Source organism: Bradyrhizobium sp. SZCCHNS3002, from assembly GCF_032377435.1.
Lineage (GTDB): Bacteria > Pseudomonadota > Alphaproteobacteria > Rhizobiales > Xanthobacteraceae > Bradyrhizobium.
Genome location: NZ_JAUHHY010000027.1, coordinates 1 through 57,671, shown reverse-complemented (window position 1 = coordinate 57,671; position 57,671 = coordinate 1). Strand labels below are relative to the sequence as shown.

Genomic DNA, 57,671 nt, shown 5'->3' with positions numbered 1-57,671 from the left:
CCGCCCAATCTCATCAGTGGCGTTGCAAGAACGGCGATCAACAATGCCGGTCTGGCGAGCTTGAGTCACACCGGCATCACCGGTGGTGGACAGGCTGGATGCAACTGGCAGCCAACAACCGCAGGCTGGTCGCAGCTCGTCTTGGGTATCGAGGGCGATTTCAACGGCATTGATGGCGACGTATCGCGAAACACCGGCAATGTTGTCGAGCCGGTATCGGGGAGAACGGTTGCATCAGTCGACCACATTGGCATGAATTGGTTCGCCACGGTCCGAGGGCGAGTTGGCTGGGCCTTTGACCGATTCATGATCTATGGCACGGGCGGCGCGGCGATCGCCAACGTCGACGCATCAAAGAGGTTTGCGTGGGATTTTGCCGACGGCTGCCCGATCGTGAACGGCTTGAATGAATGTCATGTCGGCGGCCGCAGCAGCACCCGTGTCGGCTGGACAGCCGGCGGCGGCGTCGAATGGGCATTCCGAGACCATTGGTCCGCGAAGGCTGAGTATCTCTATGCCGACCTCGGCAACTTCTCCTATTCGACTTTCAATAATGGAGCCGGATTTGGTCCCCCTGGACAAGTAGCGAACCATACGGTGAGCACGAAACTCCAGGTCGTTCGCGTGGGCATCAACTATCGCTTCTAAACGGACGAAGTTGAATGCGTACTGAACACGCAGAGCAACGATGGCGCTTCTTAGTAGTACCGTTTGTCGATTGATCGCGCTGTCACTGCCCCCCGCGGGTGGTGCATCGACAGCGCTTACGATCTAGCGGCAAGTGGTTGGTCCGAACCTGACCCTATTCTGGACCTGCCCATCGGCTTCCATAAGTCCGGTTACGCGGCCGCCCGGACATGACCGCTGGAGAGCCCAAGGGACTACGCCTCATCGGCGATCTCCGTGGCCATTCCGCAACAGACGTCGGACGAGCGCTTGACCCTAGCTCGCCGCCGCCCCATTCCCCGCCGTCTCGTTCCTGAACGCGGCCGCGAACAGTGCGCGGGTGTAGTCGGTCTTCGGCGCCTTGAACAATTGCGCGGCCGGCCCCTCCTCCACCACCTTGCCATGGCGCATCACGATGAGATGGCTGGCGAGGGCGGCAACGACGCGGAGGTCGTGCGAGATGAACATGTAGGTCAGCTCGCGCTTGCGCTGCAGCTCGCGCAGCAGCTCAACCATCTGCGACTGGAACAGCATGTCGAGCGCCGAGGTCGGCTCGTCCAGCACGACGAAGCTCGGCTCCAGCACGACCGCGCGGGCCACTGAGATGCGCTGGCGCTGGCCGCCGGAGAACTCGTGCGGATAGCGGAAGCGCGTCTCCGGATCGAGCCCGACATCGGTGAGCGCCTTGACGACCTTCGCCTCGGACTGCTCCTCCGACAGGTCAGGCTGATGCACGCTCAGGCCTTCGGCGATGATGTCGCCGACCGACATGCGCGGACTGAGCGCGCCGAACGGGTCCTGAAAGACGATCTGCATGTCGCGGCGGAACGGGCGCACCTGCTTGAAGGTCAGCCCCTGGATCTCGTTGCCAAGAAACACGATCGGACCGTCGGAGGAGATCAGCCGCAGCAGCGCCAGCCCCAACGTGGTCTTGCCGGAGCCGGATTCACCGACCACGCCGAGCGTCTCGCCCTTGCGCACGGCGATGCTGACGCCGTCGACCGCCTTGATGTGGCCGACGGTGGAGCGGAACAGGCCGCGCTTGATCGGAAACCAGACCTTGAGGTCTTTCGCCTGCATCACCACGGGCGCATCGGGCCGCGGCGGCGCGGGGTCCGGCTTCGGCTCGGCGGCGAGGAGCGCCCTGGTGTAGGGATGCGACGGCGCGGTGAACACCTGCTCGACCGGACCCTGCTCGACGATCTTGCCACCGTTCATGACGCAGACACGATCGGCGATGCGGCGGACGATGCCGAGGTCATGGGTGATGAACAGCAGGCTCATGCCGAGCCGGGCGCGGATGTCGGCGAGCAGCGCCAGGATCTGCGCCTGCACGGTGACGTCGAGCGCGGTGGTCGGCTCGTCGGCGATCAGCAGATCGGGCTCGTTGGCGAGCGCCATCGCGATCATCACGCGCTGGCGCTGGCCGCCGGAGAGCTGATGCGGATAGCTGCCGAGCCGCGTCTCCGGCTCGGGGATGCCGACTTGCGTCAGCAGTTCGAGCACGCGCGCCCGCGCCGCGCCGTTCGAGATCGGTCGATGCAGATGCAGGATCTCGCTGATCTGCCGCTCGATCGTGTGCAGCGGATTGAGCGAGGTCATCGGCTCCTGGAAGATGATGGAGATGTCGCTGCCCCGGATGCCGCGCATCTCGCCTTCCGACAGCGGCAGCAGATCGCGGCCCTTGAAGCGGATGCTGCCCGACGGATGCGAGGCGACCGGATAGGGCAAGAGCTTCAGCACCGACAGCGCGCTGACCGACTTGCCCGAGCCGGACTCGCCGACCAGGGCGACGCACTCGCCGCGCTTGATGTCGAACGAGACGTGGTCGACGGCGGTCGACAGGCGGCCCTGCTGGTGGAAGGCCACCGAGAGATCGCTGACCGAAAGCAGCGGCTGGCTGATCGCATCCATGTCGGTCACCTGAACGTCTTGCGCGGATCGAACGCGTCGCGCACGGCCTCGCCGATGAAGATCAAGAGCGACAGCATGATCGCGACCGAGAAGAAGCCGGTGAGACCGAGCCACGGCGCCTGCACGTTGGACTTGGCCTGCGACAGCATCTCGCCCAGCGACGGCGATCCCGGCGGCAGGCCGAAGCCGAGGAAGTCGAGCGCGGTCAGGGTCATCACCGAGCTCGACACGATGAAGGGCAGGAAGGTCATGGTCGCGACCATCGCGTTCGGCAGGAGATGGCGGACCATGATGACGGCGTTGGAGACGCCGAGCGCGCGCGCCGCCTGGATGTACTCGAAATTGCGGCCGCGCAGGAATTCAGCGCGCACCAGGCCGACCAGCGAGACCCAAGAGAACAGCAGCATGATCCCGAGCAGCGTGAAGAAGCCGGGCACCAGCACCGCCGACAGGATCAGGAGCAGATAGAGATAGGGAATCGCGTTCCAGATCTCGATGAAGCGCTGGAACAACAGATCGACCCAGCCGCCGAAATAACCCTGCACGCCGCCGGCGGCGATGCCGATGATCGAGGAGAAGAACGTCAGCGACAGGCCGAACAAAACGGAGATGCGGAAGCCGTAGATCAGCCGTGCGACGACGTCGCGGCCCTGGTCGTCGGTGCCGAGCCAGTTGTATTCGAGATCCCGGCAGCTCTTCAGCCCCTTCTTCTCGACCACGGATTTGCACTGTGCCTCCGTCAGCATCCAGGTCGGCGGCGATGGCGCCGGCGTCGGCAGATCGAGATTGTGCGTGGCGTAGGAGTAGCGGACCAGCGGCCAGATCACCGTGCCGCCCTTGTCCGCAATCAGCTTCTGCAGATACGGATCACGATAGTCCGCGGCGGTCTCGAAGTCGCCACCGAATGCCGTTTCCGGATAGGTGACGAACGCCGGGAAGTACAGGTGGCCGTCGAACTTGATCAGGAACGGCCGATCATTGGCGATCAGCTCGGCGAACAGCGACACCACGAACAGGAACAGGAAGATCCACAGCGACCAGTAGCCGCGGCGGTTGGCCTTGAAGTTCTGCCAGCGGCGCTGATTGAGCGGCGACGGCCGGAAGCGGTGCCGCGTCGGCGGCACGGCCTCGCCGAGCGGGGCCTGCGCCTTGGTCTCGACCGGAGGGGTGGCTGTGATCGTCATCAGACCTCCCGCGCCTCGAAGTCGATCCGCGGATCGATCCACATGTAGGTCAGATCCGAGATCAGGTTGATCGCGAGGCCGAGCAGCGAAAAGATGAAGAGATTGCCGAACACAACGGGATAATCACGATTGAGAATGCTCTCGAACGAGAGCAGGCCGAGCCCATCCAGCGAGAAGATGGTCTCGATCAGCAGCGAGCCGGAGAAGAAGGCGTTGATGAAGGTGCCTGGAAAGCCGGCGATCACGATCAGCATGGCGTTGCGGAACACGTGGCCGTACAGCACCTGGTTCTCGCTGCAGCCCTTGGCGCGCGCGGTCATGACATATTGCTTGCGGATCTCGTCGAGGAACGAGTTCTTGGTCAGCAGCGTCATGGTCGCGAAGGCGCCGAGCGCCATCGATACCAGCGGCAAAGTGAGATGCCAGAAATAGTCGATGATCTTCCAGTACCACGGGAAGTCCGACCAGCCATCCGACGTCAGCCCGCGCAGCGGGAAGATGTTGAGAAACGAGCCGCCAGCGAACAGGATGATGAGCAGGATCGCGAACAGGAAGCCCGGAATGGCGTAGCCGATGATGATCACGGCCGAGGTCCAGACGTCGAAGCGCGAGCCGTCCTGCACCGCCTTGCGGATCCCCAGCGGGATCGAGATCAGGTAGGTCAGCAGGGTCATCCAGATGCCGAGCGACATCGACACCGGCAGCTTCTCCTTGATGAGCTGCAGCACGCTCGTGTCGCGGAAATAGCTCTTGCCGAAATCGAAGCGCGCGAAATTCCACACCATCAGCGCGAACCGCTCCGGCGCCGGCTTGTCGAAGCCGAACTGCTTTTCGAGCTGCTTGATGAAGGCGGGATCGAGCCCCTGCGCACCGCGATATTTCGAGTTCAGCTCGCCGCCGGATCCCACCTGTCCCGGCGGCCGCGCGCCGAAATCCGAACCACTGCCGCCCGAGATGCGCGAGGTGCCGCCGGTGTCGGCGCCGGTCAGTTGCGCGATGACGCGCTCGACCGGGCCGCCCGGCGCGAACTGCACCACGACGAAGGAGATGAAGAGGATCCCGAGCAGGGTCGGGAGCATCAGCAGGATGCGACGGGCGATATAGGCGGCCATGAACTACTTCGCCTGCTCCAGCTTTGCGGCTTTGGCGGCATCGTACCACCAGATGTCGGGGGCGCCGACGCCCGAGGCGTATTTCGGCGGCTTTGGCGGGTGGCTGAACTGATCCCAATAGGCGATCGGATGGGTCTGGCGATACCATTGCGGTATCCAGTAGTGGCCGGCGCGGAACACGCGATCAAGCGCCCGGCAGGCCAAGGTCAGCTCGATGCGGGTCTCCGCCGAAATCGCCTTGTTGACCAGCGCGTCGATCGCGGGATTGCTGATGCCGCCGAGATTGTAGGAGCCCTTGGTCTTGGCTGCGTCCGAGGTGAAATATGGCCGCAGGCTGTCGCCGGGGGTCGGCGACATTGACAGCCGCTGCACCGTGATGTCGAAATCGAAATCCTCGACGCGAGCGCGATACTGCACGGCGTCGACGATGCGCAAATCGGCGTCGATGCCGAGCGTCTGCAGGTTCTTGATCAGGGTGCCGTGGTGCGGCTTGAACGAGACCTCGTCGATCAGGAACTCGATCGCGAACACCTCGCCATTCGGCAGCAGCCGCTTGCCGTCCTTTACCGGCAGGCCGGCCTGCTGCAGGAGCTGTGTGGCCTTGCGCAGCAGCGTGCGATCCTGCCCCGAGCCATCGGAGACGGGAGGGACAAAGGGCTCGCCAAAGACATCGTCGGGCACCTGGCCGCGGAACGGCTCGAGGAGCTTCAGCTCCTCCGGCGACGGCGGCCCGACCGCGACCATGTCGGAGTTCTGGAACGGCGACACGGTGCGCGCATAGGCGCCGTACATGATGGTCTTGTTGGTCCACTCGAAGTCGAACGCGTAGGTCAGCGCCTGGCGGACGCGCGGATCCCCAAACTTGTCGCGGCGGGTGTTGATGAACCAGCCCTGCCCGCCGGACGGCGTCTCGTCCGGCAGCAGCTCGCGCTTGACGCGGCCGTCCTTGATCGCCGGGAAATCGTAGCGCGTGGCCCAGATGCGCGAGGTGAACTCCTCGCGGAACAGATAGCTCTTGGCGGTGAAGCCCTCGAAGGCGACGTCGCGGTCGCGATAGAACTCGTAGCGCACGATGTCGAAATTATACATGCCGCGGCTGACCGGCAGGTCGGCGGCCCACCAGTCCTTGACGCGCTCGAACTCGACATAGCGGTTGATCTCGTATTTGCCGACCTTGTAGGGGCCCGAGCCGAGCGGCACGTCCAGCGGGTTCTCGTCGAAGGCGCGGTTGGCGTAATAAGCCTTGGAGAAGATCGGCAGGGTCACGACATAGAGCGGCACGTCGCGCGCGCGCTTCTCGACGAAGCTCACCACGACCGTCGCATCGTCGAGCGCCTCGGCCTTGATGAAGTCGCGCAGCTGCACGACGATCAGCGGGTGGCCCTTTTCCTTCAAGGTGTTCAGCGAGAACGCGACGTCATGTGCCGTGATCTTCGTGCCGTCGTGGAAGCACGCCTCGGGACGGAGCGTGAAACGATAGCTCAGCTTGTCCGCTGATATCGCGACGGACTTCGCGACCAGCCCATACACCGCGTCCGGCTCGTCGCTCGCGCGCACCATCAAGGTCGCGAACGTCATATCCATGCCCTGGGCGCCCTCGCCCTTGAGGACATAGGCATTGAACGAGTTGAACGTCTGGTAGGACTGGTTGTAGGCGCGCACCGAGGGGATCAGCGAGAACAGCCCGCCCTTCGGCGCGTCGGGATTGACGTAGTCGAACTGCCGGAAGTCGGCGGGATATTTCAAATCGCCGAACGCCGACATGCCGTGGGCCTCGGCGCCGAACTCCGCGGCCTTGGCCGGCGTGAGCAACGGCGCCGCGAGCGCGCCGAGCCCAAGCCCGAGCACGCCGCGCCGCGACAAATGAGAAAGCCGGCTCAAGAGCGCTTCACCTTGGCGGCCTTGTCGGCATCGTACCACCACAGATTCGGCCACCCGGACCGCGCATATTTCGGGAATGGCGTGAAATGGCTGAAGCGGTCCCAGCGCGCGCTGCGCGAAAACGGATAGGTGAACTGCGGGACGACGTAGAAATTCCACAGCAGCACCCGGTCCAGCGCATGCGTCGCGGCTTCGAGCGAGGCGCGATCCTTGGCGTAGATGATCTTCTCGATCAGCGCGTCGACGGCGGGGTTCTTGATGCCGATCGTATTCTTCGAGCCGGGCTCGTCGGCGGCCTTGGAGCCCCAGAAATCGCGTTGCTCGTTGCCGGGTGACAGCGACTGCCCCCAGACGTCGATGATCATGTCGTAGTCGAAGGTGCGCACCCGGTTCTCATACTGGACGTTGTCGACCTGGCGGACCGTCACCGCGACGCCGAGGCGCTCCAGCGCCGGCTTGTAGAACAGCACGATGCGCTCGGACGACGGGTCCTGGACCAGGAGTTCGACCGTGACCGGCTTGCCGGCGGGATCGACGAGCTTGCGGTCCTTGATCTCGAAGCCGGCGTCCTTCAGCAGCCTGGTGGCCTCTCGCAGATTGGCGCGAACGTTCTCGGGATTGCCGCCCACCGGGGCCTGGTAGACCGTGGTGAACACGTCCGGCGGCACCTTGTCGCGCAACTCCTCGAGGATCTGCAGCTCCTGGCCCTGCGGCAGCCCGGAACAGGCCAGATCGGTGCCTTCGAAATAGCTGTTGATCCGTTTGTACTGGCCGTAGAACAGCTGCTTGTTCATCTCCTCGAAATCGAAGGCGTAGTTGAAGGCGCGCCGCAACCGCGCGTCCTGGAATTGCGGACGCCGCAGGTTGAAGGCGAAGCCCTGCATGCGGCCGGAATCGCTGATCGGGAATTCGTCCTTGACCACGCGCTTGTCGTTGATGGCCGGGAAGTCGTAGGCCGTCGCCCATTGCTTGGCGGAATTCTCGTTGATCCAGTCGGCCTGGTCGGCCTTGAAGGCCTCGAGGGCGACGATGTTGTCGCGGAAATATTCGAACTGCAGCTCGTCGAAATTGTTCTGGCCGATCTGGACCGGCAGGCTGGCGCCCCAGTAGTCCTTGACGCGCTCCATCTTGATCGAGCGGCCGGGCACGAATTCCTTGATGCGATACGGGCTCGACCCGAGCGGCGGCTCCAGGGTCGTCGCGGTGACGTCGCGCTTGCGCCCTTGCGCGTCGGTGCCTTCCCACCAGTGCTTCGGCAGCACCAGCAGCTCGCCGACGATGTGCGGCAGCTCGCGATTGCCCGGACCGTCGAAGGTGAACTTGACCTCGAGATCGCCGGTCTTCTCGGCCTTCACGACATGGCGATAATAGGACGAATAGTGCGGGCTGTTCTTCTTCAGGACGTCCAGCGAGAAGATGACGTCCTCGGGCGTCACCGGCTTGCCGTCGTTCCAGCGCGCTTCCTTGCGCAGGCGGTAGATGACCCAGGAGTAGTCGTCCGGATACGCCGCCGACTCGGCGAGCAGGCCGTATTCGGTCGACACCTCGTCCTGCGACCGCGTCATCAGGGTCTCGTAGACCAGCCCCGCCGCGGAGGCGATGTTGCCCTTCACATACATCACGACGATGTTGAAATTATCGAAGGTGCCGAGCGAGATCATCCGCGCTGTGCCGCCCTTGGGCGCGTCGGGATTGACGTAGTCGAAGCGCTTGAAGTCGGCCGGGTACTTGATCTCGCCGAACAGCGACAGGCCGTGGCGCCAGACCAGTTGCTCGCCGGCCTGCGCCTGCGCGGCGTCGAGCGGGACGAGGCTGGCGGCGGTGCCGAGCGCCGGGGTCATCGCAGCGAAGACGCTGCTCTGCAGGAGCTGTCGTCGGGTAATCGTCAAATGAGACTTCCTCTGAATAAGACCGCTTGAAGCAGGTGGTCGGCCGTGGCCGCTGCTGCTCAAAGATCCAACGTTCGATCGTAACCCAATTCGCAAGGGCAGGTTTCGCCGGCCTCAGCCAGGGTGCTCCAGCCCGTGAACCCGTTCCATTCAGGGGACCAATATACGGCAAGGTTTCGACCAATAACCTTGCTTTTTCCTCATGATACCGGGTTGTGAACGAGGTGGATGCGACCAAAGGTCCCAAATGCGGCGAAATTCGCCCCGCAAAGCAAAACGGCCGGGCTTGGGGCCCGGCCGTCGGAAACTGGAGGTCTGCAGCGGATCACTTGGCTGCGGTCGGCAGCGGCGCCGGGTTGTCCGACAGCGAGTTCAGATAGGCCAGCACGTCGGCGCGCTCCGAGTCCTTCTGGATGCCGGCAAACCCCATCGCGGTGCCCGGGATGTAACCCTTCGGATTGGTGATGAAGTGGTTGAGTTCCTCGATCGTCCAGGTGCCGCCCTTGGCCGCCATCGCTGCCGAGAATTTGAAGCCGCGGCCTTCGCCGATCTTGTCGCCGACGATGCCGTAGAGGTTGGGGCCGACGGCATTCTTGCCGCCCTTGTCGAAGGTGTGGCAGGCCGCGCACTTCTTGGCAGCGGCAGCGCCCTTCTCGACCGAGGCGGTCTGCAGCAGCTTCTCGATCGGCTCGGCCGCGGCCGGCGCAGCGGCTTCCTTGCCTGCGCCCTCGGCCTCCTTCACCGCGATCTCGAAACCCGGCTTCTCCGGCATTTTCGGCGCGAACAGCGCGCCGGCGGAAAAGCTCGTGACCAGCACGACCAGACAGGCGGCCAGGACGGCGCCGAGGATTTTGTTCAGTTCGAAGGAGTCCATTTTGGAATCAGGCTCCGAGGGCGGATTTCATTGCTTGGGGGCCGCGGGGCCGCGACCGTGAGTCGCCCCAGGATTCGAGAAAGGACTCGTGAAGGCATCGAGCGGAATCGAGCCGTCGCGCCTCCCCCTGCGGCAGAAGTGAGATATCGGTTTGCCCGTGCTCTGGCAACCCGTATAAGCGGGCCGCTTTCGCTGTCCCCATCAAGCCCGGCCCGCGCTGTTGCGACCGGCTCCGACCTGCCGTTTCCCGGATGACCAAGTCCAAAATCCTCGTGCTGATCCCGGCCCGCATGGCCTCGACCCGCCTGCCCGGTAAGCCGCTGCTCGACATCGCCGGCCAGCCGATGATCGTGCAGGTGCTCCGGCGCGCGCAGGAGGCGGGAATCGGCCGGGTGGCCGTGGCAACGGACACGCCGGAGATTGCTGCGGCCGTCGCTGCCGCGGGCGGCGAGGTGGTCATGACCAGGCCGGATCATCCCTCGGGGTCAGACCGCATCTACGAGGCCATGTGCAAGCTCGACCCTGCCCGCGAGGCCGAGATCGTGGTCAACCTGCAGGGCGATTTCCCGACCATCGACCCGCAGAATATCAGCGACGTGCTGCCGCCGCTCGAGGATCCCGCGGTCGACATCGCGACCCTTGCCGCGCAGATCCATACCGAGGAGGAGAGCCTCAACCCGAACGTCGTCAAGGCGGTCGGCTCGCCTGTCGGTGGACGGCGCCTGCGCGCGCTGTATTTCACCCGGGCCACGGCGCCGCATGGCGACGGACCGAGGTACCATCACATCGGCCTCTACGCCTACCGCAGGGCGGCGCTGGAGCGCTTCGTCAGCCTGCCGCCATCGCCGCTGGAGCAGCAGGAGAAGCTGGAACAGCTGCGGGCGCTGGAGGACGGCATGCGCATCGACGTGATGGTGGTCGACGCCGTGCCGCGCGGCGTCGACACCGCGGCCGACCTCGAAACCGCACGCCGGCTGCTGTCCAAGGCTTAATTGACAAAGGCTTGAGCTGCTAGAAGGCCCACCATGAGCAAGATCTTGAAAATCGCATTCCAGGGCGAGCCGGGAGCCAATTCCCACATCGCCATCTCCGAGGCCTATCCGACCGCCGAGGCCATGCCCTGCGCGACCTTCGAGGACGCGCTGAGCGCGATCTCCTCCGGCGAGGCCGATCTCGGCATGATCCCGATCGAGAACTCGGTCGCAGGCCGCGTCGCCGACATCCACCATCTGCTGCCGGCCTCTGGCCTCTACATCATCGGCGAATGGTTCCTGCCGGTGCGCCACCAGCTGATGGCGCTGAAGGGCACCAAGCTCGCCGACATCAAGACGGTCGAGAGCCATGTCCACGCGCTCGGCCAGTGCCGCCGCATCATCCGCCAGCTCGGCGTCCGGCCGATCGTCGCCGGCGACACCGCGGGCAGCGCGCGGGACGTCTCGCAGCGCGGCGACAAGAGCGTGGCGGCGATCGCCTCGCGGCTGGCCGCCGAGATCTACGGCCTCGACATCCTCGCCGAGGACATCGAGGACGAGGCCCACAACACCACCCGCTTCGTCGTGCTGGCGCGCCAGGAGCAGTGGGCCGAGCAGAATTCCGGTCCGCTGGTGACGAGCTTCGTGTTCCGCGTCCGCAACCTGCCGGCCGCGCTGTACAAGGCGCTCGGCGGCTTCGCCACCAACGGCGTCAACATGACCAAGCTCGAGAGCTACATGGTCGACGGCAATTTCTTCGCCACGCAGTTCTACGCCGACGTCGACGGCCATCCCAACGACAAGGGGCTGGCCTTCGCGCTGGAGGAGCTGAAGTTCTTCTCGCGCGAGCTGCGCATCGTCGGCGTCTATCCGGCGCATCCGTTCCGCGCGACGTTCAGCGAGCGGATGGAGTGATCGGGGCTCACGCTTCGATATAGGCCGCCAGCTCAGCGGGCGTTCCCGTCGGGAACGCCTCCTTCAGGAAGTCGAGGAAGGCGGAGACGCGCGCGCTCAGCAGCCGGCGCGATGGATAGAGCGTCCACAGCGCGATGGCGGGCGCGTCCAGATCGCCCCAATGCGCCAGCCGGCCGGCCGCCAGATCGTGGCTGACGAGCGACAGCGGCAGGCAAGCGGCGCCGACGCCGGCGCGGACCGCATCGCGGACCATGATCAGCGACGACAGGCGCAGGATGGGGTCGAACGCGATGCGCGATCGTTCCGCCGGCCCTTTCACCTCCCAGACTGCGTTCTGATCGCTGCCGCGCACGACCGCTGGAACGACGGCGTGATCCGCCGGCCGCGTCAGGCCTGGGCTCGCCACGACCACCAGTCGGTCGCGCAGGAAGATGCGTCCAACCAGGCTTTCATCGGGATCGGGATTGACCCGGATCACCAGGTCATAGCCTTCCTCGACCATGTCGACGGTGCGGTCGTCGGTGGTCACGTCCAGCCGGACCTCGGGATATCGGAGCGCGAACGCGGCGGCGAGCTTGCCCATCGCGGTCTGCGAGAACAGCAGCGGCGCACTGATCCGCAACCGGCCGCGCGGCTTGTCGCCGCCGGAGGAAATGGCGGCGACCGTCTCGTCGAGCTCGGTCAGCAGCGCCCCCGCGCGCTCGAACAGCGCCCGCCCCTCCTCGGTCAGCTTCAGCGCGCGTCCGCCGCGCTCGATGAGCCTGAGATCCAGGCTCGCTTCCAGCTCGCCGACCCGGCGGGACAGCGTCGCCTTGGGACGACCGCTGGCGCGGGCGGCACGGCCGAAGCCGCCGTGGCGGGCGACGAGGTTGAAATCGGCGAGCGCAAGCAGATCCATCCGTTCCACCAGTGAGACGACCTGTCCAGATATAGCGTCTATTGGCTCGCGTGTGGATCAATATCTTCCGGGTGTCCCAACAAGCCAACCCGGAGTGATCCCCATGACCATCCTCGTGACCGGCGCCACTGGAAATGTCGGCCGCCGCGTCGTCGAACAGCTCGTCAAGCGCGGCGCCGATGTCCGCGCCCTCGTCCGCGATCCCGCCAAGGCCAACTTTCCAGCGGGCGTTCAGATCGCCCAAGGCGACCTGCTCGACATCGATTCGCTCCGCGGCGCGTTCTCTGGCGTCTCGACGCTGTTTCTGCTCAACGCCGTCACATCAGACGAATTCACCCAGGCGCTGGTCGCGCTCAACATCGCTCGCGAGGCCGGCATCGAGCGGATCGTCTATCTCTCGGTGATCCACAGCGACGTCTACGTCAACGTGCCGCACTTCGCCGGCAAGTTCGCCGTCGAGCGGATGATCGAGCAGATGGGCCTCCACGCCACCATCCTGCGGCCGGCCTACTTCATGAACAACGATCTCACGATCAGGGACGTCGTGCGCGGCTACGGCGTGTACCCGATGCCGATCGGCAGCAAAGGCCTCGCCATGATCGATGCCCGTGACATCGGCGAGATCGCGGCCATCGATCTGATCCGCCGCGAGCAATCCTCGACGCCGCTGCCGCTGACGCGGATCAACCTTGTCGGCCCCGACACGCTGAACGGCGCCGATGCCGCCGCTGTCTGGTCCGAGGTGCTGGGGCGTCCGATCGGCTATGGCGGCGACAACACCGCGGGCTTCGAGACCAACCTGCGGCAGCTCATGCCGAGCTGGATGGCGTTCGACATGCGGCTGATGAGCGAGCGCTTTCAGACCGACGGCATGGTGCCGGACGATGGCGACGTCGCCCGCCTGACCGCGCTGCTCGGCCGCCCCTTGCGCTCCTATCGCGACTTCGTCGCCGAGAGCGCGACCGTCGCCTGACGGCACACCCCATGCGTCTGCGGGACGTCTCCATGAGAGCGTCCCGCGCAATCCAAGGAGGTCATCATGACCAATCAAACGAACGATGGCGTCACCATGAAGCCCAACATCCTCGTGCTCGGCGCGACCGGCGGCACCGGACGGCTGATCGTGCGCGACGCGCTGGCGCGCGGCCATCACGTCACCGCGCTGGTGCGCTCGCCGGAGAGGGCCGGGGATCTGCAAGGCGCGCAATTGATCGTCGGCGATGCCCGCGACGAAGCTACGCTGCGCAAGGCGCTCAAGGGACAGAACGCCGTGATCAGCTCACTGGGCACACCGCTCAGTCCATTCCGCGAGGTCACGACGCTCTCGACCTCGACGCGCGCGCTCGTCAACGCGATGAAGGCCGAGCATGTCGCGCGTCTGGTCGCCATCACCGGCATCGGCGCCGGCGACAGCCGCGGCCATGGCGGCTTCGTCTACGACCGGCTGATCCTGCCGCTGCTGCTGCGCAACGTCTACGCGGACAAGAACCGGCAGGAGGCCGTCATTCGCGACAGCGGGCTCGATTGGCTCATCGTTCGCCCCGCCATGCTGAACGACAAGCCTGGCGGGCAGAAGCTGCGTGCACTGACGGATCTCGCCGGCTTTCACGGCGGCACGATTGCGCGGGCCGACGTCGCGCGCTTCGTGGTGGACCAGGTGAGCGACGACAGCTTTCTGCATCGCGCGCCGCTGATCACATGGTGAGACCAGCGCCGTCCTGCTTATGCCGCCGCCTTCCGCTCGAGGCCGAAGGCGTCGGCGAGCAGGCTGTAGGAGCGCTTGCGGGCGTCGTGATCGTAGATCGCGGTGATCACCATCAGCTCGTCGGCCTGGCTCGCTGCGATCATCGGATCGAGCTTGGCCCGCACCGTCGCCGGCGCGCCCACGAACAGCCGCGAGCGGTTGCGCGCGATCGAGGCCCGGTCCGCGTCTGTATACATGTACGCCGCCGCTTCCTCCGGGCTCGGCAGCGGCAGGAACTGGCCGCGGTCGCGCCGCAAGCGGTTGAGGTCCATCGACGACGCCAGCCGCTCGGCCTCGGCGTCGGTCTCGGCTGTCACCACTGCGACTGCCAGGATCGCATGCGGCTGCGAGCGCCAGCGCGACGGTGTGAAATGCGCGCGGTAGGTTCGCATCGCATCCACGGCATCGTGGCTCGCGAAATGATGCGCGAAGCCGAACCCCATGCCGAGCTGCGCCGCCAGCTCGCTGGAATAGTCGCTGGAGCCGAGCAGCCAGATCGGCGGCAGCGGCGCATCATCGGGCATGGCGATCACGTTGTTGTAGGGATGGCCGGCGGGGAACTCGCGGGTCTCCCACAGCATCAGCTCATGCAGCCGCTCCAGGAAGTCATCGCCCTCACGACGGTCGAGCCGGCTGCGCAGCGCATAGGCCGTGGTGCCGTCGGTGCCGGGCGCGCGGCCCAGGCCGAGATCGATCCGGCCGGGAAACAGTGCCTCCAGCATCTTGAAGCGCTCCGCGACCACCAGCGGCGCATGGTTGGGCAGCATCACGCCGCCGGAGCCGACGCGGATGTGCTGCGTCGCTGCCGCGATCTGCCCAATCATGATGTCGGGCGACGGGCTCGCCACCGACGGCAGGCTGTGGTGCTCGGCCAGCCAGTAGCGGACGTAGCCGAGCTGATCGACGTGACGGGCCAGGTCGATGCTGTTACGCAGCGCCACTGACGCCGGCGTGGCGGTGGTGGTGACGGAGAGGTCGAGGACTGAAATCGGGATCATGGCTTCAACCTAATGACTGCGAGGCGCGCCACAATGGGCTGGAAGCGATGGTGACCTGCCGGAAATGCAGTGGATGGCTGGACCTAATGTTGGGACAATACGATTGTATACATCAACGAAACCAAACTATCCCACATTCAGAATTGATAAAAACCCCTTCGCCATAATCGATAACCTTTGATATTGTTTACCTTTATCGTCCCACTCTGCATTTCCAATAGCTCCTCAAAAATCCGCTTCTTGCCATATCAGTGGGCCAAATCCCATTTCTGGTGGGCTGTTTATTGCAGCGCCCTTCCCTTATCTTGGCACATCCAGAGGCCGATCCCCTCTTGAGTTGAAATTTACGCCCCAGCCGGAACCTGCGTTGCCATGACCGACCTCGCCACCGCCATTGCCGACGGCCACACCGCGATTCCCCGGCCGAAGATCTCGTTCGAGTTCTTCCCGCCGAAGACCGAGGAGATGGACCGGACGCTGTGGGCCTCGATCGAGCGCCTCGCCCCGCTGGAGCCGAGCTTCGTCTCGGTGACCTATGGCGCCGGCGGCTCGACGCGCGAGCGCACCCACGCCACGATCGCGCGCATCCTGAAGGAAACCGCGCTGCTGCCGGCGGCGCATCTCACCTGCGTCGGCGCTTCGCGCCACGAGATCGACGAGGTCGTCGACCGCTATCACGAGGTCGGCGTCCGCCACATTGTGGCGCTGCGCGGCGATCCGCCCGGCGGCATCGGCACGCCCTACTACACCCATGCCGAAGGCTATCAGAGCTCGCCCGAGCTGATCGCCGGCATCAAGAAGCGCCATCCCGATATCGAGGTCTCGGTCTCGGCCTATCCGGAGAAGCACCCCGAGAGCCGCGACTTCGACGCCGACATCGACATGCTCAAGGCCAAGGTCGACGCCGGCGCCACCCGCGCCATCACCCAGGTGTTCTTCGACAACGATCTCTACTTCCGCTACCTCGACCGTGTCCGCGCCCGCGGCATCACGATCCCGATCGTGCCCGGCATCATGCCGATGCACAATTTCAAGCAGGCGCGCGGCTTCGTGACCCGCGCCGGCACGACGGTGCCGGACTGGCTGGCCGAAAAATTCGACGGTCTCGACGACGATCCCGAGACCCGCAAGCTGGTCGCGGCGACCGTCGCCGCAGGCCAGGTGCAAAAGCTCGCCAAGCATGGCGTCGACACCTTCCATTTCTACACCATGAACCGCGCCGACCTCGTGTTCGCGATCAGCCATCTGCTCGGCATCCGTCCGAAGTCCGCCAACAAGGCTGCCGCCTGATGTCCGCCCCTGTATCTCGAGCGCGTACCGCCTTCCTTGCCGCTGCCCGCGAGCGCATCCTGATTCTCGACGGCGCCATGGGCACGATGATCCAGGCGCTGCAGCTCGACGAGGCCGCCTTCCGCAGTGAGCGGTTCCGCGACTTCCATCGCGACCTCCGCGGCAACAACGACCTGCTGATCCTCACCCAGCCCGACGCCATCGAGGACATCCACGCGCAATATCTGCGCGCCGGGGCCGATATCGTCGCCACCAATACGTTCTCGGCGACCTCGATCGCGCAGGCCGATTACGACCTCTCCGACATCATCTACGAGCTCAACCGCGAGGGCGCCCGGCTCGCGCGCAATGCCGCGACCCGCGTCGCCGCCGAGGACGGCAAACAGCGCTTCGTTGCCGGCGCGATGGGTCCGACCAACCGCACCGCCTCGATCTCGCCTGACGTGTCGAACCCCGGCTACCGCGCCGTGACCTTCGACGATCTCCGGCTCGCCTATGGCGAGCAGGCGCGCGGGCTCTTGGATGGCGGCGCCGACATCCTGCTGCTCGAGACCATTTTCGACACGCTCAACGCCAAGGCGGCGCTGTACGCCATCGCCGAGCTCTGCGAGGAGCGCGGCATCGACGTGCCCGTGATGATCTCGGGCACCATCACCGACAAGTCCGGCCGCCTGCTCTCGGGCCAGATGCCGGAGGCGTTCTGGAATTCGGTCCGTCATGCCAAGCCGCTGACCATCGGCTTCAACTGTGCGCTCGGCGCCGAGGATCTGCGCGCGCATGTCGCCGACATCGGCCGCGTCGCCGACACGCTGGTCTGCGCCTATCCCAATGCCGGCCTGCCCAACGAGTTCGGCCAGTATGACGAGACGCCGGCCTACATGGCGCGACTGATCGGCGAGTTCGCGTCGGCCGGCCTCGTCAACATCGTCGGCGGCTGCTGCGGCACCACCCCCGACCATATCGCCGCGATCGCCGCCGCCGTTGCCCCGCACAAGCCGCGCGCCGTGCCCGAGATCGCGCCGCGGCTGCGGCTGTCGGGCCTGGAGCCGTTCGAGCTGACGCCCGCCATTCCCTTCGTCAATGTCGGCGAGCGCACCAACGTCACCGGCTCGGCGAAATTCCGCAAGCTGATCACCGCCGGCGACTACACCGCGGCGCTGCAGGTCGCGCGCGACCAGGTCGAGAACGGCGCCCAGGTCATCGACGTCAACATGGACGAGGGCCTGCTCGATTCGGAAGCCGCGATGCGGACCTTCCTCAACCTCGTCGCCGCGGAGCCGGACATCGCCCGCGTGCCCGTGATGGTCGACTCCTCGAAATTCCACGTCATCGAGGCCGGCCTGAAATGCGTCCAGGGCAAGCCGGTGGTGAACTCGATCTCGCTCAAGGAAGGCGAGGAGAAGTTCATCCACGAAGCCAAGATCGCGCGCCGCCACGGCGCCGCGGTCGTCGTGATGGCGTTCGACGAGACCGGCCAGGCCGACACCTACAAGCGCAAGACCGAGATCTGCGCCCGCGCCTACAAGATCCTGGTCGAGACGGTCGGCTTCCCACCGGAAGACATCATCTTCGATCCGAACATCTTCGCGATCGCGACCGGGCTGGAAGAGCACAACAACTACGGCGTCGACTTCATCGAGGCGACGCGCTGGATCCGCCAGAACCTGCCGCATGCCCACATTTCCGGCGGCGTGTCCAATCTCTCCTTCTCGTTCCGCGGCAACGAGCCGGTGCGCGAAGCCATGCATTCGGTGTTCCTGTATCACGCCATCAAGGCGGGCATGGACATGGGCATCGTCAATGCCGGTCAGATGATCGTCTATGACGACATCGATCCGGAGCTGCGCCAGGTGTGCGAGGACGTCGTGCTCAACCGCGACCCCGGCGCCTCCGAGCGGCTGCTAGCGCTGGCAGAGAAGTTTCGCGGCCAGGGCAAGCAGACCAAGGAGGCCGATCTCGCGTGGCGCGAATGGCCGGTCGGCAAGCGGCTGAGCCACGCGCTGGTGCATGGGATCACCGAGTTCATCGATGTGGACACCGAAGAGGCCCGCGCTGCCGCGACCCGGCCGCTCGACGTCATCGAAGGCCCGCTGATGGCCGGCATGAACGTGGTCGGCGACCTCTTCGGCGACGGCAAGATGTTCCTGCCGCAGGTGGTGAAGTCGGCGCGCGTGATGAAGCAGGCGGTCGCCTATCTGATGCCGTTCATGGAGGCGGAGAAGGCCGCCAACAAGGGCCGCGGCAATGAGCGCTCCAACGCCGGCAAGATCGTGCTCGCCACCGTCAAGGGCGACGTGCACGACATCGGCAAGAACATCGTCGGCATCGTGCTCCAGTGCAACAATTTCGAGGTCATCGACCTCGGCGTCATGGTGCCCGCGGCCAGGATCATCGAGACGGCGAAGGCCGAGAACGCCGACATCGTCGGCCTGTCCGGCCTGATCACGCCTTCGCTCGACGAGATGGCGTATCTGGCGTCCGAGCTGGAGCGCCAGGGTCTCAATGTGCCGCTGCTGATCGGCGGCGCCACGACGAGCCGCGTCCATACTGCGGTCAAGATCGATCCGAACTACCAGAATGGCCCGGTCGTTCACGTCAACGACGCCAGCCGCGCCGTCGGCGTCGCCTCCTCACTGCTGTCGCCGGAGCGCAAGGATGCCTACGCCACGGAGGTTCGCAGCGAGTATCAGAAGATCGCCGCGGCGCATCTGCGCGGCCAGGCCGACAAGAAGCGGCTGAAGCTCGCGGACGCCCGCGCCAACGCGCCGAAGATCGACTTCGCCAAAGCGAAGCCGGTGAAGCCGACCTTCCTCGGCACCAAGACGTTCGTCGACTATGACCTCGCCGAGCTCGTGCCCTATATCGACTGGACTCCGTTCTTCCAGACCTGGGAGCTCGCCGGTCGTTTTCCTGGCATCCTCGACGATGCCAAGGTCGGCGAGGCCGCGCGGGCGCTGTATGACGACGCGCTGAAGATGCTCGAGCGCATCGTCGACGAGAAGTGGTTCACAGCGCGCGCCGTGATCGGCTTCTGGCCGGCGAACGCCGTCGGCGACGACATCGTGCTCTATGCCGACGACGGCCGCACCCAGGAGATCGCGACGCTGCACACGCTGCGGCAGCAACTCGAGAAGCGCGAGGGCCGCTTCAACACCGCGTTGTCCGATTTCGTCGCGCCTGTGGATGCCGGCGTGCCGGACTATGTCGGCGGCTTCGTCGTCACGACGGGCCTCGGCGAGGACGCCGTCGCCGACCGCTTCAAGAACGCCAATGACGACTACTCCTCGATCCTGGTCAAGGCACTGGCCGACCGCCTCGCCGAAGCCTTTGCCGAACGCCTGCATGCCCGCGTCCGCCGCGAGTTCTGGGCCTACGCCCCGGACGAGGCGCTCTCCGCCGATGACCTGATCCTGGAGAAGTATCAGGGCATCCGCCCGGCCCCCGGCTATCCGGCGCAGCCCGACCACACCGAGAAGGCGACCTTGTTCGAGCTGCTCGATGCCGAGAAGAATGCCGGCGTCCGCTTGACCGAGAGCTTTGCGATGTGGCCGGGCTCGTCGGTCTCGGGCCTCTATTTCGCCTCGCCGGAGAGCTTCTATTTCGGCGTCGGCAAGATCGAGCGCGACCAGGTCGAGGACTACGCCGCGCGCAAGGGCATGACGGTGACCGAGGTCGAGCGCTGGCTGGCGCCGATCCTGAACTACATCCCGGCGAGGGGCGGCCAGCAGGCAGAGACGCCTCGCGCAACCGCTGCGCCCGCTCCCGCAGCAGCCAACGACGCCGCGCCCGCGGAGCTCGCCAGTCATCCGGCCGGCTGCACCTGCGCCGTGCATCTGGCCTGGCGCAAGAAGGCGGTCGGCGCGAAGTAGCCGGCGCAGTCACCACGCCCACAACTGTCGTCCCGGCGAACGCAGGGACCCATACCGCGTGATGTATCGGTCGTACGCGATCGCGGAGACCGAGCTCACCAACAACTTTCCGGGGTTATGGGTCCCTGCGTTCGCCGGGACGACACCTCGTGGTGGCGGACGGCTCTCGCCTCTCATCGGCGTTCGCGACACCAAGGGTTGGAGCCATCCTCCGTGTCTCCAGCGCCACGACCGCTCCGAATGACAAGGCGCCACAGTCGCCGCCAGGCGATGCGGCGTGGACATCGCCGCCGTAACCGGCTGAAATAGGCCCGGGGCCTTCGGGTGGTTTTGGTTCATGTCGTTGCAGTTCAGGCTTGCGTCGCGAAACCTGTTTCATGACAGGCTGCGCTTCATCGCGACCATCATCGGCATCATCTTCTCGATCGTGCTGGTGACAGTGCAGATGGGTCTCTATGTCGGCTTCCGCCGCATGGTCACGACCATGATCGACCATTCCCCCGCCGAGCTGTGGATCATGCCAGTCGGAACCAAATGCTTCGAGGACCCCTCGCTGCTCGACGAGCGGCAGCGGTTTCGCGCGCTTGCCGTTCCCGGCGTGGCGGAGGCGACGCCGCTGGTGATCGGCTACGCGCAATGGCGGCTGCCGCAGGGCACCACGACGCCGGTGTTCGTGGTCGGCTCGGAGCTGCGCGGGCTGGGCTTGCATCCCTGGAACGTGGTGGAGGGGCGGCTGGACGACCTGTCGGTGCCGGGCGCGGTCGCGATCGACCGGACCTATTTCGAGCGGCTCGGCATCACCGGCGTCGAGCAGGCCGCGGAGCTGCGCGATCGTAAGGTGCAGGTGATGGCGGTGACCAAGGGCATCCGCTCGTTCACGACGACGCCTTACGTTTTTACCGATGTGGAGCGCGCGCGGACCTATACCGGCATCGCGCCGAACAAGGCGTCCTATCTGCTGGTGAAGCTGACGCCCGATGCCGATCTCGGCACGGTGCAGCAGGCGTTGCGCGACAACCTCGGCAATGTCGATGTGCTCACCGCAGCCGAGTTCCGCAACCGCAGCCGCTCGTTCTGGCTGTTCGGCACCGGCGCCGGCGCGGCGCTGTTCGCCGGCGCGCTGCTCGGACTGATCGTCGGCACTGTGATCGTGGCGCAGACGCTCTATTCCAGCACAAAGGATCATATCAACGAGTTCGCGACGCTGCGCGCGATCGGCTCGACCAGCCGCTACATCTACACCGTCATCATCTGGCAGGCGCTGCTCAGCGCCATCGTCGGCTTCGCCGGAGCCGCCGGCATCGGCAAGATCGTGGCGGCGGCGACGGCGGAATCGGCGCTGCCGGTCATCATGACGCCGGCGCTGACGGTCGCGCTGTTCGTGCTGACGGTGACGATGTGCATCGGCTCGGCGATCGCGGCGATCCTCAAGGTCATGCGCATCGATCCGACGCTGGTGTTCTCGCGATGACCGAGACCGTGCTCGAGGCCACCGATCTCGTGCATCACCTCGGCCAGGGGGCCGGCCGGGTGCAGGCGCTGAAGGGCGTGAGCCTGTCGCTGAAGGGCGGCGAGCTGGCGCTGCTGATGGGTCCCTCGGGCAGCGGCAAGACGACGCTGCTGTCGATCCTGGGCTGCCTGATGACGCCGGATGGCGGAACCGTGCGGGTTGCCAGCCAGCCGGTCGCGGGGCTCGATCCCGAGGCGCTGGCGAAGCTGCGCCGCGAGCGCATCGGCTTCATCTTCCAATCCTATCATCTGTTTCCGACGCTGAACGCCGAGGACAACGTCCGGCTCGCGCTCGACGTACGCGGCGAGCGCGCGCGGGCGGCGAAGAAGGCGGCGCGCGAGGTGCTCGACAGGGTCGGCCTCGGCCCGAAGAAGCGGTCGTTCCCGCGCCAGCTCTCGGGCGGCGAGCAGCAGCGCGTCGCGATCGCCCGCGCCATCGTCGGCAAGACGCAGGTCATTCTCGCCGACGAGCCGACCGGCGCACTCGATACCGCCAACGGCCAGGCGATCATGACCCTGCTCGCCGATATCGCCAGGGATCCGTCGCGCGCGGTGCTGGTGGTGACGCACGATCCGCGCATTCTGCCGTTTGCCAATCGCGTCATCCACATCGAGGACGGCCGCATCGTCCGCGAGGAGAGCGGCGGCGAGTCCATGAAGAAAGTCTCGCACGCATGATATCGGGAATTCCAGAACGCGCTCACCTGCTCGGGCTCGTCGCCGCGGCTGCATTGGCGATCATCGTCACGCCGACCTCGATTCCACCGACAGCGCGCGCCGCCAATGCCCAGGAGGAACGCTGGCTGGCCGTCGCACCCGGCCGGGTCGAGCCGGCATCCGGCCTGATCAAGCTTGGCGCGCCGGTGGTCGGGCCGATCCAGGAGGTGCTGGTCAAGCCGAACGAGACCGTGTTCGCCGGCCAGGCGCTGGTGCGGCTCGGCGACGCCGAAGCCCGCGCGCAGCTCGCCAGCGCCGAGGCGCAGGTCGCGATGCGCAAGCGCGTGCGCAACAAGGAGTCGACGCCGTCTGGCGCGGGTCCGCGGCGCCGCGCCGAAGACGGCCTCGCCGATGCGCAGGCGGCGGTGTTCGACGCGCGTGTTGCGCTCGACAAGGCCGTGGCCGAGCGGCGCGCCGGGCGCGGCGCCGATGCCGATGTCGACACCGCACGCACGCAACTGACAGCCGCGCAGGCGAAGCTGGAGCAGCAGGCCGACGAACTGCGCAAGGTCACCGCGGATGCGCCGCTGCCGGTCAGCGCCGAGGGCCAGCTCAACGTCGCCCGCAGCGAACTGCAGGGCGCCCGCGCCACGTTGGAAAAGCTCACCATCCGCGCGCCGCTCGACGGCGCGGTGCTGCAGGTCAATGCGCGCACCGGCGAGATCGCTTCGCCGCAGACGACGCCACCGCTGGTGCTGCTCGGCGATACGTCCTCGCTGCGCGTGCGCGCCGAGCTCGACCAGCGCGACCTCGACAAGATCAAGGTCGGCCAGCAGGCCGTGGTCCGCTCCGACGCCTTCCGGGGCCGCGACGTCGCCGGCAAGGTCGCCGCCATCGCCCCGCTGGTCGAGAGCAGCCGCACGGCTGCGCTCAGCCAGCGCAACATGACCGATGTCGACGTGGTGGAAGTGCTGGTCGATCTCGCCGAGCCGGGTCCGTTCGCGGTGGGCATGAAGGTGGACGTGTATTTCAGGCCGTGAGGGCTGGTGGCTCGACTGCGCTCCGCGCCTGGCTGCACAGCGTCTCTTGGCGGGCTGAGGTGAGAACATCTCTCGCCGCTGGCGCGGTGCACCTCGCCCCGCTTGCGGGGAGAGGTCGGATTGCATCGCCAGATACAATCCGGGTGAGGGGGTGCAGGTCTTTCCGCTGACACTTCTCGTGCGGCTGCCCCTCTCCCCGTGAGGAACGGGAGAAGGAGCGCACCATCGCCGGGGCGACGGCTCGCTCCAACGAGCTCAATCCCCGCTCGGCGGCGCCAGTGGCTGGACGAAAGCCTGGAATGGCGACAGCGCCTCACAGCGGGCGGCGTGCGTGGCCAGCGCCGGGTAACGCGTCGCGTCGAACAGATGCGGATGCGCCTCGCGGGTGAAGCGCAGGACGCAGGCGACGGCGATGTCCGCGTGGCCGATGCGCTCGCCATACCAATAATCCGTCGTCGCGGCGGCGCGCTCCGCCTCCAGCATCGCCAGCACGCCGGAGATCTGCGTCTCGCAACGCGCGACCCACAGGGCCAGGCGGTCCTTGCGCAGCACGCGCTCATAGATCAGGCTGACCGCCTTGTCGCCGAGACCGGTCGCGAGCGCGATCGTATGCAGCTGCCTGCGGCGCGGCGCGCCGCTGCGCGCCAGCATCGCACGCTCGGGCCCGACGGCCTCATCGAGGTGATCGAGGATCGCCGCCGAATCGATCAGCGCCTCGCCGTCATCGAGCACCAGCACCGGCACCCGGAGCAGCGGATTGTACGGCGCGATCTTGTCGGCATCGCCGAAGGTCGACCACGGCTTGTGCTCGAACGGGATGCCGTAGAGCTCGAGTGCGATCGCGGTGCGGCGGACGAAAGGCGAGTCGTATTGGCCGATCAGGAACATCGGTTATCCTCCTGTGCGGCGCATTGAAGCGCCGTTCGGCGCCGTTGTCAGCTGCCACGTTCAGGCGAGCAGCGGCACATGCGCGGCGACAGAACGCGGCAGGGTACCGTCGAGGCGGGGATCGGGGGCGATCTCGATCTGGCGGCGATAGGGGCGGAAGCCGGAGCGCTGGTAGAAGGCCAGCGCGCGCGGATGATCGAAGCTGCAGGTGTGGACCCAGAGCCGCGTCAGCGGCTGCGCCCAGGCGCGGCGCAGCGCATGGTTCATCAGCAGGCGTCCGGCGCCGGTGCCGATCAGCCTGTCGGTGACGCCGAACAGCACCAGCTCGCAATCGGTCTTGTTGCGGAAGTCGAGCTCCAGCAGGGCTTCGTCACCGCCGTCATGCGCCAAGGTGTAGATCTCGACTCCGTCGGCGCGAACTGTCTTGGCAAGCTCCGCATCGCTCATCCGCGTGCGCTGCGACCACAGCCACTCCCAGCCGACGCGGGCATAGAGGTCGCGGTACCAATCGAGATCTGGCTGCGCGACGCGGCGAATGCTCCAGTCGCCGATCGGATCCGGCGGCAACACCGGCGGCGCCACCATTTCCAGCGAGGTCACCACGGCCGCGACCTTGCCGTGTGGAACGTCGTAGTGGCCGTCGGGGACCGACATGCCGTTCACCTACTCGCCCTCGTCGCTCGCCAGCACGCCCTTCACGGCGCGGGCCCAGCCGGCGAGCTTGCGCTCCCGCGTGGCCGCGCTCATCGCCGGCCGGAAGCGGTGCTCGAGCCGCCAATTGTCGGCGAACTTTTCCGGCTCCGGATAGACGCCGGCGTTGAGGCCGGCGAGATAAGCGGCGCCGAGCGCGGTGGTCTCCTGAATCATCGGACGGTCGACTGGTGCGTCGAGCAGGTCGGCGAGACGCTGCATGGTCCAGTCCGATGCGGTCATGCCGCCGTCGACGCGCAGCACGATCGTGGCTGCGGACGCATCGGGCCAGTCGGCGCGCATCGCGGCCCACAGATCGTAGGTCTGGTAGCACACGCTCTCCAGCGTGGCATGCGCGAGCTCGGCGGGGCCGGTGTTGCGGGTCAGGCCGAACAGCGCGCCGCGCACGCGCGGATTCCAATACGGTGCGCCGAGGCCGACGAAGGCCGGCACCAGATAGACCGATTGCATCGAGTCGGACTTGTCGGCGAGCGGGCCGGTTTCGGCGGCATGCTTGATGATGCCGAGCCCATCGCGCAGCCATTGCACGGCCGAGCCGGCGACGAAGATCGAGCCTTCGAGCGCGTAGGTCCGGACGCCGTCGAGCTGATAGGCGATGGTCGTCAGCAGCTTGTTGTTCGATTTCACCGGCGTGGCACCGGTATTGAGCAGCGCGAAGCAGCCGGTGCCGTAAGTGGACTTCATCATGCCCGGCGTGAAGCAGGCCTGGCCGATGGTCGCCGCCTGCTGGTCGCCGGCGATGCCCGCGACCTTGATCGGACCGCCAAACAGCTCGGGCGTGGTGGTGCCGAAATCGGCCGAGGAGTCCTTCACCTCGGGCAGCATCGAGCGCGGCACGCGCAGCAGCTTCAGCAAGGTGTCGTCCCACTGCCCGGTGTGAATGTTGAACAGCAGCGTGCGCGAGGCGTTGGTGGCATCGGTGGCGTGGACCCGTCCACCCGTCAGCCGCCACAGCAAATAACAGTCGACGGTGCCGAACATCAGCTCGCCACGCTCGGCGCGCTCGCGCGCGCCCGGCACGTGATCGAGGATCCAGGCGACCTTCGTGCCTGAGAAATAGGGATCGATGATCAGGCCGGTCTTCGCGCTGACCTCCGGCTCATGGCCTTCGGCTTTGAGACGCGCGCAGATGTCGGCGGTGCGGCGGTCCTGCCAGACGATGGCACGGTGGACGGCCTGGCCGGTGGCACGGTCCCACACCACGGTGGTCTCGCGCTGGTTGGTGATGCCGATCGCCGCGATGTCCTTCGCCGTCAGTCCCGCCTTCTCCAGCGCGTCGCGGCAGGTCATCACCGTCGAGGTCCAGATGTCCTCCGGCTCGTGCTCGACCCAGCCCGAGGCCGGGAAATGCTGCGGAAATTCCTGCTGCGCGACCGCGGCGATCGAGATGTCGGAGCGGAACACGATCGCGCGCGAGGACGTGGTGCCCTGATCGATGGCCAGCACGAAGGACATGGGGTTTCTTCCCGGGAGTTGACGACGTTGGGCCGACAAGCAAGCGGATTGGAACGACGAGGTCAAGCTGGAGCGGCACGTGTAGGGCCTGCCCTCCCCCTCCAGGCCCTCCAGGGGAGGGTGAAGACCGACGTCTGCGCGCCACTCAGCCTTGAGAGAGGCTACACCGCCGCCGTCGTGACGCCGCCGTCGACCACGATGGTCTGGCCGGTCATGAAGGTCGAGGCATCGGACGCAAGATAGGCGACCGCGCCGGCAATCTCGTGAGGCTCGCCAATGCGGCGCAGCGGTGTCGTCGCGCAGCGCTGTTTCAGGCGGGCTTCGTCCTCCCACAGCGCGCGGGCGAAGTCGGTCTTGATCAGGCCCGGCGCGACGCAGTTGATGCGCACGCCCTGCGGGCCCCATTCGCCGGCGAGGCTGCGGCACAGCGCGAAGTCGGCGGCCTTGGAGATGCCGTAGGCGCCGATGACGGTCGAGCCGCGCAGGCCGCCGATCGAGGAGACGATGACGACCGAGCCTTTGCCGCGCGCGGCCATCGGCGGGATCGCCTTGGCGCAGAGCCAGAGATTGCTCTTCACGTTGGAGGCCATGATCTTGTCGAAGGCCTCGTCGGTGATGTCAAGCAGCGGACCGTAATACGGGTTGACCGCAGCATTGCAGACGAGGATGTCGACCTGGCCGTATTGGCTGACGGCGCCGTCGATCAGCGCATCGACCTCGGCGCGGCGCGAGATGTTGCAGGGGATGACGCGGGCCTCGCCACCGCTCGCGCGGATGCCGCTTGCCACTTCCTCGCAGGCGTCGGCCTTGCGGCTGGAGATCACGACCTTGGCGCCGAGCTGCGCCAGCAGCTCCGCAGAAGCACGGCCGATGCCACGGCTCGAGCCGGTGATGACGGCGACCTGGCCGGAGAGGTTGAAGGGATTGGGGATCATATTCTGCGTCCTCCGAGTCATTGCGAGGAGCGAAGCGACGAAGCAATCCAGGGCGACGCGTGACGCCCTGGATTGCTTCGCTACGCTCGCAATGACGGCTCAAAACAACCGAGCCGGCGTAGGCTCTCACGCTCGTCATGCGCGGGCTTGACCCGCGCATCCATCATCAAGGAGCGATGGGTTGCCGGGTCAAGCCCGGCAACGACGGACCATCTCAGATCAACCCACCCGCCTCGCTGACGCGGCGCGTGTGGTAGTCGGTGTCACCGAAGGTGCTCTCGATCATGGTCAGGCGCTTGAAGTAGTGGCCGATCTTGGCCTCCATCGTCATGCCGATGCCGCCGTGGAGCTGGATCGCCTGCTGGCCGACGAACTTGGCCGATTTGCCGATCTGCACCTTGGCCGCGGCGATCGAGGTGGCGCGCTCCTTGGCGTCGTCGAAGTCGGCGGCCATGGTGGCGAACATCGACATCGAGCGGGCCTGCTCCAGCGCGACGAACATGTCGGAGGCGCGGTGCTGCAGCGACTGGAACGAGCCGATCGCGACGCCGAACTGCTTGCGCGTCTTGATGTACTCGACCGTGGTCTTGAGCGACTCGTCCATCAGGCCGACGGCTTCCGCGCACAGTGCGATGCGGGCCTCGTCGACGACGCGCTCGATCAGCGGCAGAGCGTTAGCAGGATCGCCGATCGCGGCGTCGGCGCCCACTTCCACACCGGTGAAGGTGATGTCCGCCGCGTGCAGGCCGTCCTGGGTCGGATAGCCCTTGCGGGTGACGCCCTTCGCGTCGGCCGGCACGATGAACACGCCGATGCCCGACTTGTCGCGCTGGCCACCGGAGGTGCGCGCGGTGACGATCAGGGTGTCGGCATTCTCGCCGTTGAGCACGACGAACTTCTCGCCGTCGATGACCCAGCCGTCGCCCTTCTTCTTGGCGGAGGTGACGACATCGAACAGGTCGTAGCGCGACTGCTTCTCGAGCTGCGCGAACGCAAACGTCTTGCTGCCGTCGATGATTCCGGGCAGGTGCGCCGTCTTCTGCGCTGCCGAGCCGCCATGGCGGAGGAAGCCGCCGGCCAGCACGACCGTGGCGAGATACGGCTCCAGCACCAGCGCGCGGCCCATCGCTTCCATCACGATCATGGTCTCGACGCCGCCGGCGCCGAAGCCGCCGTCTTCCTCGGAGAACGGCAGACCGAGCAGGCCCTGCTCGGCGAGCTTGGACCACATCGCGCGGCTCCAGCCGCCCTTCTCCTTCATGTAGAGCTTGCGCTTGTCGAAATCATAGGCATCCGCCAGCAGGCCGTCGATGCTGTCCTTGAGGAGACGCTGCTCCTCGGTGAGATCAAAATCCATTGGTTGACTCTCCAGTATCCCCATTCTCCGTCATGCCCGCGCTTGTCGCGGGCATCCACGTCGTGCCCGGGCAGGGCTGCGCGTGGATGGCCGGGTCAAGCCCGGCCATGACGGCGTGCGTTGTCGAGGCGCTGCGGCTCACAGGTCAGAGCCCCAGCACCGCCTTGGCGATGATGTTGCGCTGGATCTCGTTGGAGCCGCCGTAGATCGAGACCTTGCGGTTGTTGAAGTAGCTCGGCGCGATCTGGGCGGTCCAATCCATGGTCTCGTTGCTGTCGTCGTCGCCATGGATGTCGTAGGGCGCGGCGAACGGGCCGATCACCTCCATCAGCAGCTCGGTGGTGGTCTGCTGGATCTCCGAGCCCTTGATCTTCAGCACCGAAGACGCCGGATTGGGCTTGCCCTTGCCGTGCTTGCCCTCGTCGGCGACGACACGCAGCTGCGTCAGCTCCAGCGCCTTGAGCTCGACCTCGCACGCGGTGAGCTTCTCGCGGAACGACGGGTCTTCCAGCACCGGACGGCCGCCCGCCTCGATCTTGGCGGCGAGCTCCTTGATGCGGCGGATGCGCTCCTTGGAGACGCCGACGCGGGCGATTCCGGTGCGCTCATTGCCGAGCAGGAACTTGGCGTAGTCCCAGCCCTTGTTCTCCTCGCCGATCAGGTTCTCATAGGGTACCTCGACGTCGTCGAAGAACACCTCGTTGACCTCGTGGCCGCCGTCGATGGTCTGGATCGGACGCACGGTGACGCCCTTCGACTTCATGCTGAAGACGATGAAGGAGATGCCCATCTGCTTCTTCGCGGAGGGATCGGTGCGGCACAGGCAGAAGATCATGTCGGCGTGCTGGGCCAAGGTGGTCCAGGTCTTCTGGCCGTTGATGATCCACTTGTCGCCGCGGCGCTCGGCCTTGGTCTTCAGCGAGGCCAGGTCGGAGCCGGAGCCCGGCTCCGAGAAGCCCTGGCACCACCAGTCGTCGACATTGGCGATGCGCGGCAGATACTGCTTCTTCTGCGCCTCGTTGCCGAAGGTGTAGATCACCGGGCCGACCATGCTGACGCCGAAGGCGAGCGGCTGCGGCGCCGGATAGGCCTGCAGCTCCTCGTTGAAGATGTAGTGCTGCACCGAGGTCCAGCCGGTGCCGCCATATTCCGTCGGCCAGTGCGAGACGCCCCAACCCTTCTTGTTGAGGATGCGCCACCAGGTCACCATCTCGTCCTTCGACAGATGGCGGCCCTCGATCATCTTCCGCCGTGTCTCCGGCGGCACGTTGTCCTTGAAGAACTGCCGGACTTCCTCGCGGAACGCCTGCTCTTCCTTCGTGAATGCAAGATCCATCGGATCCTCCCGTGTGTAGTTTGAATCGCGTTCGTTCGTCTTGTTCCGCCGTCGTCCCGGCGAACGCCGGGACCCATAACCACCGACGGTCGTTTGAGAGCACAGGCATCTGCCGTCATGCCCCAAGCAACATCACGCGGTATGGGTCCCGGGTCTGCGCTTCGCTTGCCCGGGACGACACCGAGTGAAATCCCGCGCGAGTTGCGCGTGGGATTTCGGTCGTTCGTTACTGCAGCACCTCGAACAGGCCGGCGGCGCCCATGCCGCCGCCGACGCACATGGTGACGACGGCGTACTTGGCCTTGCGGCGGCGGCCTTCGATCAGGGCGTGGCCGGTGAGCCGCGCGCCCGACATGCCGTAGGGATGGCCGACCGCGATGGCGCCGCCATTGACGTTGATCTTGTCGGGGTCGATGCCGAGCTTGTCGCGGCAGTACAGCACCTGCACGGCGAACGCCTCGTTGAGCTCCCACAGGCCGATGTCGTCGACGGTCAGCCCGTGGCGCTTGAGCAGGCGCGGCACCGCGAACACCGGGCCGATGCCCATCTCGTCGGGCTCGCAGCCATGCGCGACGAAGCCGCGGAAGATGCCGAGCGGCTGCAGGCCGCGCTTCGCCGCAGTGGCGTCGCTCATGATGACGCAGGCCGAGGCGCCGTCGGAGAGCTGGCTGGCATTACCCGCGGTGATCGAGAAGCCGTCGCCGCGCACGGCCTTGAGGCCGGCAAGACCTTCGGCGGTCGTCTCGGGACGCGGCCCCTCGTCCTGCGACAAGGTGACGTCCTTGAACGAGACATTGCCGGTGGCCTTATCGGTGACCGCCATCTTGGTGGTGATCGGCGCCAGCTCGTCGTTGAACTTGCCGCCCTGCTGCGCGGCCGCGGTGCGGCGCTGGCTCTCCAGCGCATATTCGTCCTGCCGTTCGCGGGAGATGCCGTAGCGCTTGGCGACGATCTCGGCGGTGTCGATCATCGGCATGTAGACGTCGCCCTTGATCTCGAGCAGCGCCGGATCGGTGGCCTGGAAGCTGTTCATCTTGTCGTTCTGGACCAGCGAGATCGATTCGCCGCCGCCGCCGACTGCGATCTCGACACCGTCGAAGATCACCGAGCGCGCCGCGAGCGCAATCGCCTGCAGACCGGAGGCGCATTGGCGGTCGATCGTGGTGCCGCCGACCGACACCGGCAGGCCGGCACGCAGCAGCGCCTTGCGCGCGATGTTGCCGCCGGTCGAGCCCTGCTGCAAGGCCGCGCCCATCACGACATCCTCGACCTCTGCCGGATCGACCTTGGCGCGCTTGACCGCCTCGCCGATGGCGTGGCCGAGCAGCGTCGCGCCGCCGGTGGCATTGAGCGCGCCGCGATAGGCCTTGCCGATCGGCGTGCGGGCGGTGGAAACGATGACGGCATCGGTCATGGGCGACCTCCTGTTGTTGTCACTGATGTTTGATTTGAGACGCGGGTGATTGCTGCTGGCGCAGTTCGTGACGCGACAGCTTGCCGACCGGCGTGCGCGGCAGCTCGTCGACGAACTCGACCGCCGCCGGCAGCTCGTGCTTGCCGAGCTTGCCGGTGAGGAAGGCGCGGAGATCCTCGACCGGGAACGGCGCAAAGCCGTCGCGCAGCTTGATGAAGGCCTTGGCCGCCTCGCCGCGATAGGCGTCGGGAATACCGATCACGATGACCTCCTGCACCGCCGGATGGGTGTAGATCGCCTGCTCGATCATCTGCGGATAGACGTTGAAGCCGCCGGAAATGATCATGTCCTTCTTGCGGTCGACCAGGAAGTAGAAGCCGTCGGCGTCGACATAGCCGATGTCGCCGGTCAGGAAATGATCGCCGACGAACGACTGCGCCGTTTCCTCCGGCCGGTTCCAATAGCCCTTGGTGACGTTCGGCCCCTTGATCCGGATCTCGCCGACCTCGTTCACGCCGAGCACCTTTGCGGGATCCTCGAGCGACACGACGTCCATCTCGATGCCGGGCAGCGTGATCCCGATCGAGCCGGGCTTGTCCGGGCCACCCTTGGGATGGGCGGTGCCGGGCGAGCAGGTCTCGGTCATGCCCCAGCCGCTCTTCAGCTTCATGCCGACGCGTCGCTCCAGGATGCGCGCGACCTCGACCGGCAGCGGCGCGCCGCCGGAGCCGACGCTGGTCAGCGACGACAGATCACGCTTGTCGAGATCGGGCAGGTTGGCGATCGCGATCCACATCGTCGGCACGCCGGGAAAATAGGTCGCGCGCTTGACCTCGATGTCGCGCATCACGGCGTCGAGATCGAAGCGCTGGTGCAGCGAGATCAGGCTGCCGAGGCGCAGCGAGGTCAGCAGCACCACCGTCAGTGCATAGATGTGGAACAGCGGCAAGACGCAGATCACGCGGTCGGAGCCGTTACCGTTTGCACGCGTCGCGCGGCCCCAGACTTCGGCGATCGACACCGCGGAGGTGAGATTGCCATGGGTCAGCATCGCACCCTTGGGCAGGCCGGTGGTGCCGCCGGTATATTGCAGCAGGGCGATGTCGTCTGGCGAGATCGAAGGCCACGCCATAGGCGCAACGGCGCCTTCGACGAAGGCGCGGTGCGTAATCACCGCGGGATTGTCCGGCAGCGCCGTCTGCGGCGTGCCGACTTTGCCCCAATCATCATCCTCGCAGACGATCAGGCGATCGATCAGTCCCTTGGCGAGGAACTTCAACGCGGTCGGCAGCAGCGCTGATAGGTTCGACGTGACGAGAATGCGCGCGCCGGAATCGCTGAGCTTGTGCGACAACGCGATCTCGCCATCGAGCGGCGACAGGTGCACCACGCGGGCGCCGGCCTTGAGCGCGCCGAAGAAGTTGATCGGATGATCCGGCGTATTGCCGAGGAACAGCGCGATCGACGCGCCCTTGCCGAAGCCGGCGCGCAGGAACGCGGCGGCGGCCTGGTCGACGAGCGCCGCGAGTTGCTTGAAAGTGATGGGGCGGTCGCGGAATTCCAGCGCGTCGCCATCGCCGAAGTCACTGACCGCCTTTGCCAGCAGATCCGGCAAGGTGCCACGCGCGATCGGCGCGTCCCAGCGGACGCCTTCGGGATAGAACTGTTCGCCAGGATGGGTCATGCGAGCTCAATGTCCGTTGGCGTAAGACGGCCCCGCTGTCTCCGTTCCCTCCCCCCTTGTGGGGGAGGGTCAGGGAGGGGGGTGGCCCCGGGCGAGACTGCCCGTGTGGACCCCCAACCCCTCCCCGCAAGGGGGAGGGGAGCGCAGCCGGGCGCAGAGTGATAGTTGGGCCGCCTCAAGCGGCCTTCCCCTGCGCCAGCGAGGCGAAGGTCTTGCCTTCGTCGGCGAGCTTCTTCAGCAGCGGCGCTGGCTCCAGCGACGGGTCATTGGTCTCCTTGGCATAGAACGCCAGCCGCTCGGCAATGTGCTTCAGGCCGACGCTGTCGGCCCAGTACATCGGGCCGCCGCGATAGATCGGCCAGCCATAGCCGTAGAGCCAGACAACGTCGATGTCGGACGGACGCGCGGCGATGCCCTCGGCGAGGATCTTCGCGCCCTCGTTGATCATCGGATACATCATGCGCTCGAGGATCTCCTCGTCGCTGACCGCGCGGCGCTTGAGGCCGAGCTTGGCGAGCGTCTCGTCGATCAACTTCTCGACATCGGGATCCGGCAGCGGCGCACGCGAGCCGGCCTCGTATTTGTAGTAGCCCTTGCCGGTCTTCTGGCCGAAGCGGCCCGCTTCGCACAGCGCATCCGCGATCTCGCTCTTGATGCCGCGGTCCTTGCGCGAGCGCCAGCCGATGTCGAGGCCGGCGAGATCGCCCATCGCGAACGGGCCCATCGGCATGCCGAACTTGGTGACGACGGCATCGACCTGCTGCGGCAGCGCGCCTTCGAACAACAGCTTCTCGGCCTGCTTGCCACGCTGCGCCAGCATGCGGTTGCCGACGAAGCCGTCGCAGACGCCGACCACGGCCGGCACCTTGGCGATCTTGCGGGCGATCGACACGGCGGTGACGAGCGCATCCGGCGCGGTCTTCTCCGCGCGCACGATCTCGCACAGCTTCATGACGTTGGCCGGCGAGAAGAAATGCATGCCGAGCACGTCCTGCGGACGGCTGGTCTCGGCGGCGATTGCGTCGATGTTCAGATACGAAGTGTTCGAGGCCAGCACCGCGCCCGGCTTGGCATATTGATCGAGCTTGCCGAACACTTCCTTCTTCACGGCCATGGTCTCGAACACCGCCTCGATGACGAGGTCGGCGTCCTTGACGTTCTCGAGACCGACCTTGCCGTCGATCAGCGCCATGCGCTTGGCCGGGGCGTCCGCCGGAATGCCGCCGCGCGCGGCGGTCGCCTCCCAGTTCTTCTGCATGATGCCCATGCCGCGCTTGAGCTGCTCCTCGGCGGTCTCGATCAGGGTGACCGGGATGCCGGCATTGGCGAACGACATCGCGATGCCGCCGCCCATGGTGCCGGCGCCGATGATGGCGACGCGCTCGACCTTGCGGCCCTTCGTGCCCTCGGGCACGCCGGCAATCTTGGCCGCCTCGCGCTCGGCGAAGAACGCGTAGCGCTGCGCCTTGGACTGGTCGCTGGTGAGCAGCTTGAGGAAGCCCTCGCGCTCCCGCTTCAAGCCCTCGTCGAACGGCAGATCGATCGCATAGCCGACCGCATCGGCCGCCGCGAACGGCGCCTCCAGCCCGCGCGACTTCTTGGTGATCGCAGCGACCGCATTGGTGAAGATCGAGCGATCGGCCTTGGCCGCGGCGATCTTGGAGTCATCGTCGCGCAGCTTGCGCAGCGGACGGTTCTCCGCCACCACCTTGCGCGCGAAGGCTTCGCCGCCCGATGCCGGCCCCTCGACGATCTCCTCGATCAGGCCCGCCTTCAGCGCTTCGGCTGCGCCGATCGGATCACCGGCGACGATCATCTTGACCGCGAGCTCCGGCCCCACCGCGCGCGGCAGGCGCTGCGTTCCGCCCGCGCCCGGCAGCAGGCCGAGCTTCACCTCGGGCAGGCCGAGCTTCGCCTCCTTGGTGGCGACACGATAATGACAGGCGAGCGCCACTTCGAGACCACCGCCCAGCGCCGTTCCATGAATCGCCGCGATGACCGGCTTGGGGCTGTTCTCGATCGTGCTCAGCACGTCGTTGAGCGCCGGCGGCTTCGGCGGCTTGCCGAACTCGGTGATATCGGCGCCGGCAATGAAGGTGCGTCCGCCGCAGGTCAGCACGATGGCCTTGATTGCGGGATCGTCGATCGCCGCCTTGACGTTGTCCAGGATGCCGCCGCGAACTGCGGCACTCAGCGCATTGACGGGCGGACTGTCGATGGTGACGATGCCGATGATGTCATGACGATCAAGCTTTGCCACTTCGCTCACGCGTAAGCTCCTTGGGATGTCGTTTCTTTGCGGCCGGTTAACGTTCCGACCCCTTCTTGGCTCTTCATTTGCGCAGAGGTTCAGCCTTGCTTGCGTCTACCCGCTGCCGGACATCAATTCCGCAGTGCGAAATCTAATTCCACATCTTGACAGCCAGGGTTATTTTGAAGCACGAGCGTTGTCAACGAGGCTCATCAATCAACAGCCGATGACATGAAACGCCCAGGGAAGAAAGCTGCGACCGATCGCAACTTCGTCGTTGCGCTGTCGCGCGGCCTCGAGGTGCTCAGGGCTTTCCGGCCCAATGACGGCCTGCTGGGCAACCAGGAGATCGCGGCGCGCACCAACCTGCCCAAGCCGACCGTGTCGCGCCTGACCTACACGCTGACCAAGCTCGGCTATCTCACGCCCGTTCCCCGCTTCGAGAAATATCAGCTGGCGCCGTCAGCGCTGCTGCTCGGCTACGCCGCGCTCGCCAATCTCGGCGTGCGCCAGCTCTCCGAGCCGTTCCGCGAGCAGCTGATGCGCGAGACCGGCGGTGCGGTGGCAATCGGCGGCCGCGACCGGCTCAGCATGATCTATATCGGCCAGAGCCGGCACGGCGTCGTCAACGTCGAGCTCGACGTGGGCTCGCGCATTCCGATTGCGACCACCGCGATGGGCCGGGCCTATCTCTGGGCGCTGCCCGAAGAGGAACGCGCCGTGCTGATGCGCGAGATGCGCGAGCATTACGGCAACCGCTGGCCCAAGATCCGTGACGGGATCGAGCGCGCCGGCGAAACCGTCGCCAAGTACGGCTTCACGATCTCGGCCGGCGAATGGCAGGATGACGTTCACGCCGTCGGCGCGGCGTTGAGGCTCAACGATGGAACGGGTCCTTACGCGATCAATTGCGGCGCGCCTGCATTCCGCTTCACGGAAGAGCGCCTGCTCACCGACATTGGACCTCGTCTCGTGGCGATGGTAAGGAAAATCGAAGCAGCGCTTGGCGGACTTGCGCCGCAAACTAATCAGACGAATGTTCATGCGAACAATTCGTCTCACAAAGAACTCAATAAAAAGCCGAAGCCAGGAGGAAAAGTTGCCCGTGTTGCCGAGGGTATCAGATAGCCTGCATCATCGCGGTCGGCTGGCGCCGCGTCCTGACCTGAACGATTTCGGGAGGGGCGAGACGAGATGACGCAGGCACAACTCGCCCAGACCAACGATCCGCTGCTCGCCGTCCGCGACGTCAGCGTCGTGTTCGGCGGCATCGTGGCGCTGAACGGCGTCTCGTTCGACATGCGCCAGGGCCAGATCCTCGGCCTCATCGGCCCGAACGGCGCCGGCAAGACCACGCTGTTCAACTGCCTCAGCCGGCTCTATCAGCCGAGCTCCGGCGACATCCTGATGGAAGGCCACAGCATCCTGAAGCGGCCGCCACACCGCATCGCCGAGATCGGCATCGGCCGCACCTTCCAGAACGTGGCGCTGTTCCCGAACCTGTCGGTGCTCGACAACGTCCGCGTCGGCACGCATGCGCGGACCTCGAGCGACATCATCTCCGATTCGCTTCGTCTCGCCTGGATCCGCCGCAGCGAGACTTCGGTGAATACCAAGGTTCACGAGATCCTCGCCTATCTCAACCTCGAGGAGGTCGCGCACAAGACCGTGTCCGGGCTGCCGTTCGGCACCCAGAAGCGCGTCGAGCTGGCGCGCGCGCTCGCCGCTGGCCCGAAGATCCTGCTGCTTGACGAGCCCGCCGGCGGCCTCAATCACGAGGAAGTCTATGTGCTCGGCGACCTGATCCGTCGCATCCGCGACGAGCGCCATGTCACTGTGCTGCTGGTCGAGCATCACATGGGACTGGTGATGTCGATCGCCGACCACGTGGTGGCGCTGAATTTCGGCCGCAAGCTCGCCGAGGGCACGCCCGCGCAGGTGCAGGCCGATCCCGACGTCATCAAGGCCTATCTCGGGAGCAAGGATCAATGACGGCGCTGCTCAACGTCAAGGACCTGCGCGCCTATTACGGCCAGGTCCAGGCCCTGCACGGCCTCTCCTTCTCGCTCAACGAAGGCTCGCTGACGACCCTGCTCGGCGCCAATGGCGCCGGCAAGACCACCACCCTGCGCGCGATCTGCAACATGGTGCGCTCGACCGGTGCGATCGAGTTCGAGGGCAAGCCGCTCAACAACAAGTCGACCGAGAGCATCGTCCGCTTCGGCATCGCGCACGTCCCGCAGGGTCGCGGCACCTTCACCAACATGACGGTGGAGGAAAACCTGCAGCTCGGCGCCATCACCCGCTCCGACAAGGCGGGCATCGTCGCCGACATCGAGCGGATGTATTCCTACTTCCCCAAGCTGAAGGAGCGTCATACGCAGCAGGCCGGCACCCTGTCCGGCGGCGAGCAGCAGATGCTGGCCGTGGCGCGGGCGCTAATGCTGCGTCCCAGGTTGATGCTGCTCGACGAGCCGTCGTTCGGCCTCGCGCCGCTGGTGGTCCGCGACCTCTTCGGCATCCTCGGCAAGATCAACCGCGAGGAAAAGGTCTCGATCCTCGTCGTCGAGCAGAACGCGCAGCTCGCGCTGGAGCTCGCCGATCAGGCCTATGTGATCGAGACCGGCCGCATCGTCATGTCCGGCGCGGCCTCGGACATCGCGAACGACGAGAACGTCCGCAAATCCTATTTGGGCTACTAACGGAGGCGGGACAATGGAGCTGTTCACCAACCAGGTCCTGGCCGGCATTGCGACTGGCGCGATCTACGCCTGCATGGCGCTCGCGGTCGTGATGATCTACCAGGCGATCGACCATCTCAACTTCGCGCAAGGCGAGATGGCGATGTTCTCGACATTCATCTCCTGGCAGCTGATGCAATGGGGCCTGCCCTACTGGGTCGCCTTCGTGGCGACGCTGGCCTTGTCCTTTGCCGGCGGCATCGCGATCGAGCGCGTGCTGTTCAAGCCGCTCACCAAGGCGCCGATCCTGACTCAGGTCGCCGGCTTCATCGCGCTGTACTCGATCATCAACTCCTTTGCCGGACTGACCTGGGACTTCACCATCAAGCAGTATCCGACGCCGTTCGGATCGTCGCCGTTCCTGGGCAGCCAGCTGATCTCGACGCACCAGGCCGGCATGATCGGCATCACCTTGCTGCTGCTGATCGGCCTGTACTTCTTCTTCCAGTACACCAGGGTCGGGCTTGCGATGCGTGCGGCGGCGGCGGTGCCCGAGTCGGCGCGGCTGGTCGGCATCAACACGTCGTGGATGATCGCGCTCGGCTGGGGCATGGCGGCAGCGATCGGCTCGATCGCCGGCATGCTGATCGCGCCGGTGGTCTTCCTCGAGCCGAACATGATGGGCGGCGTGCTGATCTACGGGTTCGCCGCCGCCGTGCTCGGCGGCCTGACCAGCCCGTTCGGCGCGGTGCTCGGCGGCTTCCTGGTCGGCATCTTCGAAAATCTCGCCGGAACCTACATCCCGCATGTGGGCAACGAGATGAAGCTGCCGATCGCTCTGGCCCTCATCATCTCCGTCCTGGTCATCAAGCCCGCCGGCCTGTTCGGCCGCAACATCGTGAAGCGAGTCTGATCATGAGCGCAATCGAGGACATCACATCCCAGGCGCCCGCGGTCGAGGCCGTTCCGAAGCGGGCCATGACCCTGAGCTCCGGCACCACCTTCGTGGTCGTGCTGCTGCTCCTGATAGTGCCGCTGTTCGTCAAGAACTTCATCATCTTCCAGATGACGATGCTGCTGATCTACGGGCTGGCCGTGCTGGCGCTGAACATCCTGACCGGCGGATCCGGCCAGTTCTCGCTCGGCAACAGCGCCTTCTACGCCATCGGAGCCTATACGTCGGCGATCCTGATGGAGCAGTACAATGTCAACTACGCGCTGACCCTGCCGGTCGCCGGCGTGATCTGCTTCGGCGCCGGCTTCCTGTTCGGCCAGCCGGCGCTGCGGCTCTCGGGCGTGTATCTCGCGCTCGCCACCTTCGCGCTCGCCACCGCGATGCCGCAGATCCTCAAGCTCGGCTTCTTCGAGGAATGGACCGGCGGCGTGCAGGGCCTCGTCGTCACCAAGCCGGACGCGCCGTTCGGCCTGCCGATGTCGCAGGACATGTGGCTGTACTACTTCACACTGGCGATCACGATCGCGATCTACGTGTTCTCGGTGAACCTCCTGCGCTCGCGTTCGGGGCGGGCTTTCATGGCGATCCGCGACAACGAGATCGCGGCATCCGCCATGGGCATCGACGTCGCGACCTACAAGACGCTGGCGTTCGGCGTCAGCGCCGGCATCACCGGCGTCGCCGGCGGCCTCGGCGCCATAGCCGTGCAGTTCGTGGCACCCGACAGCTACACGATCGTGCTCGCGATCTCGCTGTTCCTCGGCATGGTCGTCGGCGGCGTCGGCTGGCTGCCCGGATCGTTCGTCGGCGCGGCCTTCATCATCTTCGTTCCCAACATCGCCGAAGGCATTTCAAAGGGCCTGTCCGGCGCGGTGTTCGGCGTGCTGCTGTTCCTCGTCATCTTCCTCGTGCCGCACGGCTCGCGGCAGGTGGCGATGGTGGCGCAGCAGCTGCTCGGCAAACTCAGAAAGAACTAAGGAGGAACTCTTGCAGGTCGTTCAACAACTACGAATCGCCGCGATCGCGACGGCGGTCATCGCCCTCACCTCGGGCGCAGCACTCGCCCAGAAGAAATACGATACCGGCGCGTCGGATACCGAGATCAAGATCGGCAACATCATGCCCTATAGCGGACCGGCGTCCGCCTACGGCGTGATCGGCAAGACCGAGGAGGCGTATTTCAAGAAGATCAACGCCGAGGGCGGCATCAACGGCCGCAAGATCAACTTCGTCAGCTATGACGACGCCTATTCGCCGCCCAAGGCGGTCGAGCAGGTGCGCAAGCTGGTCGAAAGCGACGAGGTCCTGTTCGTCTTCAACCCGCTCGGCACGCCCTCGAACTCGGCGATCCAGAAATATCTCAACGGCAAGAAGATCCCGCAACTGTTCGTCGCCACCGGCGCCACCAAGTGGAACGACCCGAAGAACTTCCCCTGGACCATGGGCTGGCAGCCGAGCTACCAGAGCGAGGGCCGCATCTACGCGAAGTACCTGCTCAAGGACAAGCCCGGCGCCAAGGTCGGCGTGCTGTTCCAGAACGACGATTTCGGCAAGGACTATCTGAAGGGCCTCAAGGACGGCCTCGGCGACAAGGCCGCGTCCATGATCGTCATGGAGGAGAGCTACGAGACGTCCGAACCCTCGATCGACGGCCACATCGTCAAGCTGAAGGCCTCCGGCGCCGACGTCTTCTTCAGCGTCACCACGCCCAAGTTCGCGGCGCAGGCGATCAAGAAGCTTGCCGAGATCGACTGGCATCCGACGCATCTGGTCGTCAACGTGTCGGCCTCGGTCGGCAGCGTGATCAAGCCGGCCGGCTTCGAGAACTCGCAAGGGATTCTTTCGGCCGCCTACGCCAAGGATGCTGCGGATCCGCAGTGGAACGATGATCCCGGCATGAAGAAGTTCTTCGACTTCCTCGCGCAGTACTATCCCGACGCCAACAAGCTCGACAGCTCGACCGTCTACGGCTACGGCGCCGCGCAGACGCTGGTGAAGGTGCTGCAGATGTGCGGTGACGACCTGACCCGCGCCAACGTGATGAAGCAGGCCGCGAGCCTGAAGGACTTCGCGCCCGACACGCTGCTGCCGGGCGTCAAGATCAACACCTCGGCTACCGACTTCGCGCCCATCGAGCAATTGCAGATGATGCGGTTCAAGGGCGAGAAGTGGGAGCTGTTCGGCGAGGCGATCAGCGGCGCCATCGAGTAATCGCGCATCGCCGCAGAAAGCGGTGCCGATCTCCACTGGCCCTCCGCGCCATCGGCGCGGAGGGCTTTTTCATATCTGGATCGGCGTCGAACTATTCATCTCAGGCTGTTCTTGCAGAGCAATCACCCGCCGAGATTGCGGAGACCTCTCGCAGTTGCACATGATATGGACCGCCAAGGCACCGCGAAAACACGGACCGTGCCGTGATGTCGCAACCACCCCGGTGCAGCTCTGCTATAGTTCCAGCCAGAACAAGAGCCGCCATCAAGGCGGCCGAGACACGTCAACCAAACCAACACGGGAGAAACGCACCATGATGATCACGCGAAGGGCCGCCCTCGCCTCGGCTGCCGCCATCGTTCTCGCCTCGAGCTCCGCAATCGCCGCCGACAAGAAATACGATACCGGCGCCTCCGACACCGAGATCAAGATCGGCAACATCATGCCCTATAGCGGGCCGGCCTCGGCCTACGGCATCATCGGCAAGACGGAAGCGGCCTACTTCAAGAAGATCAACGCCGAGGGAGGCATCAACGGTCGCAAGATCAACTTCATCTCCTATGACGACGCCTATTCGCCGCCGAAGACGGTCGAACAGGCACGCAAGCTGGTCGAGAGCGATGAAGTGCTGTTCATCTTCAATTCGCTGGGCACGCCGCCGAACTCGGCGATCCACAAATACATGAACTCGAAGAAGGTCCCGCAGCTGTTCGTCGCCACCGGCGCCACCAAATGGAACGATCCGAAGGACTTCCCCTGGACCATGGGCTGGCAGCCCAACTACCAGAGCGAATCCAGAATCTACGCAAAATATCTGCTGAAGGAAAAGCCGGACGCGAAGATCGCGGTGCTGTATCAGAACGATGATTACGGCAAGGACTATCTGAAAGGGCTGAAGGATGGGCTTGGAGCCAAGGCCGCCTCAATGATCGTCATGGAGGAGAGCTACGAGACCGCCGAACCCTCGATCGACAATCACATCGTCAAGCTCAAGTCCACCGGCGCCGACGTATTCGTGAACATCACCACGCCGAAATTTGCGGCGCAGGCAATTAAGAAGGTCAAGGAGATCGAGTGGAAGACGCTGCATATCCTCAACAACGTCTCCGCCTCCGTCGGCAGCGTGCTGAAACCGGCCGGCTATGAGAATTCACAGGACATCCTCTCGGCGGCCTATCTCAAGGACGTCTCCGATCCGCAATGGAAGGATGATGCCGGGATGAAACAGTTCCTCGACTTCATGGCGAAGGATTTCCCGGATGGCGACAAGCTCGATGGCGGCACCGTCGTCGGCTACAGCGTGGCCCAGACGCTTGTGCAGGTGCTGAAGCAGTGCGGCGACAACCTCACCCGCGAGAACGTCATGAAGCAGGCCGCATCCCTGCGCAACTTCCGCACCGAGATGCTGCTGCCTGGCATCACGATCAACACCTCGGCAACCGACTTCGCGCCCGTCAGCCAGTTGCAGCTGATGCGCTTCAAGGGCGAGAAGTGGGAGCTGTTCGGCGACGTGATTTCCGCCGACGTCGGCGGCTAACGACGGAACGCAATTGAAACCGCCTCCTGCGGCTTCGCGCCGCAGGAGGCGCTCTCTCCAGGCATCTTTGCTGTCTTTGCCAAGAATTCTTAAGCTAGGAGTTGAAAGAGAGGCGGTCATGCAGCGGCGGCGGTTACGCCGAGCGCGCGGCTGCGCTATGGGGACTCGTCCGGAGTGAAACGAGTCGCCCGTGCTGCGGGCGAATCCAACAACAAGGCCAAGCTCCAAGGCCGAGAAGGAGTCCCCACGTGACCACTGCCCTCACCCGCCGCACGCTCTCCAGCCTGCTCGGCCTCGCCTTGGTTGGCGCCGCTGCCGGCAGCGCCTATGCCGACAAGAAATACGACACCGGCGCCAGCGACACCGAGATCAAGATCGGCAACATCGTGCCCTATAGCGGCCCGGCCTCGGCCTACGGCTCGGTCGGCAAGGCGATGTCGGCTGTGTTCAAGAAGGTCAATGATGAGGGCGGCATCAACGGCCGCAGGATCAATTTCATCTCGTACGACGACGCCTATTCGCCGCCGAAGACGGTGGAGCAGGCGCGCAAGCTGGTGGAGAGCGACGAGGTGCTGTTCCTGTTCGGCGTGCTCGGCACTGCGCCCAACACGGCGATCCAGAAATACATGAACGCCAAGAAGGTGCCGCAGCTGTTCGTCGCGACCGGCGCCACCAAGTGGAACGAGCCCAAGACCAATCCGTGGACCATGGGCTGGCTGCCGAGCTATCAGTCGGAAGCCCGCATCTACGCCAAATACCTCACCGCGCAGCAGCCGACCGGCAAGATCGCGGTGCTCTACCAGAACGACGACATGGGCAAGGACTATCTGAAGGGTCTCAAGGACGGCCTTGGCGACACCTCCCGCGTCGTGCTGGAGGAGAGCTATGAGATCGCCGAACCCACGGTCGAGTCGCACATCGTCAAGATGAAGTCGGCCAATCCCGACATCGTCGTGCTGTTCACCACACCGAAGTCCGGCGCCCAGGCGATCAAGAAGCTCGGCGAGATGAACTGGAAGCCGCTGACCATCATCTCGAACGTCAGCGCCTCGACCGCGGCCGTGATGCGGCCGGCCGGCGTCGAGAACTCGCAAGGGGTGATCTCGGCCGCCTATGCCAAGGATGCCTCCGATCCGCAATGGGCCAACGACCCCGGTCTCGGCGCGTTCAGGGAACTGCTCGCCAAATATCTGCCGGAGATCAACCCCGTGGATTCGTCGGCGCTGACCGGTTACAACATCGCCACCACGATGGTCGAGGTGCTGAAGCGATGCGGCGACGAACTGACCCGCGCCAATGTCATGAAGCAGGCGGCAAGCCTGAAGCAGTTTGCGCAGGGCGGGCTGTTGCCCGGCATCACGCTGACCACCGGTCCGGACGACTTCCAGCCGATCGAGCAGCTGCAGCTGATGCAGTTCAAGGGCGAGCGCTGGCAGTTGTTCGGCGAGGTCATGAGCGGCGAACTGAAATAGGCTGCGCACGGCACGCGGGCGGCGCCGCATGACCAGCCGCCGTCCGTTGTTGCGCGCGATCTTCGATGCCGCGGTCGCCGCGGCGCATCCTGACATGGTGCTGCCGGCATTCCTGCCGGCGGCTCCCAAAGGACGAATCATCTGTCTCGCCGCCGGCAAGGGCGCGGCCGCGATGGCGGTCGCGGCCGAGCGCCACTACCTGGACACGCTGGGATTCGATCCCGCGAAGCTGACCGGCATCGCAACCACCCGCCATGGCCATGGCGTGCCGACCCGGCGGGTGAAGGTCATCGAGGCCGGACATCCGATGCCAGACGAGGCCGGGCTGAAGGCCGCCGACGAGACGCTGCAACTGGCGGCAACCGCCGAGCCCGGCGACCTGATGCTGGTGCTGCTCTCCGGTGGTGGGTCCGCCAATTGGGTCGCGCCGGTGAACGGCGTCAGCTTCGCGCAGAAGCAGCAACTGACCCGCGCGCTGCTCCGCTCGGGCGCACCGATCGGCGAAATGAATACGGTCCGCAAGCATCTGTCGCGGATCAAGGGCGGCCGGCTGGCGCGGGCCGGGCAGAAGGCCGAGATCGTGACCCTGGCGATCTCCGACGTGCCGCATGACGATCCCTCGGCGATCGCATCGGGTCCGACGGTGCCCGATCCGACCACGCTGGCCGATGCCCGCGGCATCGTCGCCAAATACAAGCTCGAGGTCGACCCGGCGATCAGCCGAGCGCTCGATGATGCCGCCAATGAGAGCTGCAAGCCCGGCGATGCCGCCTTCGCCCGCGCCTCGTTCGAGCTGATCGCGCGCCCCGCCAGCTCGCTCGAGGCCGCCGTGGCCAGCGTCAAGGCGGCGGGCTACGACGTGCTCGATCTCGGCGCCGATCTCGAGGGTGAGGCCCGCGATGTCGCGGCCGATCACGCCAAGCTGGCGCGCGAGGCCCGCGCGCTCGGCCGCCGCATGGCGATCATCTCCGGCGGCGAGCTCACCGTGACGGTGCGCGGCCAGGGCCGCGGCGGCCCGAACCAGGAATATGCCTTGGCGCTCGCCGACCTCCTCAAGGACATGGAGGGCATAGCGGCGCTCGCCGGCGACACCGACGGCGCCGATGGCGGCGGCGGCAGCGCCTCCGATCCGGCCGGTGCGCTTGTCGATGCCGAGGTCATCGCCGCGATGCGGGCGCAGGGGCTGGATCCGCAGGCCTATCTCGCCAACAACGACGCCACCGCATTTTTCGCCGCGACCGGCGGCCTGCTGCAGACCGGACCGACGCTCACCAACGTGAACGACGTCAGGGTCATCCTGGTCGATTGAGGGGCGCGCCTGCGTCCTTCAGAACTCCTCCGCGATCTTGGTGAGCATCGCCAGTAGCGCGTCGCGCCCATCCGGGCCCAGCAGCTCGTTGAGCCGCGCCTCGTGCTTCGACACCACCAGCTTCTTGGCGCGGGCCAGCACGGCGCGGCCCTTCTCGGTCAGCATCAGGATGTGCGAGCGCCGGTCGTTGGCCGAACGCACTCGCGCACACAGGTCGCGGCTCTCGAGGCTGTCCAGCAGGGACACGAAGTTCGGCCGCAGGATGCCCAGGGTGTTGGCGATCTCGGTCTGGTTCCGGCCCGGATTGGCGTCGAGCAGCAGCAGCACCGAGAACTGGGCCGGCGTCAGTTGCAGCGGCGCGACGCAGCGCAGGAAGTCCTCGAACACCTTCAACTGCGCCCGTTTCAGCACATAGCCAAGCAGATCCGACAGCTCGCCGAGCTGGACCGCTTGCGTCTCATCGGCCGCTACGGCAGCTTCCTTGCGGCTTTCCCTCTTGCTGACGGGCTTGGCGCTATCGGCCATCACGGTCCGCCAAATTCATCGCATTTGCTTCCATCCCTGGTCTCGAACGCCGCAGCCGGAACAGCGGCCTTGAGATTATAATCGATAATTGTTATCCACTATATCAAACACGGGCAGCCCAATTCAACTGCCCCGACCTGCGGACGGCGCATGGCGTCGCCCGCATCCGGTCACCACAGAGGGGGAGCGTCCGGTCTTGAACACAACGATCCTGCTGTTCCTGTTGCAGGACGGCATTACCAATGGCGCGATCTACGCGCTGCTCGGGCTGGCGCTCGTGCTGGTGTTTGCCGTCACCCGGGTGATCCTGATCCCGCAGGGCGAATTCGTCACCTACGGCGCCCTCACCTATGCCTCGCTCGCTGCCGGCCAAATGCCGGGCACGGCGAAGCTCGCCGTCGTGATCGGGCTCGCGGCCTTCGCCTTCGACCTTTACGCCATGCGCAAGACGCTGCACGCGCCGAAGATCGCGCGCACCTTCGGCCTCAACGTGGTCCTCCCGGTGGCCATTCTGCTCGCCAGCATGTGGGCGGCGAACCAGCGCATGCCCGCCGGCGTCAGCCTGGTGCTGTCGCTGCTGATCGTGGCCAGCATCGGCCTGTCGCTCTACCGCATCGTGTTCCAGCCGCTCGCGCACACCTCGGTGCTGGTGCTGCTGATCGCCTCGGTCGGCGTTCACTTGGCGCTGCAGGGCCTCGGCCTGCTGTTCTTCGGCGCCGAAGGCCAGCGTGGCCCGACGCTGCTGAATGCCAGCGCGACGCTCGGCTCGCTGCGCTTTACCGGACAGGGCATGGCGGTCTACGGCATCACCATCGCCTTCATCGTCGGCCTCTGGCTGTTCTTCGGCCTGACCCTCTACGGCAAGGCGCTGCGCGCCACCGCCGTCAACCGGCTCGGCGCCCGCCTCGTCGGCATCCGCACCACGCTGTCCGGCCAGATCGCCTTCCTGCTGGCCTCCAGCATCGGCGCGCTCTCGGGCATCCTGATCGTCCCGATCACGACGCTCTATTACGACACCGGCTTCCTGATCGGCCTCAAAGGCTTCATCGCCGCGATCATCGGCGGCCTGATCAGCTATCCCCTGACCGCCGTCGCCGCGCTCGTCGTCGGCATCGTCGAGGCGTTCTCCTCGTTCTACGCCTCGAACTTCAAGGAAGTGATCGTCTTCACGCTGTTGATCCCGGTCCTGCTGCTGCGTTCGCTCGCCGCGCCCGCGGTCGAAGAAGAGAAGGATTGAGCCGTGCGCGAGCGTTGGCCTCTCATCGTCTTTGCCGTCATCGTTGCGGCGATCCCGTTCATTCCGGGCATGCCGCCGTTCTGGATCGTGCTGCTCGACAATATCGGCCTGTCCGCGCTGGTCGCGATGGGCCTGGTGCTGCTGACCGGCGTCGGCGGCCTCACCTCGTTCGGCCAGGCCGCCTTCGTCGGCTTCGGCGCCTACACGACCGCGGTGCTCTCGGCGCAGTATGGCATCTCGCCCTGGCTGACCTTGCCACTGTCGCTGCTGGTCTCCGGCCTCGCCGCGGTGCTGCTCGGCCTCGTCACGGTCAGGCTGTCCGGCCACTATCTGCCGCTCGGCACGCTGGCCTGGGGTCTCGGCCTCTATTATCTCTTCAGCAAGCTTGCCTTCCTCGGCCGCAATGACGGCATCTCCGGCATCCCGCCGCTGTCGATCGGCAGCCTCAAGATGCTCGATCCCGGCACGATCTATTTCGCGATCTGGGCCGCCGTTCTGATCTCTGCGCTGCTGACGATGAACCTGCTGGACTCCCGCACCGGCCGCGCCATTCGCGCCCTGCGCCGCGGCCACATCGCGGCGGAAGCGTTCGGCGTCTACGCACCCCGCGCCAAGCTGCTGGTGTTCATCTATGCCGCCGTGCTCGCCGGCCTCTCGGGCTGGCTCTATGCGCACTTCACCCGCGCCGTGAACCCGACGCCGTTCGGCGCCCAGGCCGGCATCGAATATCTGTTCGTCGCCGTCGTCGGCGGCGCCGGCTATGTCTGGGGCGGCGTGCTGGGTGCTGCGATCGTCGTTGTGCTGAAGGAGGTCCTGCAAAGCTACCTCCCGCTGCTGCTGCATGGCGAGGGCCAGCTCGAGACCATCGTGTTCGGCATCCTGCTCGTGACGCTCCTCCAGCTCGCTCCGACCGGCCTGTGGCCGTGGCTGACGGCGCGCCTGCCGTTCAAGCCGCTGGCGAAGAAGCCGGACACCACAATCAAGCTGCCGGCCCGCGAGCGGTCCGCGACGACGCCCAACGTCCTGCTGCAAGTCGACAACGCGCGAAAGCAGTTCGGCGGCGTGGTCGCGGTCAACAACGTTTCCTTCGACGTACAGGCCCGCGAGATCGTCGCGCTGATCGGCCCGAACGGCGCCGGCAAGAGCACGACCTTCAACCTGATCACCGGCGTGCTGCCGCCGACCTCCGGCAACATCTCGGTGCTCGGCAAGGCCGTCGGCAACGCCCCGCCGCAGGACGTCGTCAAGCTCGGCATTTCCCGCACCTTCCAGCACGTCAAGCTGGTGCCGGACATGACGGTGCTGGAGAACGTCGCGATCGGCGCCCATCTGCGCGGCCATTCCAATGCGCTCACCAGCATGTTCCGGCTCGACCGCGCCGACGAGGCCAAGCTGCTCGCGGAAGCCGCGCGCCAGATCGATCGCGTCGGGCTCGGCGACCAGATGCACCAGCTTGCTGGCTCGTTGTCTCTCGGCCAGCAGCGCATCGTCGAGATCGCCCGCGCGCTGTGCGTCGATCCGATGCTGCTCTTGCTCGACGAGCCGGCCGCGGGATTGCGCCACATGGAGAAGCAGCGCCTCGGCGCGCTGCTGCGCGACCTCCGCGCCGGCGGCATGTCGGTGCTGCTGGTCGAACACGACATGGGATTTGTCATGGATCTCGCCGACCGCATCGTGGTGCTCGATTTCGGCACCAAGATCGCCGAGGGCACACCAGCCGCGATCAAGACCAATCCCGAGGTGATCAAGGCATATCTCGGAGCCGCTGCATGAGCACCTTGCTGGAAGTCGCCGACGTCCACGTCTCCTACGGCAAGGTCGAGGCTGTCAGATCGGTCTCGCTGACCGTCGCCGAGAACGAGATCGTCACCATCATCGGCGCCAACGGCGCCGGCAAGACCACGCTGCTCAGTGCCATCATGGGCGTGTTTCCGCTGAAGGGCCGCGTCTCCTTCCTGGGCGAGGACATGGCCCGGCTGGAGATCGAGGACCGCGTCGCGCGCGGTCTCTGCCTGGTGCCCGAGCATCGCGAGCTGTTCGCCACCATGAACGTCGAGGACAATCTGCAGCTCGGCGCCTTCAGAATGTCGAAGGCCCACGCTTCCAGAGGCTTCGAGCACGTCTACACGCTGTTTCCGAAGCTCAAGGAGCGGCGCAAGCAGCTCGCCGGCACGCTCTCCGGCGGCGAGCAGCAGATGCTGGCGATGGGCCGGGCGCTGATGGGCGCGCCGAAGATGCTGATGCTGGACGAGCCGAGCCTCGGTCTGGCGCCGATCATCGTCGCCGGCATCTTCGAGATCGTCGCCAGGCTGCGCCAGGAAGGCGTCTCGGTGCTGCTGGTCGAGCAGAACGCCAAGGCCGCGCTCAAGGTCGCCGACCGCGCCTATGTGATGGAGCTCGGCGAGTTCGTGCTCAACGGCAAGGCCAGCGAGATCGCCACCGATGAGCGCGTGGCGGCGAGCTATCTCGGCTTTGCCGAGGCGGCTGCGAGCTGAGCCTGATGTCGATGGGGTGAGGCGCTGCTTCAGGAGGGCGCCTCCTTCGACAGCAGGAAATCGACCATCACGCGCTCCAGCGCCCGGTACATGTCGGTGCCGGTCGCCGTCAGGCAGCCGCGCTGGCGCGCAGCGGCGATGAACGGCGACACCTCCGGCCGGGTGATCACGCAGCCGCAATAGGCCGACGGGCTGACGGTCGCCATGTCGACCGGCAACGGATCGCCGGGCTGCATGCCCGCCGGCGTCGCATTCGCGACCAGGTCGAAGCCGCTGGCATCGGTGCCGCCGACAACGGCGCGGCCTTTCCCCCGCTCGTTGAGGCGCGCGATCAGCACATCGCGGCGTCCGGGATCGCTGTCGTGAATGGCAAGCTCGCGCACGCCGGCATCGATCAGCGCCAGCGCAATCGCCGAACCCGCTCCGCCCGCGCCGATCTGCAACGCCCGGCAGCCTGCGGGATCGAAGTCCTTGGCTTTCGCCGCGCCGACGAAGCCGAGGCCATCGACCATGTCACCGTGCCACCCGCCGCTTTCACCACGCCGCATCAAGTTGACGGCGCCGATGAACTGCGCACGCTCGGTGGCGGTCGCGCAGGCGCGGTAGCAGGCGAACTTGTGCGGGATCGTCGCGACGATGCCGTCGAGATTCCTGACCCGAGTCATTGCCGCCAGGAAGTCCGCGAGATCGCCCGGCGCGACCTGGACCGGGACGAGGATCGCATCGCTGCCCTGCTCGGCAAACGCCTGGCTCACGCCGGCCGGCGCACGCACCTGTGCGATCGGATCGCCGATGATGATGTGGAGCCTTGTGGCGCCGGTGGGGGCTGGGATCATGGCGGGCCTCTCGGAAAACTACAAAGATCCTCGTCCAAATGGCCGAAAGGCCGGCTCACGGAGCCGGCCTTTCTCAATCAGAAGCTATGGTCTCGCGGCTCACTTCGCCGGGACGTACTTCCCGTCCTTCACGGTCAGGATGATGCGGGAGCGGTCGTCGAGGCCCGAGCGATCCTTTTCGGTGAAGTTGTAGACGCCCTGCGAGGCCGCCATGTCCTTCTCGGTCATCAGCGCCTGGCGGATGGCTTCGCGGAACTCCGGCGTGCCGGGCTTGGCGGTCTTCAGCGCCACCGGGATGACGCGCTTGAGGATCTCGAACGCATCGAAGGAGTGACCGGCGAACTGGCTGCGGCTGTTCGGGCCATACTTGGCTTCATAGGCCTTGTTCAGCTCGAGGCCGGGCTTCTTGGTCAGCGCGCTGTCGTCCTGCGTCTCCGGCGACATCACCGGGCCGGAGGCCATGATCACGCCCTCCGCCGCCTTGCCGGCGATGCGGATGAAGTCCATGCTCGCGGCGCCGTGGGTCTGATAGATCAGGCCGGTGTAGCCGCGCTCGCGCAGCTCGGTCTGCGGCAGCGCCGCCGCGGTGCCGGAGGCGCCGACCAGGATCGCGTCCGGATTGGCGGCGACCAGCTTCAGCACCTGGCCGGTGACCGACGTATCGGGGCGCGCGAACCGCTCCTCGTCGGCAATCGTGATGCCCATCGGCACCGCCTGGTTCTTCAGATCGTTGAACCAGAGATCGCCGTAGGAGTCGGAGTAGCCGATGTAGCCGACGGTCTTGATGTTGTGCGCCTTCATGTGCTCGTACAGCACCTTGCCCATGATCGGCACCGGCTGCGGCATCACCACCGACCATTTCATCCGCTCAGGCGTGACCGGGAACGGCGCCAGGCCGAAATGCGGAATGCCGGCCTCGTTGGCGACGTTGGACACCGCGATGGTCGGCGGCGTCAGCGCCGAGCCCATGATGATGTCGGCTTTCGACTCCGTCACGAAGCGGCGCGCATTCGTCGTCGCCGTGGTCGGATCGCCGCCATCGTCGAGCACGATCACCTTGAGCGGCACGCCGCCGATCTCCTTCGGCACGAACTCGAGCGCATTGCGCTCGGGGATGCCGAGCGCCGCGCCCGGCCCCGTCGTGGTCGTGGTGATGCCGATGGTGATCTCGCTGGTCTGCGCCAGCGCAGGAGCAGCTGCGAGCATCGCGATGACGCCAGCCGCCGCCAGATAGGCCTTCCTCATAAAATCCTCCCTTGATCTTTTCGGTTCAGCTCGTGATCCGCCGATCCTGTTTGCAGTCCCGCCCCTTGTCCGGGGCGCCTTCCAACATGGCCGGCCGATATGTGTCCAAACGTGATCATAGCATTGAACACGAGAAGATCACGCCTCACCAGTCGACCAAAGCATGACAGCTGAACATCCTTAAGACGGTCGCATGTCGCACCCATTCCAGCCTCATCCACCGAGAAACTTGGCGCGCATCTCCTCGGGAAACGGCGCCGACTTCAGTCTGTCCGGGTCGGCCGGATCGCGGCCGACCAGCACCCGCGTCTCGAATCCCTCGATCGCCAGCGCCTCGCCCTTGAACACCTTATGGGTAACGTCGAAGGACGAGCGCTTGATGCTCTCGATCCGGCTCTCGATCGTGATCCAGTCGCCATAGGTCGAGGGGATGTAGAACTTGGCGCGGGTGTCGACCATGGGGATGCCGACCAGACCGTAGCGACGGACGATGTCCTGCTTGGAGAACCCGGCCGCCTCGAACATGACAGAGGTTGCATCGTCGAACATCGCGAAATAGCGCGGGTAGTAGACGATATTGGCGGGATCGCAGTCGCCCCACTGGATCTGCACGTCGCGGCGGTGGATGAACATTGGTTTGGCCTCGCTATCAGCCGTGTAGACGGTGCGCTCCCTCTCCCCGTTCTTTACGGGGAGAGGGCTGGGGTGAGGGGCAGCCACGCGCACCAGACTCGCGGAGAGCCCCCTCACCCGGATTGCATCTGGCGATGCAATCCGGCCTCTCCCCGCGCGCGGGGAGAGGCTGGCAGCGAGCCTCTGGCGAGTAGCTCGGCGCATCAATCCTACTTCGGCGCCATGCGCAGCGAGCCGTCGAGGCGGACGACTTCGCCGTTGAGGTAGGCGTTCTCGACCATGTGCAGCGCCAGCGCGGCAAACTCGTCGGCGTGGCCGAGACGTCGCGGGAACGGGATCGCGGCGGCGAGCGAGTCCTGGGCCTCCTGCGGCAGGTTGGCGAGCAGCGGCGTCAGGAACAGGCCGGGCGCAATGGTCAGCACGCGGATGCCGAACTGTGCGAGCTCGCGCGCGATCGGCAGGGTCATGCCGACGATGCCGCCCTTGGAGGCCGAATAGGCCGACTGTCCGATCTGGCCGTCATAGGCGGCAACGGACGCGGTGTTGATGACGACGCCACGCTCGCCGGTCGCCTGCGGCTCCAGCTTGGTCATGCCGTTGGTGACCAGGCGCAGCATGTTGAACGAGCCGATCAGGTTGACCTTGATGACCTTCTCGAAATCGGCCAGCGGCATCGGGCCGTCGCGGCCGACGACGCGCTTGGCGACGCCGATGCCGGCGCAGTTCACCAGCACGCGCGGCTGCTGGCCGAGCGCCTTGACCGCCTCGACGACGCCGGCTTCAGCGCCGGCGGCGTCGGACACGTCGCACACCACCGAAACACCGTTGATCTCAGCGGCAACCTCCGCCGCCAGCTTGGCGTTCAAATCGAACACCGCGACCTTGGCCCCCTGCGACGCGAGCTTGCGGGCGGTGGCGGCCCCGAGGCCGGAGGCGCCGCCGGTGACGATGGCGGCCTGATCCTTCAACAACATTGTCGTTTCTCCCTTGGATGCGTCGATCAGCCGGCGATGATGATGTCGTCGTCCGGCGTCGCGGCGTAGATGCGTTCGATCAGGTCCTTGCGGTTCTCCAGCACGGCGCGCTGGTTGATCGATCCCTTGTCGGTGACCTCGCCCTTGTCGATCGACAGCGGCTCGCCGAGCAGCACGGCGCGCGTGATCCGCGTCGACGAGCCGGTCGCGGTGCCCTGGAACTTGGCGAAGCGCTCGCGGAACGCCTGGACGATGAGCGGATCCGCCGCCGTCGCGGCGAGATCGTCCATCGGCAGGGTCGCATTGATGAGCCGGCAGCCGTCGAGATCGAGCACGACGATGGCCGCGATCTCGTCGCGGTTGATGCCTGCGATGATGACGTCGCGCGCCAGCGGCGCGCAGGCAGCGATGAAGCGGGCCCTGAGAGGACCGACCGAGACCCAGGTGCCGCTCGCCAGCTTGAAGTCCTCGGCAACACGACCATCGAAATCGAAGCCGGCATTGAAGTCGTTGGGATCGACGGGCTTCAGCGCGTCGCCCATCTTGTAGTAGCCTTCGTCATCAAAGGCCGCGGCCGAGACCTCCGGCAGGCGCCAATAGCCCGGCGTCACGTTCGGCCCCTTGGCGCGCACTTCCATCTTGCCGTTGTTGGGAACGAGCTTGGCCTCGTTGCCCGACACCGGCAGGCCGACATGGCCGGAGCGGCTGGTGCGCGGATTGACCGACATGAAGAACGGCGCGGTCTCGGTGGAGCCGAGGCCCGTCAGCATCGGCACGCGATAGCCCGTCTCGGCCGCCGAGAGCTCGTCGAGCTCGTTCCAGACATGCGGCGCCAGTGCGGCGCCGGAGAAGAACATCGCGTGCAGCCGCTGGAAGAAGGACTTCCGCAGCGCCGGGTCCCCGCGGAAATGGGGCAGCAGCGACTCATAGCCCTTGGGGACGTTGAAATAGACCGTCGGCGAGATCTCGCGCAGGTTTCGCACGGTCTCCTCGATGCCGCCAGGCACCGGCTTGCCCTGGTCGAGATACATCGAGCCGCCGTTGAACAAGGTCAGGCCGATATTGTGGTTGCCGCCGAAGGTGTGATTCCAGGGCAGCCAGTCGATGATGACGGGCGGCTCGTCCTTGAGGAAGGCGAGCGTCTCGCGGATCATCACCTGGTTGGCGCAGATCATGCGCTGGGTATTGATCACGGCCTTCGGATTGCCGGTCGAGCCAGAGGTGAGCAGGAATTTCGCGATCGTGTCCGGACCGATCTTGTCGTTGATAGCATCGAGGCCTGCAAACAGCGGCGACGCGATGAGATCGGCGAGCATCGTGACCTTGCGGCCCGGCACCGAGCCGAACGAGGCCACGATCTCGGTGCCGTCGGGCACGTTCGCGACGAGCGCGTCGGCGAACTTGTCGGCGTCGTCGACGAAGACGAGGCCCGGCGTCAGCAGCTTCATCAGATAGGCGAGCTTGCCGTAGTCGCGCGACACCAGCGAGTAGGCCGGCGACACTGGGCAGAAGGGCACGCCGGCATAGAGCGAGCCGAACGCGACCAGGGCATGATCGATCGAATTGCCCGACAGGATCATCACCGGGCGGTCCGGCGAGAGTCCGCGGGCGAGCAGCCCCGAGGCGATGTGCCGGCTCGCCGCCAGCAGTGTGGCATAGGTCAGCTCGCGCCAGCCCTCGGGCCCGACGCGCTCGGCCATGAACACGCGCTCTGGTGTGGCTTTGGCGAAGTGATGCAGCCGGTCCGTGATCCGCTGCGGATAGTCGCCGAGCGGCTGCTTCGGACGGAGATAGATGGTGCCGTCGTCGCGGCGATCGACGGTGACCGCGGGATCGTTGAACGAGATCGCGCGCAACGGATGAACACTGGCGGTGCGCGCCGTGTCGTCCGTTCCTCCCTGTGTGCTTCTTATTGTTTGTGTGGTCATGTCACGTCGGCTTCACTTTGGCGGTCTTGTGATCGAGGAAGGCGCGGATGCGACTCTTGGCCTCCTTGTCGCTCTGCGCGACGGTGGCCATCAGCGATTCCATCAGCAGGCCAGTCTGCGGATTGGCCTCCGCGATCATCGGCAGCGCCTGCAGCACCGCGAAATTCGTCAGCGGCGCGTTACCCGCGATCTTGGCGGCCAACTCCATGGCCTTGGTCATCGAGGCACCGGCCTCGACGAGATATTGGGCGAAGCCGTAGGACGAGCCTTCGGTCGCGGAATAGACGCGACCGGTCAGCATCATGTCCATCATGCGGGCGACGCCGATCAGGCGCGGCAGCCGCACCGAGCCACCGCCTCCGACGAAGATGCCGCGCTGGCCTTCGGGCAGCGCGAAGTAAGCCGACGGCTCGGCGACACGGATATGCGCGGCGCAGGCGAGCTCGAGACCGCCACCGATGACGGCCCCCTTCAGTGCGGCGATCACCGGCACGCGGCAATACTGGATGCGGTCGAACACGCGATGCCACATCTGCGAGTGCACCAGGCCCTCGGTCGCGTCGCGCTCGCGCAATTCGGAGAGATCGAGGCCGGAGGAGAAATTGTCGCCGAGGCCGTGGATCACGACGCAGCGGACGTCGTCGGGCAGGCTGGTGAAGCGCTCGCCGATGGCGAGGATGATGCCGTCATTCAGCGCGTTGCGCTTGGCCGGGCGGTTGAGCCCGATCGTCAGGACGGCGCCCTGCTGTTCGATCTGCAGTAGAGACGGATCGCCCGCTGGCGTGGCGGTGTCGGCGTTTCCCATCGCTTGATTGTGTCCTGTTCAGAATAGTTATGTTTTATAACGATCTTCGCGGGAGTCAATAAGCGGCGCCCGACATCATGTTGTGCGATGCAAAACAACAAGCCGCGGGGGGAGCGGCCAGACGCAGCATGGTAAGGCCCGCCTGCGCGCAAAGGCAAATGACATGATCCGGCATTCCCGCGGCGAAATCACGCCCGGGGCTTTGCTGATCGTGTTCACCCTCCGGTGCGGAGGGCGCAGGGAAGGCCAGGCGTCGGCTGACGCCTGCGGCCCGCCTGCGAAAAGAATGCAGGCGGCAGGTACCACAGGTGCAGCCGAGAACGCCCGGCCTTCCCTGCGCGATGGTCTTCACGCTTATACGCAGTCTCCCTGGTGCGCCGGGCTTTTTGGCCACCATCACCGCGCAGCGCCTGCGGCGCCATCACGGCTTGATACCAGCGTCGGGGTATCAGGACGCTGCGATTTCACGTCCGCGTCACATCGTTCGTCCGCGCGCCCGAAGACACGCTGCGACATGATCGCGGCCACCGCTCCCCGCCCCGCGTGTCGTGACGATCGCGCGCTACGCCCCTCGGCTTGGGACGGGATGGCGCGATATGATCATAACTTCTGGAAAAACGCAAGATATTTTTGTTTTGCAAAAATCAAGGATCGGAGGCAACGGCGCCTCACCGCTCTCCGCTGTCGTCCCTGCGAACGCAGGGACCCATAACCACCGGCCCTCGTGAGATGAGGACTGCCAGTTATGCCCAACCGACAGATTCCGCGGTATGGGTCCCTGCGTTCGCAGGGACGACACCGCCGTTGCGGCGGGCAGCGTGGCCGACAGCAAAGTGAACGGCCGACAACATCGCATTCAGGGTGCCTTCAAAGCGCGCGCTGTAGAACCTCTACCGTCACCACACTTCCCAATGGAGGGGATCATGGTTTCGCTGAAGACATCTCTCGCAGGCGGCATCGCCGCGCTCGCCGTGACCACCACCCTGCTCGCCGGCGTGGCGCCGGCTCAGGCCCATGACGGCCGCAACGCGGCGCTTATCGGTGGTCTCTTGGTCGGCGCTCTCGTCGGCGGCGCGCTGGCGTCGGAAGCGCAAGCCTATGAGCCCGCGCCGGTCTACCGGTCGCACTATCGCGACGCGGCGTATGACGGCTACGGCTACGAGCGCTACCGTTACGTGCCGGCCCAGCGCTATCGCAATTGCGACCACGGCGGCTATGGCCGGGCGGCGGATTGGGACGACGAGGATTAGTCGCCGGCGTTCCCGAATACGAAGCTGTCGCGACGAACGACCCGGTCAGCCAAGAACTCCGTCATGCCCGGGCTTGTCCCACGGCTGTCCGGTTCAGCTTCCGCATATTGCGAGGCTCAACTGTTGTGGGTTTTTG

47 protein-coding genes (1 of these 47 running past the window's edge) are annotated in these 57,671 nt (G+C 65.8%); 23 read left to right on the top strand and 24 right to left on the bottom strand.

The genetic code is table 11. The features are described 5' to 3' along the window. On the top strand, positions 1-648 hold the 3' portion of the coding sequence (locus QW845_RS33450) for an outer membrane protein (RefSeq protein WP_315805769.1). The gene continues 201 nt to the left of window position 1, outside the view; only the last 648 of its 849 coding nucleotides appear in the window; its start codon lies off the left edge, out of view; it ends in the stop codon at positions 646-648. Between the two features lie 294 nt (positions 649-942). On the opposite strand, the gene QW845_RS33445 is transcribed toward QW845_RS33450, so the two are convergent. The 6 genes from QW845_RS33445 to QW845_RS33420 all read right to left on the bottom strand — a co-directional run bounded on the left by QW845_RS33445 (position 943) and on the right by QW845_RS33420 (position 9,520). Beyond that, on the bottom strand, positions 943-2,580 hold the full coding sequence (locus tag QW845_RS33445; protein WP_315805768.1) for an ABC transporter ATP-binding protein: 1,638 nt from the start codon (positions 2,578-2,580) through the stop codon (positions 943-945). Positions 2,581-2,585: 5 nt separating this feature from the next. Continuing rightward, positions 2,586-3,764: an ABC transporter permease gene (locus tag QW845_RS33440; RefSeq protein WP_315805767.1), complete on the bottom strand. Its 1,179-nt coding sequence runs from the start codon at positions 3,762-3,764 to the stop codon at positions 2,586-2,588. Further along, on the bottom strand, positions 3,764-4,876 hold the full coding sequence (locus tag QW845_RS33435) for a microcin C ABC transporter permease YejB (protein WP_315805766.1): 1,113 nt from the start codon (positions 4,874-4,876) through the stop codon (positions 3,764-3,766). The genes QW845_RS33440 and QW845_RS33435 overlap by 1 nt, the downstream gene beginning before the upstream one ends. Before the next feature lie 3 nt (positions 4,877-4,879). Then, entirely contained in the window at positions 4,880-6,757 is a 1,878-nt protein-coding gene (locus QW845_RS33430; protein WP_315805765.1) for an extracellular solute-binding protein, read from the bottom strand. After that, positions 6,754-8,598, bottom strand: a complete 1,845-nt coding sequence (locus tag QW845_RS33425) for an extracellular solute-binding protein (RefSeq protein WP_315805770.1) — start codon at positions 8,596-8,598, stop codon at positions 6,754-6,756. The genes QW845_RS33430 and QW845_RS33425 overlap by 4 nt, the downstream gene beginning before the upstream one ends. A 373-nt stretch (positions 8,599-8,971) precedes the next feature. Then, positions 8,972-9,520, bottom strand: coding sequence for a c-type cytochrome (locus tag QW845_RS33420; RefSeq protein ID WP_315805764.1), 549 nt, complete (start codon positions 9,518-9,520; stop codon positions 8,972-8,974). Positions 9,521-9,771: 251 nt separating this feature from the next. Here QW845_RS33420 and QW845_RS33415 point away from each other — a divergent pair, with 251 nt between their 5' ends. Together QW845_RS33415 and QW845_RS33410 are read left to right on the top strand one after the other, a co-directional pair. Next, a complete protein-coding gene (locus QW845_RS33415; protein ID WP_315805763.1) occupies positions 9,772-10,512 on the top strand; it encodes a 3-deoxy-manno-octulosonate cytidylyltransferase in 741 nt (246 codons plus the stop codon). Positions 10,513-10,545: 33 nt separating this feature from the next. Then, positions 10,546-11,406: a prephenate dehydratase gene (locus tag QW845_RS33410; protein ID WP_315805762.1), complete on the top strand. Its 861-nt coding sequence runs from the start codon at positions 10,546-10,548 to the stop codon at positions 11,404-11,406. A 7-nt stretch (positions 11,407-11,413) separates the two neighbouring features. Here QW845_RS33410 and QW845_RS33405 read toward each other — a convergent pair whose 3' ends face one another. After that, on the bottom strand, positions 11,414-12,304 hold the full coding sequence (locus QW845_RS33405; RefSeq protein WP_315805761.1) for a LysR family transcriptional regulator: 891 nt from the start codon (positions 12,302-12,304) through the stop codon (positions 11,414-11,416). A gap of 103 nt (positions 12,305-12,407) precedes the next feature. On the opposite strand from QW845_RS33405, the gene QW845_RS33400 reads away from it, so the two are divergent. Together QW845_RS33400 and QW845_RS33395 are read left to right on the top strand one after the other, a co-directional pair. Then, positions 12,408-13,277 (top strand): NmrA/HSCARG family protein, encoded by an 870-nt coding sequence (locus tag QW845_RS33400; protein WP_315805760.1) that lies wholly within the window; start codon positions 12,408-12,410, stop codon positions 13,275-13,277. A 66-nt stretch (positions 13,278-13,343) separates the two neighbouring features. Further along, positions 13,344-14,009, top strand: a complete 666-nt coding sequence (locus QW845_RS33395; RefSeq protein WP_315805759.1) for an SDR family oxidoreductase — start codon at positions 13,344-13,346, stop codon at positions 14,007-14,009. A 17-nt stretch (positions 14,010-14,026) separates the two neighbouring features. Here QW845_RS33395 and QW845_RS33390 read toward each other — a convergent pair whose 3' ends face one another. Beyond that, the gene (locus QW845_RS33390; RefSeq protein ID WP_315805758.1) at positions 14,027-15,046 is read right to left on the bottom strand and encodes an LLM class flavin-dependent oxidoreductase; all 1,020 of its coding nucleotides are present in this window, start codon (positions 15,044-15,046) and stop codon (positions 14,027-14,029) included. Between the two features lie 372 nt (positions 15,047-15,418). Between QW845_RS33390 and metF the strand changes: the two genes are divergently transcribed. The 5 genes from metF (at position 15,419) to QW845_RS33365 (ending at position 23,411) form a co-directional block, all read left to right on the top strand. Further along, positions 15,419-16,336 carry a methylenetetrahydrofolate reductase [NAD(P)H] gene (gene metF, locus QW845_RS33385; protein WP_315805757.1) on the top strand — a complete coding sequence of 306 codons (918 nt, stop codon included), beginning with the start codon at positions 15,419-15,421 and terminating at the stop codon, positions 16,334-16,336. After that, positions 16,336-20,205: a methionine synthase gene (gene metH / locus QW845_RS33380; protein WP_315805756.1), complete on the top strand. Its 3,870-nt coding sequence runs from the start codon at positions 16,336-16,338 to the stop codon at positions 20,203-20,205. The genes metF and metH overlap by 1 nt, the downstream gene beginning before the upstream one ends. A gap of 337 nt (positions 20,206-20,542) precedes the next feature. Next, the gene (locus tag QW845_RS33375) at positions 20,543-21,676 is read left to right on the top strand and encodes an ABC transporter permease (protein WP_315805755.1); all 1,134 of its coding nucleotides are present in this window, start codon (positions 20,543-20,545) and stop codon (positions 21,674-21,676) included. Next, positions 21,673-22,392, top strand: a complete 720-nt coding sequence (locus tag QW845_RS33370; protein ID WP_315805754.1) for an ABC transporter ATP-binding protein — start codon at positions 21,673-21,675, stop codon at positions 22,390-22,392. The genes QW845_RS33375 and QW845_RS33370 overlap by 4 nt, the downstream gene beginning before the upstream one ends. Further along, positions 22,389-23,411 carry an HlyD family secretion protein gene (locus tag QW845_RS33365; protein ID WP_315805753.1) on the top strand — a complete coding sequence of 341 codons (1,023 nt, stop codon included), beginning with the start codon at positions 22,389-22,391 and terminating at the stop codon, positions 23,409-23,411. Before QW845_RS33370 ends, QW845_RS33365 begins: the two co-directional genes overlap by 4 nt. A gap of 255 nt (positions 23,412-23,666) precedes the next feature. Here QW845_RS33365 and QW845_RS33360 read toward each other — a convergent pair whose 3' ends face one another. The 9 genes from QW845_RS33360 to QW845_RS33320 all read right to left on the bottom strand — a co-directional run bounded on the left by QW845_RS33360 (position 23,667) and on the right by QW845_RS33320 (position 35,460). Next, complete coding sequence (locus QW845_RS33360; RefSeq protein ID WP_315805752.1) at positions 23,667-24,299, bottom strand: glutathione S-transferase family protein; 633 nt, start codon at positions 24,297-24,299, stop codon at positions 23,667-23,669. A 60-nt stretch (positions 24,300-24,359) separates the two neighbouring features. After that, positions 24,360-24,953, bottom strand: coding sequence for a GNAT family N-acetyltransferase (locus QW845_RS33355; RefSeq protein ID WP_315805751.1), 594 nt, complete (start codon positions 24,951-24,953; stop codon positions 24,360-24,362). A gap of 9 nt (positions 24,954-24,962) precedes the next feature. After that, on the bottom strand, positions 24,963-26,465 hold the full coding sequence (gene glpK, locus QW845_RS33350; RefSeq protein WP_315805750.1) for a glycerol kinase GlpK: 1,503 nt from the start codon (positions 26,463-26,465) through the stop codon (positions 24,963-24,965). Between the two features lie 161 nt (positions 26,466-26,626). Continuing rightward, the gene (locus QW845_RS33345; RefSeq protein WP_315805749.1) at positions 26,627-27,400 is read right to left on the bottom strand and encodes an SDR family oxidoreductase; all 774 of its coding nucleotides are present in this window, start codon (positions 27,398-27,400) and stop codon (positions 26,627-26,629) included. A 214-nt stretch (positions 27,401-27,614) separates the two neighbouring features. Then, the gene (pimD, locus tag QW845_RS33340) at positions 27,615-28,757 is read right to left on the bottom strand and encodes a pimeloyl-CoA dehydrogenase small subunit (protein ID WP_315805748.1); all 1,143 of its coding nucleotides are present in this window, start codon (positions 28,755-28,757) and stop codon (positions 27,615-27,617) included. A gap of 145 nt (positions 28,758-28,902) precedes the next feature. Next, positions 28,903-30,093 (bottom strand): pimeloyl-CoA dehydrogenase large subunit, encoded by a 1,191-nt coding sequence (pimC, locus tag QW845_RS33335; protein WP_315805747.1) that lies wholly within the window; start codon positions 30,091-30,093, stop codon positions 28,903-28,905. 226 nt (positions 30,094-30,319) lie between these two features. Then, complete coding sequence (locus QW845_RS33330) at positions 30,320-31,507, bottom strand: acetyl-CoA C-acyltransferase (RefSeq protein ID WP_315805746.1); 1,188 nt, start codon at positions 31,505-31,507, stop codon at positions 30,320-30,322. A 19-nt stretch (positions 31,508-31,526) separates the two neighbouring features. Further along, a complete protein-coding gene (pimA, locus tag QW845_RS33325; protein WP_315805745.1) occupies positions 31,527-33,191 on the bottom strand; it encodes a dicarboxylate--CoA ligase PimA in 1,665 nt (554 codons plus the stop codon). A 175-nt stretch (positions 33,192-33,366) separates the two neighbouring features. Then, positions 33,367-35,460: a 3-hydroxyacyl-CoA dehydrogenase NAD-binding domain-containing protein gene (locus tag QW845_RS33320; RefSeq protein WP_315805744.1), complete on the bottom strand. Its 2,094-nt coding sequence runs from the start codon at positions 35,458-35,460 to the stop codon at positions 33,367-33,369. Between the two features lie 213 nt (positions 35,461-35,673). On the opposite strand from QW845_RS33320, the gene QW845_RS33315 reads away from it, so the two are divergent. The 9 genes from QW845_RS33315 to QW845_RS33275 all read left to right on the top strand — a co-directional run bounded on the left by QW845_RS33315 (position 35,674) and on the right by QW845_RS33275 (position 45,607). Beyond that, complete coding sequence (locus tag QW845_RS33315; protein WP_315805743.1) at positions 35,674-36,570, top strand: IclR family transcriptional regulator; 897 nt, start codon at positions 35,674-35,676, stop codon at positions 36,568-36,570. 66 nt (positions 36,571-36,636) lie between these two features. Continuing rightward, complete coding sequence (locus QW845_RS33310; protein ID WP_315805742.1) at positions 36,637-37,434, top strand: ABC transporter ATP-binding protein; 798 nt, start codon at positions 36,637-36,639, stop codon at positions 37,432-37,434. Continuing rightward, complete coding sequence (locus tag QW845_RS33305) at positions 37,431-38,144, top strand: ABC transporter ATP-binding protein (protein ID WP_315805741.1); 714 nt, start codon at positions 37,431-37,433, stop codon at positions 38,142-38,144. The genes QW845_RS33310 and QW845_RS33305 overlap by 4 nt, the downstream gene beginning before the upstream one ends. Before the next feature lie 13 nt (positions 38,145-38,157). After that, positions 38,158-39,036: a branched-chain amino acid ABC transporter permease gene (locus QW845_RS33300; RefSeq protein WP_315805740.1), complete on the top strand. Its 879-nt coding sequence runs from the start codon at positions 38,158-38,160 to the stop codon at positions 39,034-39,036. Positions 39,037-39,038: 2 nt separating this feature from the next. Continuing rightward, a complete protein-coding gene (locus tag QW845_RS33295) occupies positions 39,039-40,055 on the top strand; it encodes a branched-chain amino acid ABC transporter permease (protein WP_315805739.1) in 1,017 nt (338 codons plus the stop codon). Positions 40,056-40,065: 10 nt separating this feature from the next. Beyond that, entirely contained in the window at positions 40,066-41,289 is a 1,224-nt protein-coding gene (locus QW845_RS33290; protein ID WP_315805738.1) for an ABC transporter substrate-binding protein, read from the top strand. Between the two features lie 313 nt (positions 41,290-41,602). After that, on the top strand, positions 41,603-42,826 hold the full coding sequence (locus tag QW845_RS33285; protein WP_315805737.1) for an ABC transporter substrate-binding protein: 1,224 nt from the start codon (positions 41,603-41,605) through the stop codon (positions 42,824-42,826). A gap of 248 nt (positions 42,827-43,074) precedes the next feature. Then, a complete protein-coding gene (locus QW845_RS33280; protein ID WP_315805736.1) occupies positions 43,075-44,298 on the top strand; it encodes an ABC transporter substrate-binding protein in 1,224 nt (407 codons plus the stop codon). A 28-nt stretch (positions 44,299-44,326) separates the two neighbouring features. Then, positions 44,327-45,607 carry a glycerate kinase gene (locus QW845_RS33275; protein ID WP_315805735.1) on the top strand — a complete coding sequence of 427 codons (1,281 nt, stop codon included), beginning with the start codon at positions 44,327-44,329 and terminating at the stop codon, positions 45,605-45,607. 18 nt (positions 45,608-45,625) lie between these two features. Here QW845_RS33275 and QW845_RS33270 read toward each other — a convergent pair whose 3' ends face one another. After that, positions 45,626-46,132 (bottom strand): MarR family winged helix-turn-helix transcriptional regulator, encoded by a 507-nt coding sequence (locus QW845_RS33270; RefSeq protein WP_315713766.1) that lies wholly within the window; start codon positions 46,130-46,132, stop codon positions 45,626-45,628. A gap of 196 nt (positions 46,133-46,328) precedes the next feature. Between QW845_RS33270 and QW845_RS33265 the strand changes: the two genes are divergently transcribed. From QW845_RS33265 to QW845_RS33255, 3 genes are read left to right on the top strand one after another with little or no spacing between them, the layout of a single operon-like run. Then, on the top strand, positions 46,329-47,369 hold the full coding sequence (locus QW845_RS33265; protein ID WP_315805734.1) for a branched-chain amino acid ABC transporter permease: 1,041 nt from the start codon (positions 46,329-46,331) through the stop codon (positions 47,367-47,369). Between the two features lie 3 nt (positions 47,370-47,372). Then, entirely contained in the window at positions 47,373-49,142 is a 1,770-nt protein-coding gene (locus QW845_RS33260) for a branched-chain amino acid ABC transporter ATP-binding protein/permease (RefSeq protein WP_315805733.1), read from the top strand. Further along, positions 49,139-49,864, top strand: a complete 726-nt coding sequence (locus tag QW845_RS33255; RefSeq protein ID WP_315805732.1) for an ABC transporter ATP-binding protein — start codon at positions 49,139-49,141, stop codon at positions 49,862-49,864. Before QW845_RS33260 ends, QW845_RS33255 begins: the two co-directional genes overlap by 4 nt. Positions 49,865-49,893: 29 nt before the next feature. Here QW845_RS33255 and QW845_RS33250 read toward each other — a convergent pair whose 3' ends face one another. The 6 genes from QW845_RS33250 to QW845_RS33225 form a co-directional block, all read right to left on the bottom strand. Then, the gene (locus tag QW845_RS33250) at positions 49,894-50,700 is read right to left on the bottom strand and encodes a shikimate dehydrogenase (protein ID WP_315805731.1); all 807 of its coding nucleotides are present in this window, start codon (positions 50,698-50,700) and stop codon (positions 49,894-49,896) included. Positions 50,701-50,799: 99 nt separating this feature from the next. Beyond that, positions 50,800-51,945, bottom strand: a complete 1,146-nt coding sequence (locus tag QW845_RS33245) for an ABC transporter substrate-binding protein (RefSeq protein ID WP_315805730.1) — start codon at positions 51,943-51,945, stop codon at positions 50,800-50,802. Between the two features lie 213 nt (positions 51,946-52,158). Beyond that, positions 52,159-52,578 carry a thioesterase family protein gene (locus tag QW845_RS33240; protein WP_315805729.1) on the bottom strand — a complete coding sequence of 140 codons (420 nt, stop codon included), beginning with the start codon at positions 52,576-52,578 and terminating at the stop codon, positions 52,159-52,161. Between the two features lie 209 nt (positions 52,579-52,787). Next, positions 52,788-53,552, bottom strand: a complete 765-nt coding sequence (locus QW845_RS33235; protein ID WP_315805728.1) for an SDR family NAD(P)-dependent oxidoreductase — start codon at positions 53,550-53,552, stop codon at positions 52,788-52,790. 26 nt (positions 53,553-53,578) lie between these two features. Further along, a complete protein-coding gene (locus QW845_RS33230) occupies positions 53,579-55,480 on the bottom strand; it encodes a feruloyl-CoA synthase (protein ID WP_315805727.1) in 1,902 nt (633 codons plus the stop codon). A gap of 1 nt (position 55,481) precedes the next feature. Further along, positions 55,482-56,285 carry a crotonase/enoyl-CoA hydratase family protein gene (locus QW845_RS33225; protein WP_315805726.1) on the bottom strand — a complete coding sequence of 268 codons (804 nt, stop codon included), beginning with the start codon at positions 56,283-56,285 and terminating at the stop codon, positions 55,482-55,484. A gap of 923 nt (positions 56,286-57,208) precedes the next feature. On the opposite strand from QW845_RS33225, the gene QW845_RS33220 reads away from it, so the two are divergent. After that, positions 57,209-57,535 (top strand): hypothetical protein, encoded by a 327-nt coding sequence (locus QW845_RS33220; RefSeq protein ID WP_315805725.1) that lies wholly within the window; start codon positions 57,209-57,211, stop codon positions 57,533-57,535. The last annotated feature ends 136 nt before the right edge of the window (positions 57,536-57,671 follow it).

Bases quoted from the DNA above. Each gene is read 5' to 3' on its own strand.
- QW845_RS33395 (WP_315805759.1), top strand. From the start codon at position 13,344: ATGACCAATCAAACGAACGATGGCGTCACCATGAAGCCCAACATCCTC.
- QW845_RS33250 (WP_315805731.1), bottom strand. From the start codon at position 50,700: ATGATCCCAGCCCCCACCGGCGCCACAAGGCTCCACATCATCATCGGC.
- QW845_RS33295 (WP_315805739.1), top strand. From the start codon at position 39,039: ATGAGCGCAATCGAGGACATCACATCCCAGGCGCCCGCGGTCGAGGCC.
- metH (WP_315805756.1), top strand. From the start codon at position 16,336: ATGTCCGCCCCTGTATCTCGAGCGCGTACCGCCTTCCTTGCCGCTGCC.
- QW845_RS33315 (WP_315805743.1), top strand. From the start codon at position 35,674: ATGAAACGCCCAGGGAAGAAAGCTGCGACCGATCGCAACTTCGTCGTT.
- QW845_RS33420 (WP_315805764.1), bottom strand. From the start codon at position 9,520: ATGGACTCCTTCGAACTGAACAAAATCCTCGGCGCCGTCCTGGCCGCC.
- QW845_RS33310 (WP_315805742.1), top strand. From the start codon at position 36,637: ATGACGCAGGCACAACTCGCCCAGACCAACGATCCGCTGCTCGCCGTC.
- QW845_RS33240 (WP_315805729.1), bottom strand. From the start codon at position 52,578: ATGTTCATCCACCGCCGCGACGTGCAGATCCAGTGGGGCGACTGCGAT.
- QW845_RS33275 (WP_315805735.1), top strand. From the start codon at position 44,327: ATGACCAGCCGCCGTCCGTTGTTGCGCGCGATCTTCGATGCCGCGGTC.
- QW845_RS33355 (WP_315805751.1), bottom strand. From the start codon at position 24,953: ATGTCGGTCCCCGACGGCCACTACGACGTTCCACACGGCAAGGTCGCG.
- QW845_RS33360 (WP_315805752.1), bottom strand. From the start codon at position 24,299: ATGTTCCTGATCGGCCAATACGACTCGCCTTTCGTCCGCCGCACCGCG.
- QW845_RS33285 (WP_315805737.1), top strand. From the start codon at position 41,603: ATGATGATCACGCGAAGGGCCGCCCTCGCCTCGGCTGCCGCCATCGTT.
- QW845_RS33425 (WP_315805770.1), bottom strand. From the start codon at position 8,598: ATGACCCCGGCGCTCGGCACCGCCGCCAGCCTCGTCCCGCTCGACGCC.
- QW845_RS33235 (WP_315805728.1), bottom strand. From the start codon at position 53,552: ATGTTGTTGAAGGATCAGGCCGCCATCGTCACCGGCGGCGCCTCCGGC.
- QW845_RS33255 (WP_315805732.1), top strand. From the start codon at position 49,139: ATGAGCACCTTGCTGGAAGTCGCCGACGTCCACGTCTCCTACGGCAAG.
- QW845_RS33225 (WP_315805726.1), bottom strand. From the start codon at position 56,285: ATGGGAAACGCCGACACCGCCACGCCAGCGGGCGATCCGTCTCTACTG.
- QW845_RS33435 (WP_315805766.1), bottom strand. From the start codon at position 4,876: ATGGCCGCCTATATCGCCCGTCGCATCCTGCTGATGCTCCCGACCCTG.
- QW845_RS33390 (WP_315805758.1), bottom strand. From the start codon at position 15,046: ATGATCCCGATTTCAGTCCTCGACCTCTCCGTCACCACCACCGCCACG.
- QW845_RS33445 (WP_315805768.1), bottom strand. From the start codon at position 2,580: ATGGATGCGATCAGCCAGCCGCTGCTTTCGGTCAGCGATCTCTCGGTG.
- QW845_RS33400 (WP_315805760.1), top strand. From the start codon at position 12,408: ATGACCATCCTCGTGACCGGCGCCACTGGAAATGTCGGCCGCCGCGTC.
- QW845_RS33375 (WP_315805755.1), top strand. From the start codon at position 20,543: ATGTCGTTGCAGTTCAGGCTTGCGTCGCGAAACCTGTTTCATGACAGG.
- pimD (WP_315805748.1), bottom strand. From the start codon at position 28,757: ATGGATTTTGATCTCACCGAGGAGCAGCGTCTCCTCAAGGACAGCATC.
- QW845_RS33220 (WP_315805725.1), top strand. From the start codon at position 57,209: ATGGTTTCGCTGAAGACATCTCTCGCAGGCGGCATCGCCGCGCTCGCC.
- QW845_RS33245 (WP_315805730.1), bottom strand. From the start codon at position 51,945: ATGAGGAAGGCCTATCTGGCGGCGGCTGGCGTCATCGCGATGCTCGCA.
- pimA (WP_315805745.1), bottom strand. From the start codon at position 33,191: ATGACCCATCCTGGCGAACAGTTCTATCCCGAAGGCGTCCGCTGGGAC.
- QW845_RS33410 (WP_315805762.1), top strand. From the start codon at position 10,546: ATGAGCAAGATCTTGAAAATCGCATTCCAGGGCGAGCCGGGAGCCAAT.
- metF (WP_315805757.1), top strand. From the start codon at position 15,419: ATGACCGACCTCGCCACCGCCATTGCCGACGGCCACACCGCGATTCCC.
- QW845_RS33270 (WP_315713766.1), bottom strand. From the start codon at position 46,132: ATGGCCGATAGCGCCAAGCCCGTCAGCAAGAGGGAAAGCCGCAAGGAA.
- QW845_RS33305 (WP_315805741.1), top strand. From the start codon at position 37,431: ATGACGGCGCTGCTCAACGTCAAGGACCTGCGCGCCTATTACGGCCAG.
- QW845_RS33345 (WP_315805749.1), bottom strand. From the start codon at position 27,400: ATGATCCCCAATCCCTTCAACCTCTCCGGCCAGGTCGCCGTCATCACC.
- QW845_RS33330 (WP_315805746.1), bottom strand. From the start codon at position 31,507: ATGACCGATGCCGTCATCGTTTCCACCGCCCGCACGCCGATCGGCAAG.
- pimC (WP_315805747.1), bottom strand. From the start codon at position 30,093: ATGGATCTTGCATTCACGAAGGAAGAGCAGGCGTTCCGCGAGGAAGTC.
- QW845_RS33370 (WP_315805754.1), top strand. From the start codon at position 21,673: ATGACCGAGACCGTGCTCGAGGCCACCGATCTCGTGCATCACCTCGGC.
- QW845_RS33365 (WP_315805753.1), top strand. From the start codon at position 22,389: ATGATATCGGGAATTCCAGAACGCGCTCACCTGCTCGGGCTCGTCGCC.
- QW845_RS33440 (WP_315805767.1), bottom strand. From the start codon at position 3,764: ATGACGATCACAGCCACCCCTCCGGTCGAGACCAAGGCGCAGGCCCCG.
- glpK (WP_315805750.1), bottom strand. From the start codon at position 26,465: ATGTCCTTCGTGCTGGCCATCGATCAGGGCACCACGTCCTCGCGCGCG.
- QW845_RS33230 (WP_315805727.1), bottom strand. From the start codon at position 55,480: ATGACCACACAAACAATAAGAAGCACACAGGGAGGAACGGACGACACG.
- QW845_RS33405 (WP_315805761.1), bottom strand. From the start codon at position 12,304: ATGGATCTGCTTGCGCTCGCCGATTTCAACCTCGTCGCCCGCCACGGC.
- QW845_RS33300 (WP_315805740.1), top strand. From the start codon at position 38,158: ATGGAGCTGTTCACCAACCAGGTCCTGGCCGGCATTGCGACTGGCGCG.
- QW845_RS33415 (WP_315805763.1), top strand. From the start codon at position 9,772: ATGACCAAGTCCAAAATCCTCGTGCTGATCCCGGCCCGCATGGCCTCG.